The organism is Variovorax sp. YR216, assembly GCF_900107745.1.
Taxonomy (GTDB): Bacteria; Pseudomonadota; Gammaproteobacteria; order Burkholderiales; family Burkholderiaceae_C; genus Variovorax.
This window is the reverse complement of sequence record NZ_FNRO01000009.1, coordinates 165,108-211,229: the sequence shown is the minus strand read 5'-3', so window position 1 is coordinate 211,229 and position 46,122 is coordinate 165,108. Positions and strand designations below refer to the sequence as shown.

Annotated in this window: 43 protein-coding genes and 1 pseudogene (1 of these 44 cut by a window edge); 18 read left to right on the top strand and 26 right to left on the bottom strand. The window is 68.9% G+C overall.

Annotated features, from left to right (window positions below):
* A pseudogene (locus tag BLW05_RS22265) lies at positions 1-768 on the top strand (UxaA family hydrolase); the annotation flags it as partial.
* Between the two features lie 63 nt (positions 769-831).
* Positions 832-1,437 carry a nuclear transport factor 2 family protein gene (locus BLW05_RS22260; protein ID WP_093165724.1) on the top strand — a complete coding sequence of 202 codons (606 nt, stop codon included), beginning with the start codon at positions 832-834 and terminating at the stop codon, positions 1,435-1,437.
* A 79-nt stretch (positions 1,438-1,516) separates the two neighbouring features.
* On the opposite strand, the gene BLW05_RS22255 is transcribed toward BLW05_RS22260, so the two are convergent.
* From BLW05_RS22255 to BLW05_RS22230, 6 genes are all read right to left on the bottom strand, one after another.
* Positions 1,517-1,912 (bottom strand): hypothetical protein, encoded by a 396-nt coding sequence (locus BLW05_RS22255; protein WP_177142769.1) that lies wholly within the window; start codon positions 1,910-1,912, stop codon positions 1,517-1,519.
* Between the two features lie 149 nt (positions 1,913-2,061).
* Positions 2,062-3,315, bottom strand: coding sequence for a poly-beta-1,6-N-acetyl-D-glucosamine synthase (gene pgaC / locus BLW05_RS22250; RefSeq protein ID WP_093165722.1), 1,254 nt, complete (start codon positions 3,313-3,315; stop codon positions 2,062-2,064).
* A 28-nt stretch (positions 3,316-3,343) separates the two neighbouring features.
* Positions 3,344-5,149: a poly-beta-1,6-N-acetyl-D-glucosamine N-deacetylase PgaB gene (gene pgaB / locus BLW05_RS22245; RefSeq protein ID WP_093165721.1), complete on the bottom strand. Its 1,806-nt coding sequence runs from the start codon at positions 5,147-5,149 to the stop codon at positions 3,344-3,346.
* Positions 5,146-7,284 (bottom strand): poly-beta-1,6 N-acetyl-D-glucosamine export porin PgaA, encoded by a 2,139-nt coding sequence (gene pgaA / locus BLW05_RS22240; RefSeq protein WP_093165720.1) that lies wholly within the window; start codon positions 7,282-7,284, stop codon positions 5,146-5,148. The genes pgaB and pgaA overlap by 4 nt, the downstream gene beginning before the upstream one ends.
* Before the next feature lie 72 nt (positions 7,285-7,356).
* Positions 7,357-8,202, bottom strand: coding sequence for an amidohydrolase family protein (locus tag BLW05_RS22235; RefSeq protein WP_093165719.1), 846 nt, complete (start codon positions 8,200-8,202; stop codon positions 7,357-7,359).
* Positions 8,199-9,164, bottom strand: a complete 966-nt coding sequence (locus BLW05_RS22230; RefSeq protein ID WP_093165718.1) for a LysR family transcriptional regulator — start codon at positions 9,162-9,164, stop codon at positions 8,199-8,201. Before BLW05_RS22230 ends, BLW05_RS22235 begins: the two co-directional genes overlap by 4 nt.
* A gap of 111 nt (positions 9,165-9,275) precedes the next feature.
* Between BLW05_RS22230 and BLW05_RS22225 the strand changes: the two genes are divergently transcribed.
* Positions 9,276-10,688 (top strand): M20 family metallopeptidase, encoded by a 1,413-nt coding sequence (locus BLW05_RS22225; RefSeq protein WP_093165717.1) that lies wholly within the window; start codon positions 9,276-9,278, stop codon positions 10,686-10,688.
* A gap of 53 nt (positions 10,689-10,741) precedes the next feature.
* On the top strand, positions 10,742-11,731 hold the full coding sequence (locus BLW05_RS22220; RefSeq protein ID WP_093165750.1) for a Bug family tripartite tricarboxylate transporter substrate binding protein: 990 nt from the start codon (positions 10,742-10,744) through the stop codon (positions 11,729-11,731).
* 12 nt (positions 11,732-11,743) lie between these two features.
* Here BLW05_RS22220 and BLW05_RS22215 read toward each other — a convergent pair whose 3' ends face one another.
* Positions 11,744-12,208: a ferritin-like domain-containing protein gene (locus BLW05_RS22215; protein WP_093165716.1), complete on the bottom strand. Its 465-nt coding sequence runs from the start codon at positions 12,206-12,208 to the stop codon at positions 11,744-11,746.
* Between the two features lie 121 nt (positions 12,209-12,329).
* Between BLW05_RS22215 and BLW05_RS22210 the strand changes: the two genes are divergently transcribed.
* The 5 genes from BLW05_RS22210 to BLW05_RS22190 all read left to right on the top strand — a co-directional run bounded on the left by BLW05_RS22210 (position 12,330) and on the right by BLW05_RS22190 (position 17,294).
* Positions 12,330-13,169, top strand: coding sequence for a YihY family inner membrane protein (locus BLW05_RS22210; RefSeq protein ID WP_093165715.1), 840 nt, complete (start codon positions 12,330-12,332; stop codon positions 13,167-13,169).
* Positions 13,170-13,250: 81 nt separating this feature from the next.
* On the top strand, positions 13,251-14,663 hold the full coding sequence (locus tag BLW05_RS22205; RefSeq protein ID WP_093165714.1) for an NtaA/DmoA family FMN-dependent monooxygenase: 1,413 nt from the start codon (positions 13,251-13,253) through the stop codon (positions 14,661-14,663).
* Positions 14,653-15,447: an ABC transporter permease gene (locus BLW05_RS22200; RefSeq protein ID WP_218135206.1), complete on the top strand. Its 795-nt coding sequence runs from the start codon at positions 14,653-14,655 to the stop codon at positions 15,445-15,447. Before BLW05_RS22205 ends, BLW05_RS22200 begins: the two co-directional genes overlap by 11 nt.
* A 40-nt stretch (positions 15,448-15,487) precedes the next feature.
* Complete coding sequence (locus tag BLW05_RS22195; protein ID WP_093165713.1) at positions 15,488-16,528, top strand: ABC transporter substrate-binding protein; 1,041 nt, start codon at positions 15,488-15,490, stop codon at positions 16,526-16,528.
* A 16-nt stretch (positions 16,529-16,544) separates the two neighbouring features.
* Complete coding sequence (locus BLW05_RS22190; protein ID WP_093165712.1) at positions 16,545-17,294, top strand: ABC transporter ATP-binding protein; 750 nt, start codon at positions 16,545-16,547, stop codon at positions 17,292-17,294.
* On the opposite strand, the gene BLW05_RS22185 is transcribed toward BLW05_RS22190, so the two are convergent.
* The 12 genes from BLW05_RS22185 to BLW05_RS22130 form a co-directional block, all read right to left on the bottom strand.
* Entirely contained in the window at positions 17,264-18,520 is a 1,257-nt protein-coding gene (locus BLW05_RS22185) for a cation:proton antiporter (protein ID WP_093165711.1), read from the bottom strand. The genes BLW05_RS22190 and BLW05_RS22185 overlap by 31 nt on opposite strands.
* Positions 18,521-18,575: 55 nt before the next feature.
* Positions 18,576-19,196: a TetR/AcrR family transcriptional regulator gene (locus tag BLW05_RS22180; RefSeq protein ID WP_093165710.1), complete on the bottom strand. Its 621-nt coding sequence runs from the start codon at positions 19,194-19,196 to the stop codon at positions 18,576-18,578.
* 17 nt (positions 19,197-19,213) lie between these two features.
* Positions 19,214-21,007 (bottom strand): sulfatase family protein, encoded by a 1,794-nt coding sequence (locus tag BLW05_RS22175; RefSeq protein ID WP_093165709.1) that lies wholly within the window; start codon positions 21,005-21,007, stop codon positions 19,214-19,216.
* Positions 21,008-21,162: 155 nt separating this feature from the next.
* Positions 21,163-22,596 carry a dihydropyrimidinase gene (hydA, locus tag BLW05_RS22170; RefSeq protein WP_093165708.1) on the bottom strand — a complete coding sequence of 478 codons (1,434 nt, stop codon included), beginning with the start codon at positions 22,594-22,596 and terminating at the stop codon, positions 21,163-21,165.
* 26 nt (positions 22,597-22,622) lie between these two features.
* Positions 22,623-23,408, bottom strand: a complete 786-nt coding sequence (locus BLW05_RS22165) for an SDR family NAD(P)-dependent oxidoreductase (protein ID WP_256330441.1) — start codon at positions 23,406-23,408, stop codon at positions 22,623-22,625.
* A complete protein-coding gene (locus tag BLW05_RS22160) occupies positions 23,401-24,420 on the bottom strand; it encodes an NAD-dependent epimerase/dehydratase family protein (protein WP_256330440.1) in 1,020 nt (339 codons plus the stop codon). Before BLW05_RS22160 ends, BLW05_RS22165 begins: the two co-directional genes overlap by 8 nt.
* On the bottom strand, positions 24,404-25,177 hold the full coding sequence (locus tag BLW05_RS22155; protein WP_093165706.1) for an ABC transporter ATP-binding protein: 774 nt from the start codon (positions 25,175-25,177) through the stop codon (positions 24,404-24,406). Before BLW05_RS22155 ends, BLW05_RS22160 begins: the two co-directional genes overlap by 17 nt.
* A gap of 3 nt (positions 25,178-25,180) precedes the next feature.
* The gene (locus BLW05_RS22150; protein ID WP_093165705.1) at positions 25,181-26,050 is read right to left on the bottom strand and encodes an ABC transporter permease; all 870 of its coding nucleotides are present in this window, start codon (positions 26,048-26,050) and stop codon (positions 25,181-25,183) included.
* Between the two features lie 16 nt (positions 26,051-26,066).
* Positions 26,067-27,068 (bottom strand): ABC transporter substrate-binding protein, encoded by a 1,002-nt coding sequence (locus BLW05_RS22145; protein WP_093165704.1) that lies wholly within the window; start codon positions 27,066-27,068, stop codon positions 26,067-26,069.
* A 208-nt stretch (positions 27,069-27,276) separates the two neighbouring features.
* Positions 27,277-28,632, bottom strand: coding sequence for an amidohydrolase family protein (locus BLW05_RS22140; RefSeq protein WP_093165703.1), 1,356 nt, complete (start codon positions 28,630-28,632; stop codon positions 27,277-27,279).
* A gap of 102 nt (positions 28,633-28,734) precedes the next feature.
* Positions 28,735-29,457, bottom strand: a complete 723-nt coding sequence (locus BLW05_RS22135) for a GntR family transcriptional regulator (RefSeq protein ID WP_093165702.1) — start codon at positions 29,455-29,457, stop codon at positions 28,735-28,737.
* Positions 29,458-29,525: 68 nt separating this feature from the next.
* Positions 29,526-30,581, bottom strand: coding sequence for an ABC transporter substrate-binding protein (locus BLW05_RS22130; RefSeq protein WP_093165701.1), 1,056 nt, complete (start codon positions 30,579-30,581; stop codon positions 29,526-29,528).
* A gap of 279 nt (positions 30,582-30,860) precedes the next feature.
* Between BLW05_RS22130 and BLW05_RS22125 the strand changes: the two genes are divergently transcribed.
* The 3 genes from BLW05_RS22125 to BLW05_RS22115 are packed head-to-tail and all read left to right on the top strand — an operon-like array spanning position 30,861 to position 33,684.
* On the top strand, positions 30,861-31,952 hold the full coding sequence (locus BLW05_RS22125; RefSeq protein WP_093165700.1) for an ABC transporter ATP-binding protein: 1,092 nt from the start codon (positions 30,861-30,863) through the stop codon (positions 31,950-31,952).
* A 3-nt stretch (positions 31,953-31,955) separates the two neighbouring features.
* The gene (locus BLW05_RS22120) at positions 31,956-32,813 is read left to right on the top strand and encodes an ABC transporter permease (RefSeq protein ID WP_093165699.1); all 858 of its coding nucleotides are present in this window, start codon (positions 31,956-31,958) and stop codon (positions 32,811-32,813) included.
* A complete protein-coding gene (locus tag BLW05_RS22115; RefSeq protein WP_093165698.1) occupies positions 32,806-33,684 on the top strand; it encodes an ABC transporter permease in 879 nt (292 codons plus the stop codon). The genes BLW05_RS22120 and BLW05_RS22115 overlap by 8 nt, the downstream gene beginning before the upstream one ends.
* A 17-nt stretch (positions 33,685-33,701) precedes the next feature.
* Here the strand turns inward: BLW05_RS22115 and BLW05_RS22110 are convergent, their stop codons facing one another.
* Entirely contained in the window at positions 33,702-34,178 is a 477-nt protein-coding gene (locus BLW05_RS22110; RefSeq protein ID WP_093165697.1) for a nucleoside deaminase, read from the bottom strand.
* Between the two features lie 32 nt (positions 34,179-34,210).
* Here BLW05_RS22110 and BLW05_RS22105 point away from each other — a divergent pair, with 32 nt between their 5' ends.
* From BLW05_RS22105 to BLW05_RS22090, 4 genes are read left to right on the top strand one after another with little or no spacing between them, the layout of a single operon-like run.
* Complete coding sequence (locus BLW05_RS22105) at positions 34,211-35,719, top strand: amidohydrolase family protein (RefSeq protein ID WP_093165696.1); 1,509 nt, start codon at positions 34,211-34,213, stop codon at positions 35,717-35,719.
* Complete coding sequence (locus BLW05_RS22100) at positions 35,716-36,648, top strand: polysaccharide deacetylase family protein (RefSeq protein WP_093165695.1); 933 nt, start codon at positions 35,716-35,718, stop codon at positions 36,646-36,648. The genes BLW05_RS22105 and BLW05_RS22100 overlap by 4 nt, the downstream gene beginning before the upstream one ends.
* Positions 36,645-37,397: an aspartate/glutamate racemase family protein gene (locus BLW05_RS22095; RefSeq protein WP_093165694.1), complete on the top strand. Its 753-nt coding sequence runs from the start codon at positions 36,645-36,647 to the stop codon at positions 37,395-37,397. The genes BLW05_RS22100 and BLW05_RS22095 overlap by 4 nt, the downstream gene beginning before the upstream one ends.
* On the top strand, positions 37,394-38,851 hold the full coding sequence (locus BLW05_RS22090) for an amidase (RefSeq protein WP_256330439.1): 1,458 nt from the start codon (positions 37,394-37,396) through the stop codon (positions 38,849-38,851). Before BLW05_RS22095 ends, BLW05_RS22090 begins: the two co-directional genes overlap by 4 nt.
* Before the next feature lie 9 nt (positions 38,852-38,860).
* On the opposite strand, the gene BLW05_RS22085 is transcribed toward BLW05_RS22090, so the two are convergent.
* The 5 genes from BLW05_RS22085 to BLW05_RS22065 are packed head-to-tail and all read right to left on the bottom strand — an operon-like array spanning position 38,861 to position 43,868.
* Positions 38,861-39,571 carry a GntR family transcriptional regulator gene (locus BLW05_RS22085; protein ID WP_093165693.1) on the bottom strand — a complete coding sequence of 237 codons (711 nt, stop codon included), beginning with the start codon at positions 39,569-39,571 and terminating at the stop codon, positions 38,861-38,863.
* 56 nt (positions 39,572-39,627) lie between these two features.
* Positions 39,628-40,383: an aspartate/glutamate racemase family protein gene (locus BLW05_RS22080; protein WP_093165692.1), complete on the bottom strand. Its 756-nt coding sequence runs from the start codon at positions 40,381-40,383 to the stop codon at positions 39,628-39,630.
* The gene (gene hydA, locus BLW05_RS22075; RefSeq protein ID WP_093165691.1) at positions 40,380-41,816 is read right to left on the bottom strand and encodes a dihydropyrimidinase; all 1,437 of its coding nucleotides are present in this window, start codon (positions 41,814-41,816) and stop codon (positions 40,380-40,382) included. The genes BLW05_RS22080 and hydA (BLW05_RS22075) overlap by 4 nt, the downstream gene beginning before the upstream one ends.
* Complete coding sequence (locus BLW05_RS22070; RefSeq protein WP_093165690.1) at positions 41,813-42,532, bottom strand: maleate cis-trans isomerase family protein; 720 nt, start codon at positions 42,530-42,532, stop codon at positions 41,813-41,815. The genes hydA (BLW05_RS22075) and BLW05_RS22070 overlap by 4 nt, the downstream gene beginning before the upstream one ends.
* A 22-nt stretch (positions 42,533-42,554) precedes the next feature.
* Positions 42,555-43,868, bottom strand: a complete 1,314-nt coding sequence (locus BLW05_RS22065; protein WP_093165746.1) for an MFS transporter — start codon at positions 43,866-43,868, stop codon at positions 42,555-42,557.
* Between the two features lie 209 nt (positions 43,869-44,077).
* Between BLW05_RS22065 and BLW05_RS22060 the strand changes: the two genes are divergently transcribed.
* The gene (locus tag BLW05_RS22060) at positions 44,078-44,821 is read left to right on the top strand and encodes a YoaK family protein (protein ID WP_093165689.1); all 744 of its coding nucleotides are present in this window, start codon (positions 44,078-44,080) and stop codon (positions 44,819-44,821) included.
* Positions 44,818-45,741: an alpha/beta hydrolase gene (locus BLW05_RS22055; RefSeq protein WP_093165688.1), complete on the top strand. Its 924-nt coding sequence runs from the start codon at positions 44,818-44,820 to the stop codon at positions 45,739-45,741. Before BLW05_RS22060 ends, BLW05_RS22055 begins: the two co-directional genes overlap by 4 nt.
* Before the next feature lie 25 nt (positions 45,742-45,766).
* Here BLW05_RS22055 and nadA read toward each other — a convergent pair whose 3' ends face one another.
* Positions 45,767-46,122, bottom strand: partial view of a quinolinate synthase NadA gene (gene nadA / locus BLW05_RS22050; RefSeq protein WP_093165687.1) — the end only. Its footprint extends 751 nt past the window's final position; 356 of the gene's 1,107 nt are visible here — the last part of the coding sequence; its start codon lies beyond the right edge, outside the window — the gene reads right to left on this strand; the stop codon is at positions 45,767-45,769.

Sequence of the window (46,122 nt, the reverse complement as noted above, 5' to 3'; positions counted from 1 at the left end):
CTGAACGCACGCCAGCGCGAGACGGTGCCCGCCAGCGAACTGGTGGTGGGCGTGCAGTGCGGCGGCAGCGATGCGTTCTCGGGGGTCACGGCCAATCCGGCGGTGGGCTTTTGCACCGACCTGCTGGTGCGCGCGGGGGCCACCGTGATGTTCTCCGAGGTCACGGAGGTGCGCGACGGCATCGACCAGCTCACCGCGCGCGCGACCACGCCGGAGGTGGCCGAGGCGATGATCCGCGAGATGGCCTGGTACGACGCGTACCTGGACAAGGGCCGCGTGGACCGCAGCGCCAACACCACGCCGGGCAACAAGAAGGGCGGGCTGTCCAACATCGTGGAGAAGGCCATGGGCTCGATCGTCAAGTCGGGCAGCGCGCCGATCTCCGGGGTGATCTCGCCGGGCGAGAAGGTCCGGCAGAAGGGCCTGATCTACGCGGCGACGCCGGCGAGCGACTTCATCTGCGGCACGCTGCAGGTGGCCGCGGGCATCAACCTGCATGTGTTCACCACCGGGCGGGGCACGCCCTATGGCCTGGCCGAGGTGCCGGTGATCAAGGTGGCCACGCGCAGCGACCTGGCGCGGCGCTGGCATGACCTGATGGATGTGAACGCCGGGCGCATCGCCGATGGCGAAGTGACCATCGAGGAGGTGGGCTGGGAGCTGTTTCGCCTCATGCTGGACGTGGCCAGCGGCACGAAGAAGACATGGGCCGAGCAGTGGAAGCTGCACAACGCGCTCGTGCTGTTCAATCCGGCGCCGGTGACCTGAGCACGCCTGCGCTTGTCGCGCCGCGCAATCGCGTGTAGCTTGCCCACTCCTCCAGGAGACGACATGAACGAAACGCTGAAGAACGAGCTTGAAATCCGCCAGATGATCGAGCGCTGGGCCGTCTGGCGCGACGCCGGCGACTGGGAGCGTTTCGCGACCGTCTGGCATCCGGACGGGGTGATGATGGCGACCTGGTTCCAGGGCCCCTTCGCGGACTTCATCCGGGTCACCCGGGAAGGCTGGGCCAAGGGCGTGAGCATTCTTCACTTCCTCGGCGGCTCGGCGATCGACATCGCAGGTGACCGCGCCATCGCGCAAACCAAGATGACGATCTCGCAGCGCGGCCAGGTCGATGGCGTGCTGTGCGACGTGGTGTGCACCGGGCGCTTCTATGACTTCGTCGTGCGCCACGGAGGCGAATGGAAGCTGCTGCACCGCCAGCCGATCTACGAGAAGGACCGCATCGACCCGGTGGATCCGTCCGCGACCGTGGCGCTCGACCAGGCCGCGCTGGCCACGATGCCCGAAGGCTATCGTCACCTCGCATTGATCCAGACGCGCATCGGCTACACGGTCAAGATGGACATGCCCATGCTGAAGGGCGACGCGGTGCAGGACCTGTACCGCCGCGGCGCCGCGTGGCTCGCCGGCGGTGCGCTGGAACGCTGAATCCGCATCCCATCGGACCGGCCCGGCGCATCGAAATCCGCGAACTGCTGCAGCGCGCCTTCGAAGGCGCTCGGCCGGATCAGGGTGGGCCACCAGGACACGTCACGCCCGCACCTTCGATCCGCCCGTCGGCGCCGTGGCGGACGTGCAGGCATCGCGCGCTGCGCCACTCGCCCAGTTGTGCGACGGGCACGCCGGCGCTCTCGAACTGCGCCTCGGGCGACAGCGGCGGGACATCGTGGTCAGCACTCGGCGCACGCCGGAGGTAGCCTCGCCGCCGCACGCCGTTCACGATCAGCAGCAGCACGAGCCCCGTCGCCAGCCAAAGATAGGGCGTGGTGTCCACGCTGTAGTCGATCGGGATCACTTCCTCCAGGCGCGCGCCCAGCGAGGGGCTCACCCATGCGATGAAGCCCACGATGGGCTTGCGCAGGATCACGACGTAGGCCAGCCACGCCAGAAGGGTCAGCAGCATGTCCCGCGCGCGAGCGGGCCACGGCACCTGCATTGGGAAAATCAAAGGCGGCCACGCGAACGAAGTCACGAGTTCGGGCGGTGCATCCGCGCGCGCGCCCGAGTCGGTAGCAGCTGGCATCGTTGGTTGCATCGACGTCTCGCTCCTCATCAGTGCAGGCCCCGGTCGGGGCTGACCCAGGTGCCGCGCATCTGGCCGATATGGCGAATCGCGCGCCAGAAGCCGACGATGGAACTCAGCGCCTGCAAGGCCCAGAACGCCAGCGGATACCAGACCAGCCAGAACAGCGAGCGGGAGATGCCCGGCTCGAAGCGCTCGTCGATCAGCGCACTGACAACGGCCTGCGCCAGGTACGTCAGTGCCAGAACCTCGCCCCAGCCCTGCGGCAGCACGCCGAAAGCGGGCCACAACGCCGCGAAGTCGACGCCCCATGGCGCCAGAAACGCCGTCGTGCCCCAGACGATCACGCCAAGTGCAATGGCGTAGGACCAGATGACCGCCGCGAAATGATTGAGCCACACCGGCAGCATGCGCGGACGCTTGCGCAACTGCGGCGCGACCTTGAGCATCACCGTGGCGCCGCCTTCCGCCCAGCGCAGGCGCTGCCGCCACAGGCCGCGCAGGGTTTCGGGCATCAGGATCCAGCACAAGGCCTTGGGCTCGAAGGCGATGCGCCAGCCGGCGATCTGGACCCGCCAGCTGATGTCGACATCGTCCGTCAACGCGTCGCGCGACCACCAGCCGGCGTCCTGCAGTGCGCGCTTTCGGAACGCGCAGATGACGCCCGAGACCGTGAAGGTCGACCCGTAGACGGTCTGTGCGCGCTTGATGAGCCCCACGATCGAGGAGAACTCGCCGACCTGGATGCGCCCCAGCAGCGTCGCCCGGTTGCGGATGCGCGGATTGCCGGTGAGCCCGCCGATGCGCGCATCGGTCTGGAAGCGGCGCACCATCCACGTCACCGCATGCGGGTCGAGCAACGCATCGCCGTCGATGCACAGAAGCAGTTCGTGCCTTGCCGCGAGGGCCCCGGCGTTGAGCGCAGTGGACTTGCCTTGATTGCTGTCCAGATGCACCACGCGCAGTTCGGGCATCTTCGCGGCGATCGCGTCGAGCCAGGGACCCGTGCGGTCGGTCGAGCCGTCGTTGATCGCAATCACCTCGTAGTCGGGGTAGACGATGCGGGTCAGGGCGCCGAAGGTCTCCGCCAGCAGGTCTTCCTCGTTGTGACACGGCACGAGGATCGACACCCCCGGGTAGGCATCCAGCTTCGGCGGCGTTTCGGGCCGGGGCTCGTGGCGTCCACGCAGCCAGTGGTAGAGCACGGCGCCGCTCATCCAGTAGAAGGCCATCACGAACGGATAGCCGAAGCAGAAGGCGGCGATGAAGTCCTGGAAGCTCATGATGTGGTTCCGCAAGCGTTGGCCGCGATCAGCGCCGCAGCGGGAACACGGCGGCCGACACGCCCGGCGCCACGATGGCCGCGCGCGGGAGGTCGCCGACGGGGTCGTCGGGACACCAGCCCATCGAGACGGCGCCCCGGCTCTGATAGGCGAGCGCCGTGCGCTTGAGCGCTCGCGCGTCGGGCGGCGCGGCGCCGGTGAACCAGTACGTCATCCGGGGGTCGACGCTTGCGAGCCGCTCTTCGGCCAGCGCATCTCCGAATGCCACGGGGGCGAGGCTGATGTCGGCCAGCGGATGCGGCGTGTTCGTTCCCGCCGGTGCGAGCCACAACAACTCCAGCCCCGGCCGGGCCGAATCCAGCAGTGCGAATGCCTTCCAGCCCAGCGCGTCCCCGCTTTCGGCCCCTGCCAGCGCGGTTGGCATGGCCTGCCGGCGCGTGCGCAGCACCCAGGCGGACCAGCTCGCCGACATGCCGGGCCGGTGTTCATACAACGGCGGCGGATCGGCGAAGCGCATCGGGGATGCCGGTGTATCGGCGTCTTCCAGCAACCAGCCATCCAGCGGCACCATGCCGCCCAGGTCGGCATAAAGGCGCTGCACGCGCGCCTCGTCGCCAAGCGCCGCCAGCGCGGCCCGGTGCGGCAGGCGGACATAGACCCTGACCCCCGCCCGGGTCCGCATCTGCCAGGCGATGCGCGAGAGCCAGTCGCCCGCGAGGGGCAGCTCCTGCGTCGGGAACCACGCCGCGACGATGCGCCCCTGGCTGTCGCGGCGCACAGCGTCGACCACGAGCGCGGTGACACCCAGCGCCCGTGCACGTTCGATCGCGCCCCCCAGGGCCTCGTTGCTGGCGTCCGCATCGCTGCGCCACAAGACGCCCGGATCGAGGCAGACGAGCCGGTCGATTCGCCGGTTGTTCGGATCGGGCTGCAGGTTGCGCGTCAGGTCCGCGAGCGACGGGTTGTAGGTCGGCAGGTAGCGGGCGATGAACAGCGGATCGCGCAGCTGCGTCGCGCCGACGTCGAGGGTGAGCACGAACTCGAAGCCGAGATCACGCGCCACCTGCGTGCCGGCCGCGTTGTAGCGGCCGTAGGGCCACACCAGCGCGCGCGGCACGCGGCCCAGTTCGCGCTGCAGGAGCGCACGGCCGGTCTGCAGGTCGGCGCGAAGCGCCTGCACGAATGCCGCTTCGCTCTGGTAGCCGTCGCCTTGCGAATAGCGCCGCGTCACGGCCGCGGGCATGGTGTTGCCCTGCGGATTGCCGAGGACCTCCCGATGCAGCGACTGCGTATGCAGTGCGAACTCCACCAGCCCCGAGCGCTGCATCTCGCGCGCCTGCTCCCAGTCGATGAAGTGCTCGCGCGGCACCTCGCGGTCGCCGTAGCGAACCATGGCACCTGGCGGCGTGTTCAGCCAGTCGCCCACCAGCGCCGCAACGATCGGATAGCCATAGGCCAGCGCCAGCGGATAGACGCGCGTATAGAGGCTGCGGTAGCCGTCGTCGAACGTGAGCAGCACGGCCCTGGCCGGCAGCGGCTTCTCGCCGCGCCGCGCACGCGCGATGTCGTCGAGCGAGACGGGGGTCCATCCGTTGCCGCGCAGCCAGTCGAAGAAACCGACCAGCCGATCGGCAGTCACGCCGTCGTCGTCCAGATCCTTCGCCGCGTCCACGATGTCGTGAAAGGCGAACGCGACGAAGGTCGGTGCCGATTCGCGCTGCTGCGGCGCGGGCTGCTCGGCGAACGCGGACGATGCGGCGACGCACAGACACGCCAGCAGCAGTACACGCGCCAGGACGCGAAACGCGATAGTCGGGGAGCTGCGGGCGATCATCTTCCGAACCTGTGCTCGAACTTGACGTAGCCGCGCAGCGCCTGCTCGCGGTTGCCGTCATACACCATGCTCGTCCACGCCAGGCCCCAGGTCACCTCGGTCCAGGGATCGTGGCGCCAGCTTTGCTCGTAGGCCACGCCGCCGACCGCTTTGCTGCCGAAGAAGGTCTGCTCGAAGACGCCCAGCGTCAGGCCGAGGCGCTGCACGAACGTGCGTTCGTAGACGCGCCACATCACATGCTCCACCTGCGCCTCGACCGAGCCGAGCCACGATTCCTTGGGGCTGAAATATGGCGTGAACGCCAGGCTGTTGCTTTGCCACTCGATGCGCGGCTTGAGCGTGATGTCGAGGTGCGGGCGATCGAGCAGCTTGAGCACGCCGTCGACGGTCGCCTGCTGGCGATTGTTGCCATCGCTGAAGTCCATGTGCTGCAACTGAAGGCCCGCGCCGAAGGATTCGTTCCAGGCATAGCGCGCCCCGCCGCGCACCGAGTCGGCAGTGATGCCGTGCAGATCGGCCCGCAAGGACGCGTCCGGCGAATGCTTCGCGGCATCCGCCTCGAGGGTCCATTGATCGGTGGGCTCCCACTGCGCGGCCAGCGAGCCGCCGCTGGTGCTGAGCGAGCCGTCCTGCGACCATGCCAGCGCCACCAGCTTCCAGTCGGGCCAGCGCGCCTGCGCGCCGCCGCCGAGGCGCCGCCGCGTGGCGCGGCCCTCTTCCACCGAATCGGTGCTGTTGTCGGCCAGGCCGATCAGCCGCCAGACGCCCGCGATGGTGGCCGACTGGACTTCGAGGCTCGCGTCCGAGCCGTTGCCGGGACCGCGCACGGCCTCGCCCGAGGTGTCCCTGCCCCCCAGTTCGAAGCGCACGCTGGGGCCCATCGCAGCATCGAGCTCGCGCTTGACCTCCTGCACGCGCGGCATGTCGGCGCCCTGCTCCAGCACCGGCCCCATGCGCTCGTCGGCGCGCAGCAGGCGATGGCGCCGGATGTCCGAGTCCACCTGCGCGACGCGGATGCCGAAGTCCTCGGGCGCCATGGCCGCGGCGATGTCGATGTTCTGCTCGGCCCGGCGAAGCCAGCCGCGCTGCGCCTCGATATCGACGGACTGCGCTCGCAGCCATGGCAGGGCCGGCGCGCCCAGCGCGAGCGGCTCGATGCGCGCCCAGGCAGCCGCCGGCATGTCTGCATAGCTGTGCAACGCGGCGTCGAATGCCTGCGCTTCGAGCCACTTGTCGTTGGCGCGCGGCGTCTGCAACTCGCCATCGCCCCGCCACGGAGGTCCTGCCCGCGCCACCAGCGCATCGACGGTGGCGAAGGCGGCGTCGAAGTCCTCGCTTTCCACCTCGGCATAGGCGCGCCCCGTCATGAGCGACCACCACGGGCCTTCCTCGTCGTCGCGCTCGGCGGGTGACAGGCGCTGCAAGGCTTCTTCATAGGCGCGTCGCGCGTCCTGGGGGCGGCGCAAGGCAAGCAGCGCGTCGGCCTCGGCCTCGAGCACGAAGACCGGCGGCACATCGCCCGCCGCGCGCAGTTGCGCGACCTGGTCGACCGTGTCCTGCCAGCGTTCGCGGCGGCGCAACGCCACCGCGCGGTCGCGCTGCAGACGCACGAGGAGGCCGGCATCCGGCGGATCGGCGGCACGCGCTTCGGCCAGCAATGCGTCGAGTCGGCCCAGCGCGGGGTCGACGTCGTCGAAGCGCCGGCGCGGATCGGGTGGAAGGGGTTCGATCAGCGTGGCCCAGCGCACGTACTGCCCGGCGACGCGGCTTCGCACGCCCAGGTCGGCGCGCGCGCCCAGCGCGTCGGCCGCGGCGGTGGGTGCGCCCAGCTCCATCAGCACATCGGCGAGGGCCTGCGCGATCTCGGCGTTGTCAGGCTCCAGGCGGTGGGCCTGCGCGATGGCGGCGAGCGCGGCGTAGCGATCCCCGGCGCGCAGTGCATCGCGGCCGCGCCGGAGCAGCGCCGCTGCAGCTTCGGCCTCGCGCTGCGACGTGGGTGCTACGGAAATGCGCGGAGAAGGCTGCGAGGGATGCTGGGCCGACGCGCAGGTACAGCTCGATATCGCGACCGCGGCCGCGAGCATGCGCCGCCGCCAATATCCATCAGCCACTTCGGAACTGCCGCTGGGCGCCATGAGGTCTCTGTGCCGATCCAGTCACGGGCGAGCACGATGCCTCAACTCACCATGGCGCGCAACCTCGACGATTCATCCGCCGTCGAACCCGAAGACACGCCGCGGCGTGTCGTACAGGATCGATGCGCGCGCCGCCTCGTCCGGCACGAGCTTCATGAAGAGCGCGAGCAGGGGCCCGTAGTCCAGCCGGCGCACAGCCCGCAGATGCGGCCAGTCCGACGCCCACAGGCAGTGCGCCGGCCCGAAGTGCGCCAGAAGCGCCTGGCTGAATGGCAGCACGTCGTCGAAGGGGAAGCGCTCGAGTGAGAACTTGTCGTACCCCGAGAGCTTCACGTAGGCACGCGAGGTCTCCGCGAGCGCGAGCAGCGCCTGGAATCCCGCGCCGCCCACGCCGGCCCGGACGTCGGGACGGCCATGGTGGTCGACCAGGATGCGTGCGCCGCAACCGCGCAGCCGCGCGCCGAGACCCACCATCTGGTCGCCCTGCACCTGCACCTGCACGAACATGCCTTGCTGCGCGAGCCGATCCCACAGCGCGTCGTACGCGTCGTAGTACGCCTCGCCCAGCATCGCGAAGTTGTGCGCGACGCCGACGATGCCTTGCGCCTGGAGGTCCTGCAGCTGCACGACCGACGCATCGGACGGCACGATCGCGACGCCCTTGAAGCGGCCCTGGCCCTGCCGGATCGCGTCGAGCATGCAGGCGTTGTCGGCGTTGTAGCCCGAGTTGGGCTGCACGAGCAGCGCGTGCCGGACGCCATGCACGGCCAGCACCTCCTCGAAGTACGGCGCGGTGCCCGTCTCCCCGCCTGAGGGGTGGTAGGCCGCATCGGCCGAATAGGGAAAGCGGTCCGGATCGAAGACGTGGCAGTGACAGTCGATCTTGGGCTGGCCGAAGATGTCTGCTTGGATGTTCATCGGCCCGACGATACAGGCTTCGGGGATGGACGACGCGCGGCACGGCCGAGCTTGCGACGTTCCTGCGCGCCGATCGCGCGCACCATCTGGCGAACGAAGTCTTGCACCTGAGGCGGCAGGGTGCGGCCTTCCAGCGACAGCGCCTGCAGGCGCCGCTGCTGCAGCATCGGCTCGGCAAAAGGGCGGGCCACCACCGCGCCTGCCTCGATCAGGTGCGACACGGTGAGCTGGCCGGACAGCATGATGTCGTGCTCGCGCAGCAGCGGCAGCATCACGGAGGAGAAGTTGCTGACAAAAAGCGGCCGGTACTGCAGCCCCTGCGCGCTGCACGCCAGGTCGAGCAACTGGCGCGCCGTCACGCCCGGGCTGCCCACCAGCAGCGGAAAGCGCACCGCGCGGGCCAGTTCCACCTGGCGGCCGCGCGCCAGCGGATGCGCGGGCAGCATCACGGCCAGCACCGGCGCGGGCGCGGTGTGTTCCACGCGGAGCCCGGCTTCCGGCGCCACCACGTACTTCAGGCCGATGTCCGATTCGCCGCGCAAGAGCCGCTGGCTCACCTCCTCGGGCGCACCCACGTGCAGCTCGATGCCCGCTGCCGGGTGCGCCGACTGGAAGTCGCGCATCAATGCCTGCATGAAGCCGCTCGCGAAGCCTTCGGTGCAGCACACCCGGACGCGGCCCGCGGCCTGGCCGCCGAGGCTGCGCACCTCCTCGAGGACCTGGTCCGCATCGAGCAGCGTGTTGCGAAGGTGCCCGGCCAACCGCTGCCCGGCGGCGGTGAGCACCATGCCCTGGCGGTTGCGCTCGAAGAGCGGCGTGCCGAGGCCGTCTTCCAGCTTCGCGATCTGCCGGCTGACGGCCGAGGCGGCCACGAACAGCCGCGCGGCCGCCTGGTTGACGGAGCCGGCCTGCGCCACTTCCATGAAGTAGCGCATCGGAATGCTGAGCAGCGAAGGATGCATCGCGGTGATGTGTGTTGCCTTGAAGGCAACACCAGTATGCCAAAACGATAGTGTCGGCAATACCGATCCGGCCTTCTACTTGCGTGACTCACCGCGATGGAAACCCTTCCCATGGACCGACACGATGCCCTTGCCCTGGCCGACGCCTATTTCGACGGCGGCCGCTTCTTCGACGACCTCTCGCGCCGCGTGGCGCTGCGCACCGAGAGCGACACCGGCAGCGTCCCGCCGGCGCTCGCGCACTACCTGGAGGACGAGTTGGTGCCGCGCCTCGTGCCGCTCGGGTTCAAGTGCGAGATCGTCGCCAACCCGGTGCCCGGCGGCGGCCCCTTCCTGATCGCGCGCCGCGTGGAAGGCCCGCGCCTGCCCACCGTGCTGAGCTACGGCCACGGCGACGTGGTGAGCGGCCAGGACGCGCTCTGGCGCGACGGCCTGTCGCCATGGCAGCTGGTGGCGCAGGGCGAGCGCTGGTATGGCCGCGGCACCGCGGACAACAAGGGCCAGCACACCGTCGCGCTCGGCGCGCTCGAGGCCGCGCTGAAGGCCCGCGAGGGGCGCCTCGGCTACAACATCACCTGGCTGATCGAGATGGGGGAGGAAGCGGCTTCGCCCGGGCTCGAAGCGGTGTGCGCGCTGCGCCGTCACGATCTCGCGGCCGACCTCTTCATCGCAAGCGACGGGCCGCGCGTGCGCGCCTCGCATCCCACGCTCTTTCTCGGCTCGCGCGGCGCGGTGAACTTCACGTTGCGCCTCAAGGCGCGCGAGCGCGGCTACCACTCCGGCAACTGGGGCGGCGTGCTCAGCAATCCGGCGACGGTGCTGGCACATGCGGTCGCCACGCTGGTGGACGCGCGCGGGCGCATCCTCGTCGATGCGCTGCGCCCGCCACCGATGAGCGAGCCCCTGCGCCGCGCGGTCGCGACGCTCCCGATCGGCGGCGGTGCCGACGATCCCGAGTTGAGCGCGGACTGGGGCGAGCCGGGCCTCACGCCGGCCGAACGCCTCGTGGGATGGAACACGCTCGAAGTGTTGGCGCTGGGCGCCGGCGCGCCGCAACGTCCGGTCAACGCGATCCCGGCCGCAGCGGTGGCGCATTGCCAGTTGCGCTTCGTGGTGGGAACGCCCTGGGAGGACCTCGAGCGCATCGTGCGCGCGCACCTGGCTGCGCACGGCTTCGGCCAGGTGGAAGTGGAGGTCACGCTCAGCGGCGCGGCCACGCGGCTCGATCTGGACAACCCATGGGTCGGCTGGGCGCTGCGCTCCATCGAGGCCAGCAGCGGACAGTCGCCCGACCTGCTGCCCAACCTCGCCGGCTCGCTGCCCAACGACATCTTCGCGCGCGTGCTGGGCCTGCCGACGCTCTGGGTGCCGCATTCGTACCCCGCCTGCGCGCAGCATGCGCCGCACGAGCACCTGCTCGCGCCGCTGGCCCGCGAAGGGCTCCGGGTGATGGCCGGCCTCTACTGGGACCTCGGCGAGCCGGCGGCCCCCTGGCGCGACGGCGCGCTGGCCGCCTGCGCCTGAGGCCGCATCCCCACCCTCACTCACAGCAACAGAAACCGGAGTCTTCCCCGATGATGAACAAGCGGCACTTCCTCCAGACGCTCGCGCTCGCCGCCACCGTGCTCGGCCCCGCCATCACCCAGGCGCAGGTCCAGACCCAGGAGGCCTGGCCGGCGAAGCCGATCCGCCTCGTCGTGCCTTTCCCGCCGGGCGGTGGCACCGACCTCGTGGCGCGCGCGCTGGGGCAGAAGCTGGGCGAGCGGCTCAAGCAGCCGGTCGTGATCGACAACCGCCCCGGCGCCTCGACCATCATCGGCACCGACGCGGTGGCCAAGGCGCCGCCGGACGGCTACACCCTGCTGCTGTCGGGCTCCACGAGCTTCACCGTCAACCCCGCGCTGCGCGCGAAGCTGCCCTACGAGCCGGTGCGCGACCTCGCGCCGATCGCCATCGTGGCACGCACGCCGCTGGTGCTGGTGGTGGCGCAGAACGCGCCGTGGAAGACGGTGGACCAGCTCGTCGCCGCCGCCAGGGCCAAGCCGCAGGGCATCCGCTACGCGACCTTCGGCACCGGTTCGGGACCGCACCTCGCGGGCGAGCTGTTCGCGCTCGCGGCCGGCATCAAGCTCCAGGACATCCCCTACAAGGGCAGCGCGCAGAGCACGCTCGCGGCGATCAGCGGCGAGATCGACATCGACATCGATACCGTGGCCACCGTGGCGCCCCACATCAAGGCCGGCAAGCTGCGCGCGCTGGGCATCGTGGGCGCTAGCCGCTCCAGCCTGCTGCCCGACGTGAAGACGCTGGCCGAGCAGAAGCTGCCCGATGCGACCTTCGATGCCTGGTACGGCTTCGCCGCCCCCGCGAAGACGCCCGCCCCGGTGGTGGAACGCCTGTCGCGCGAACTCACCGCGGTGATGGCCGACCCTGCCCTGCAGGAACAGTTGAAAGCGCAGGGCATGGAGCCCGTCGCCATCGGCGCTACCGCGTTCCGCACCCAGATGGAGAGCGAGATCGCGCGCTACCGTGCGCTCGCGCACCGCGCCGGCATCGCGATGGAATAGTCGGGGCAGTCGTCAGGCAGGCTTCGGCGAAGCGGTGCCCACGGCACCGGGCTTGCGCAGCATCTTGTCGACGTCGGCCGCATGCAGTTCCTCGGCATGGATCATCTGCCGGGCGAATTCCTCCAGCGCGACCGACTTCCCTTCCACCAGCGACAGCAGCTCGCGATAGAGCGCCAGCGCGCGAAGCTCGGTCTCGAGCGATTCGCGCAGCATGGCGGCAATGTCGGTCTGGTGCGAGTCGAGCAGCGGGCCGATCGCGAGCGAGGGGTAGTCGCCCAGCGTGGTGATCCACTCGCCCACCTGCTGCGCGTGCAGCAGCGATTCGGTGGCCTGTTCACGCAGCCACGAAACAATGGGGATGCGGCCGAAGCCGAACACCAGGAACGAGTAGTGCGTGTAGCGCACCACGCCGGCCAGCTCGGCCTCGAGCAGGCGATTGAGCACGGAGACGACCTTCGCTTGATCGAGCTGTTCCATGTCGGCGCTCCCGAAAAGGGGGAGCGAATTATGCGCCGCAAGGGTGCGGCGTTGCCAGTCGCGGCGGCGAGGGCCATCACAATCGCGGGGCCCGTTTCGACTTTTCTTCTTTCAGCGATCCATGTTCACCCTCACCCGCCTGACGATCCAGCGCGCCAGGAAAGAGCGCCTGCCCCAGGTCGCCGGGAGCCTGACCTTCACGACCTTGCTCTCCATCGTGCCGCTGCTCGCGGCGTGCCTCGCGCTGCTCACGCACTTTCCCGTCTTCAGGCAGCTCAAGGAAGCGCTTCAGCAACTGCTGCTGGTCAAGCTGCTGCCGGCCGACATCGCGCGCACCGTGCTCAAGTACCTCAACCATTTCGCCGCCAACGCGAGTGGGCTGACCTGGATCGGTTCGATCTTCCTGCTCGTCACCGCGGTGGCGATGCTGCTGACGGTCGAGAACGCGCTCAACCAGATGTGGCAGGTGCGCAAGAACCGGCCGTTCTTGAGGCGGGTCGGCCTGTACCTGCTGATGATTGCGGTGGGGCCGCCCGTCGTCGCGTTGAGCCTGTGGGCGACGTCATGCCTGCTGGGTGCGTCGACGGGGCTGATCGCCACGCTGCCGCGCGCGCTCGCCTTCGTGCTCGATCTCGGCCCTTTCCTGCTCGGGGTCGTTGCGCTGACGAGCCTGTTCTATCTGGTTCCGAACACCCAGGTGCGCCTGCGTGACGCCGTCGCGGGCGCGCTGCTCGCGAGCGCGGCATTCGAGCTCGGCAAGCGCGGCTTCACCGCCTATCTCGTCAAGGTCCCGACCTACAAGGCGCTCTATGGGGCCTTCGCCGCCCTTCCGCTCCTGCTTCTCTGGGTCTATTTCTCGTGGCTGGTCACGCTGGTCGCGGCCATGATGACCGCCAACCTCGCGCTCTCGCGGCGGCGGCCCGCGGCCACCCCGAAACGCAACACAGGACGCATAAGCTAAGCCGGTTTCCGAGTTTCGCGAAACCGCGCTTGCAGCCAGACTCGAAGCCCGTCTTCATCGCTTCGTCTGCCTGTCTCCCGGATGCCCAGCAATCCCACTCCCGCGCGCCAGCTTCATTTCGGCATCTTCCTGTTCTCGATCGGCTATCACCCGGGCGCCTGGCGTCTTCCGGGTGTGAGCCCGCAGGCCTCGCACGATCCGGCGTTCATCGCATCGATCGCGCGCAAGGCCGAGGACGCCAAGTTCGACTTCTTCTTCCTCGGCGATGCGCTCGCGACCAGCGCCGAGCAGCAGTACGTGTTCCCGTCGCAGACGGTGCGGCTCGAGCCTTTCACGATGATCGGCTACGTGGCCGCGCAGACGCAGCGCATCGGGCTCATCGCGACCGCGAACACCACCTATGCGGATCCGTACCACATCGCGCGCCAGACCGCCTCGCTCGACCACCTGAGCCGCGGGCGGCTCGCGTGGAACGTGGTAACCGGCGCCGACGAACGCGCCGCGAAGAACTTCGGCCGCGACCACCACTGGGAAAACAGCCGCCGCTACGACTACGCCGAAGAACTGGTCGACGTGGTCTCGAAGCTCTGGGACTCCTGGGAGGACGGCGCGCTGATCGGTGACCAGGCCGCCGGATTGCTCGTCGATCCGCGCAAGCTGCACCCGATCGAGCACGAGGGCCGCTTCTTCCAGGTGAAGGGTCCGCTCAACGTCGCGCGGCCGCCGCAGGGACAGATCCCGCTCGTGAATGCCGGCACCTCCGCGCGCTCACGCGCTTTCGGCGCCGCGCGCTCCACCGTGGTGTTCGCGGGCGTGCCGACCTTCGAGGCGGCACGGTCCTTCTATGCCGAGATCAAGGCCGGCGCGATCGCCAACGGACGCCGCGCGGAGGATGTGTCGATCCTGCCCGGCCTCGTGCCATACGTCGGCCGCACCAGCGAAGAGGCCTATGCGCTCTACCAGCGGTTGAGTGCGCTGATCGCCGCGAAGCTCGACGTCGCGGCGCTCGAGCGGGACCTGCATATCCCGCTCACCGGCCTGACCAGCGACGACCCCTTCCCCGCCTTCGACGAGACCGATCCCTCGCTCGCGCTCGCGCGGCTCTTCATCACGCAGGCGCGCAAGCTCAATCGAACGGACAGGCCGACGGTGCGCCACGTCTTCGAGTATTCGATCGCACGCGGCCGCGGCCACTTCCTGGCGATCGGCAGCGCCGAGGAGGTCGCGGACACCATCCAGCACTGGTTCGAGAACGGCGCCGCCGACGGCTTCAACGTCTGCCCGCCACACCTGCCGGGTGGTCTCGACGACTTCATCGACCTCGTGCTGCCGATCCTGCGCGCGCGCGGGCTGTTCCGCGAGGACTACCACGGCGACACCTTCGGCGCGCATTTCGGGCTCGTCCAGCGGCCCGCGAACCGCTTCGAGGGCACGGCGGCGGGCGCGCCGGTCGAGCCCGGCCGCATCACCGAGACGCACCATCGTGTCGTCTGAGGCGGCGCCGCTGCGGCGCCTCCATGCACGCCGCCCGGGCATCGTGCTGGCGCAAGCACTGACCGTGCTCGCACTGCTGCTGGCGTGGGAGTCGGCCGTGCGCTTCGGCGCCGTCAACGCGCTCTACCTGCCCGCGCCGACGGCGGTCCTCGAGAGCTTCGGGCCGCTGCTCACGCAGGGCCGCCTGCTGCATCACACGGCCGTCACGCTGGCCGAGTTCGCGGTCGGCTACGCGGCGGCGGTCGTCGGCGGCGTCGGCCTTGGCGTGCTGCTCGTGCTCGTGCCGTCGGCCGAGCGCTTCGCCCATCCCTTCATCGCGGCGCTGATGTCGGTGCCCAAGGTCGCGATCGTGCCGCTGCTCGCGCTGTGGCTGGGCATCGGCTTCACGCACAAGGTCGCGATCGTCTTCCTCTTCGCGGTGTTCCAGGTCGTCTACAGCACGGTCGCGGGCATCAAGCAGACGCGGCGCGAACATCTCAAGGTCGCGCGCGCCTTTCGTGCGAGCACGCTGCAGACCGTGTTCAAGGTGATCCTGCCCTCGGCGATGCCGACGATCTTCGCGGCACTGCGCGTGTCGGCTTCGGTCGGGCTGCTCGGTGCACTGTTCGCCGAGATGCTGTCGTCCAAGGAAGGGCTCGGCAACCTGATCACGCGCTCGACCGCCGCGCTCGACACCGCCGAGACCTTCGCGCTGATCGCGCTGGTCACGCTGCTCGCAGTCGCGATGATCGCCGCGCTCGATCTGCTCGAGCGGCTGGTTTTCCTGCGCTGGCGATCCGCCTGAATCGCCGCGCGCCCTTCACGTTCTCCCTTCGGATCGATCCATGACCCACTCCGCTTCGCCCGCCTCCGTTCCACGCACACAGCGGCTGCACCGCATCGGCCTCGCCACGCTCGCCGTCGGGATGGCGCTCCTCGCGGCCTGCTCGCGCCAGGCGCCCGAACCACAGGCCGCCGCGGCGCCGGCTCCGGCGGCCGAGGCCGCTGCGCAGAAGGTTCGCTATGCGGGCTATCCGGGCGTCACCGGCCTCGGCGTCCAGCTCGGCATCGAGAAAGGCTTCTTCAAGGACGAAGGTCTCGCACTCGAATTCATCACCACGCAGGACGCGGTCGCGGGTCTCGCGAGCGGCGACATCGACGTGGCCGACTGGAACACCACCGGTGCGATCGTCGCGGCGGGCAAGGGTGCGCCGCTGACGATCGTCGCGTCGATGTTCCGCCACGTCGGGCCGTTCTATCTCGTCGGTGCGCCCGATGTGCCCTCGGTCGCGGCGCTCAAGGGCAAGACGGTCGGCTCCGCCGCGTTCGGCACCGGCCTCGACGTCTATGCGCGCACGATCCTCTCGAAGGAAGGCGTGCCGCTGGACACCGTCTCGTTCGTCGCGAACGGGGTCAACGCGGCAGCGCTGGCGACGGTGGAGAACGGATCGGTCAGCGCCACCATCATCCACGAGCCCTTTGCCTCGCTCGCCGAGCAGACCGGCAAGGGCAAGGTGCTGGCGGCCGGCTACGACTACCTGCCGCGCTTCCACACCGGCGTGATCGTGGCGAACAACCCCTTCATCGCGAACTCGCCGCAAGTCGTCCAGAAATTCCTGCGCGCCTACTTCCGCTCGAACGAATACGCGAAGGCCCACCTGGACGAATACAAGGCCTTCTATGCGAAGCGCCTCGGCGTCGACCCGAAGGTGGCCGACGCCGCGGTGCAGCGCGAACTGCCGATCTGGGCGAACGACCCCACGGTCTCGCTCGACGAGATCCGCGAGACGCAGCAGATCCAGCAGGCGCTGGGTCTCCAGAAGGAGATCTACGACGCCGCGAAGTTCGTGGACCTGTCGTTCATCCCGCAGCCCGCGAAGCCCTGAGCGCACCGTTCGATCGATGTCCGATTTCGTTCTCGAGTCGCTCGGCAAGGTCTTCGACGGACCGGCGCCCGTCACCGCGCTCCAGGGCGTCGACCTGCGGGTGCGCGCTGGCGAGTTCGTCTGCCTGCTCGGTGCGAGCGGCTGCGGCAAGAGCACGCTGCTGGACATCCTCGCGGGGCTCGAACGGCCGAGCAGCGGCACCGCGCTCTTCGATGGCCGGCCGATCGAAGGCACCGATCCGCGCCGTGGCCTCGTGTTCCAGGACCCGGCGCTGATGCCCTGGCGCACGATCGCGGACAACGTGGCCTTCGGGCCCGAGTTGCGCGGGCACGGACGCCGCGAGCGCCGCGCACGCGCCTTCGAAAGCCTCGCCCGCGTCGGACTGGCCGGCTTCGAGGATGCCTATCCGCACCAGCTCTCGGGCGGCATGCGGCAGCGCGCGGGCATTGCGCGTGCGCTTGCCAACGAGCCCGAGGTGCTGCTGATGGACGAACCGTTCGGCGCGGTCGACCACCTGACGCGCGTCGCGCTGCAGGAGGATCTCCTGCGCCTGTGGGAACGCGAGCGGCGCACCATCGTGTTCGTGACGCACGACGTCGGCGAGGCGGTGTTCCTGGCCGACCGCGTGGTCCTCCTGTCACCGCGGCCGGGCCGCATCCACCGGATCTTCGAGGTCACGGTCGGGCGGCCGCGCGAGCGCGGCCAGAAGGCGCTGATCGAGATCGAGGCCGAGATCTACCGCGCGCTCCACGACATCGAGCGCTGAGCGCGCTCACGCGTCACCCAGTTGAACAGCGGCGTGGCCATCAGGGTGCTGAGGATCGCCATCAGCACCAGGATGGCGAACAGTCCCGGCTCGATCACGCCGGCCTGCAGTCCGATGTTGATGATGATCAGCTCCATCAATCCGCGCGCGTTCATGAGCGCGCCGATCGCCATCGCGTCGCGGTTGCTCTCGCCCGTCAGGCGGGCCGCGCCCCAGCAGGCGATGCCCTTGCCGGCAAACGATGCAAACAGGATGGCGATGGCGGCCAGCATCAGCGCGGGCTGCATCACCATGTCGAGCCGCGTGTTCAGCCCCGAATAGGTGAAGAACATGGGCAGGAAGAACAGCACGACGACCGGCTGCAGCTGCTCGCGCAGCTTCTGCGTGAGCACGCCCTTGGGCAGCGCGGCGCCGAGCAGGAAGCCGCCGAAGACGGCATGGATTCCGATCGCGTCCATCGCCCAGGCGCCCAGGCAGAACAGGATGAGCACGACACCCAGCACGGGGGTCGGAAGCGGCTGGTCCGCAGACAGGTTGCGCCCCAGCCGACGCAGCCAGCGCGAGCCGATGAACACCATGAACAGCGCATAGCCGGCGCCGCCCGCAATGGCGATCCACGCGCCGCCCCAGGCGCCGCTGAAGCTGGCCAGCACGACGGCCAGGATGCACCACGCGGCCGCATCGTCGAAGGCGCCGGCCGTCAGCGCAAGGGTGCCCAGTGAAGTGCCGGAGAGTCCGCGCTCGTGGATGATGCGCGCGAGCATCGGAAAGGCGGTGATGGCAATGGCCGCGCCCAGGAAGAGCGTGGCCTCGAAAAGCCGCGCCTTCTCGGCGAACAGTCCGGGCACCGTATGCAGCCACGGCGTGAGCGCGAAGGCGAGCCCGAACGGCACGAGGATGCCGGCCATGGACACCGAAACCGCGCTGCGCGCACGGTCCCGGAAGTGGTCGGCCCGGAATTCGGTTCCGACCAGGAACATGTACATCCCGACGCCGAGTTGCCCGGCCACGTAGAGCATGCCCAGCGTGGGCTTCGGGAACAGCGCCTGCTGCAGTTGCGGAAAGAGCAGGCCGAAGAGCGAAGGGCCGAGCATCACGCCGGCGATCATTTCTCCCACAACCTGGGGCTGCCCCAGCTTCTGGGCCAGTCGGCCGACGACGCGGCAGGCGAGCAGGATGAACGCGGCCTGCAGGAAGAAGTAGACGGAGAGCTGCGCGGTGGGCATCGGGATGGATTCGGAATGGAGCCCGACATTATGTCCATGCGATGCGCACTCAGTCTCAGTCGGCCAGCGTGGGCAGCTCTGCCGTCGCCAGGCGATTCGCCTCCCTGCGACTGACGCCCAGCGCAATCAATACGAGTTCCGCGGTTTCCGAGCCGGCATCGCGCCACGTGCGGTGCCCCTCCAGCACCGGGTACATCGCGGCCAGGACGGCGCCGGTCAACATGCCCAGCACGCTGGGCAACTGCTCGGTGCGGATCTTGTAGCGCCCGGTCTCGATGCCGTCCCGCAGGTTCTGGACCGGATCGGTGGCCCACAGCGCCTGCATGGAGGCATTGCTGAAGCCGAACCTGTTCATGAAGCGGCCCCAGTCGGGCTCGTCATGCGCGCGGCGGATGTACAGGCGAATGCCATGCGCCATGCGCTGCGCGGGATCCTTCTCGCTGCCGAAGCTGCGCTCGACACGCTCGGCCATCTCGCCCACCAACTGGGCGGCCACCTTCTCGAACAGCCCTTCGGTATCCCCCACGTTGTTGTAGATGGTGCCGCGTGCGACACCGGCCGCCGCGGCCAGCTCGCTGACGCTGACGCGGGTGACACCGAGATCCGCGAAGAGCTTGGTCGCAGCGGCGTGGATGCGTCTCTGCGCTGCATTCCGGGGTTCGTCCGGAACAGGCATGGGCCTGTGAACCACTATCAAACGTCCCTGGCCGCGTCGGTGGCGACCCATCCGCCGTCCACGCCGGGCGGCAGCATCTGGCCGACGTCCTCGCCGACCTCGGCATCGATGAGCCGGTTGAGCTTGGCGTTCATTCTCGTGAGGAGCTCGGCGTTCATCTGACGGTCCAGCGCCAGGTTGTGCAGCTCGTGCGGATCGCGCTGGAGGTCGTACAGCTCCACGTCGTTGAGTGCGAACAACGCATCCAGCGTCTCGGGGCGGTTGTGCTGCTTGGGCGAAAAGTAGCGGCTGAACTGGTAGCGGCCGTCGAAGACGGCGCGGATCGCTCCGCGCTTCTTCAGGTCGGCGGCGAGTGTTCCGTTCTTCACCTCGGCCTTGAGCTTGTCCTTGCCCTCGGGCTGGGTCATCAGGGCCACGGCCTTCTGCATGAAGTCGCCATCGATGTAGGCAAACATGTTGTAGCAATAGAGGGCGCCGTCGCGCACCGCGCCGTGAGATGCGTTCTCGGGCCGCGCCAGCAGCGGCGAGAAGTCCTTGCCGGGCAGCTTCCCGGTGATTTCCATCTTCTTGTCGGGGTTCGCGTTCGTGAGGTTCACGAGCGTCGGCGCGATGTCCAGATGCGAGGTGACCGCCTGGCAGCGCTTGCCGCCGGGGTGCGCGGGATGAACGACGATGAGCGGTACGTTGTTCTGCTCGCGATAGGCCGTCGCCCCCTTGCCATGCAGGCGGTGGGCACCATCGAGGTCGCCGTGGTCGGCGGTGAAGACCACCACCGTGTTGGAGGCCAGGCCCAGTGCGTCGAGCTCGTCGAGCAGCGCCACGATGTTGCGATCCACGTCGCGCAGGCAGTTGAGGTAGTAGTTGTGGCGCCGCCGCCAGCGCCAGTCTTCATTGGCGATATGGCCCACGAGGCCGTCGTGCGACTTCAGGTAGTCCGCATGCGCGGCCGGCCGGCCGGGGGCATCGAGCGCCTGACCGTAGCTCACCGGGAGGTCGAAGCGCCATTGCTTCTCGTACAGCGGATCCGAAGGTTCCGGCCGGATGTGGCCGATCATGTTCTTCGCCTGGACCTTCTCGCCCGGACGGTCGGTATCGAGGAACATGATGTCGTGCGGATTCACCAGGTTCACCGCGAGGAACCACGGCTTGTTCTGCGCCGCGAGCTCCCGGCCCTTGCCGCGAAGCCAGCTCACGCCCATCGCGGAAATGATGCCGTCGTGCAGGTAGCCGCCCCGATCGTGCGCAATGATGTCGCCCACGCCGAAGTAGTCGCCGAAGCCGTAGGCCTCCATCTCCTGGGTGAAGATCTTCGTCGGCGAGCCGAGCTCGTTGACCGACTCGAACTCCTTGGTCAGGTGCCACTTGCCCTTGTAGGCGGTGTAGTAGCCCGCATCGCGAAGCATGTGGCCGACGGTGCCGACGTCTGGAGAGAGGCTGCCGATCCAGGGGAAGTTGGTGTTGTCGAACATCTTCGTCTGCTGGATGTGGCGCCCGGTGTAGAGCACCGAGCGCGACGGCGTGCAGACGCAGGAATTGATGCGGTGGTTCTCGAAGAGCGTGCCCCTGCCGAGCAGGCGCTCATGGCCGGGCAGCCGATAGCCGCGGGGCAGTTCACCGGTGCGGAAGTGCCGCTCCTGGTCGGTCAGGATGAAGAGGATGTTGTAGGGCCCCGAGGTGCCGCTTGCGGCGCCCGGCCTTGCGTTCTGCGGCGAGGCGGCCTCGGCCGCACCCGCCCCGAGAAGCGACGAGGCAGCGGCGCCGAGGCCGGCGGACTTGAGCAGGTTGCGGCGGCTGATGTCGGCAGGCTCCATCTTGATGTCCTTTCGAGGCGCTTCGGCGCGTTCCGTTGCTCGACGTCGTACCGCTGACGGGCTTGTAGCGATATGACATCAATTGCGCTGATTTGAACATATCTGTTCAATTCAGGGAACTGGCTGCCGCCATGAGGTGCGGACTCCGCCTCGATTCAGCGCGCGGGTCTCGGAGCCGCCACTCTCGGCAGCAGCGTGGGATGACCGCAGTGCAGGAAGCGACCCGCGCCGGCACGGCCGGTGAAGCGGCTGCCGTCCCAGACCACTTCGCCACGCGCGAGCGTCATGCCCGGCCATGCGGTGAGATGCATGCCCTCGTAAGGCGTGTAGTCGACGTTGTGGTGCAGCTGGCTGTTGCGCAGCACGAATTCGCGCTCATCCCAGATCACCAGGTCGGCATCGGCGCCGACCGCGAGACTGCCCTTGCGCGGATGCAGGCCGTAGGCCTTCGCGGGATTGGTCGATGTCAGCTCGACGAACTTCTGCGGCGTGATGCGGCCGGCCATCACGCCTTCGGACCACAGCAGCGCCATGCGCGTCTCGATGCCGGGAATGCCGTTGGGGATGTGACGGAAAGGCTGCTCTTCGCCGCCGGCCTTCTTGCCGTCGTCGCCATCGAAGCGGTAGGGGGCATGGTCGGACGAGAACACGGTGAAGAGCCCGTCCGCGAGCCCCTGCCAGATCACGCGCTGGTTGGACTTGTCGCGCGGCGGCGGGCTGCACACGCATTTCGCGCCGTGGTAGCTGTCGTCGATGCCGAGGTCCTCGGCCGAGAGAAAGAGGTACTGCGGGCAGGTCTCGGCGAACACGTTCAGCCCATGCGCGCGCGCCCAGCGGATCTGCTCGACGGCTTCCTTGCCCGAGACATGCACGATGAGGATCGGCACGTCCACCAGCTCCGACAGCGCGATCGCACGGTGCGTGGCCTCGCGCTCCACCAGCATCGGCCGCGCGTGGGCGTGGTAGCGCGGCGCGGTGCGGCCGGCGGCTTCGAGGCGGCGCGTCAGCCATTCGATGCAGTCCGCGTTCTCGGCGTGGATCATCGCCATCGCGCCGTGCTCGCGCGCCACCGACAGCACATCCAGGATCTGGCCGTCATCCAGCTTCAGGCTGTCGTAGGTCATGTAGATCTTGAACGAGGTGTAGCCCTCGCGGATCAGCGCGGGCAGCTCCTCTTCGAGGACCTTGGGCGTGGGGTCGCTCACGATCAGGTGGAAGGTGTAGTCGACATGCGCCTTGCCTTCGGCGCGCTGGTGGTAGTCGGCCACCGCGTCGCGCAGCGACTGCCCCTTGTGCTGCAGCGCGAAGGGGATCACGGTAGTGGTGCCGCCGCAGGCCGCCGACCGCGTGCCGGTGTCGAAGTCGTCGGCCATGCGCACGGGCGGCGGCTCGGGCTGGTCGAGGTGGCAATGCGCATCGACGCCGCCGGGCGTGACGTGGCGGCCGGCGGCGTCTATTTCGCGCGTACCCCCAGGCAGGTCCTGCCCGAGCTGCACGATGCGGCCGTCCTTCACGGCGATGTCACAGTCGAAGATGTCGCTCGCCGTGACGGCGCGCGCGTTGCGGATGACGAGGTCGAAGGCTGGCATGGATGAAAGTCTTTGCAGGTGGGGAGTCAGGCGGCGGTCCATCCGCCGTCGACCATCAGCTCGGCGCCGGTGATGAAGCGCGCCTCGCTGCTGGAAAGAAACAGCACCGCCTCGGCCACGTCCTCGGGACGGCCCAGGCGGGGCCAGGGGGTGCGCCGGATCGCGCGGTCCATCACCACCGGATCGAGGGCACGGCCGCCCTGCCCGGTCTGGATCTTGCCGGGCGCGACTGCGTTGCACACGATCTGCTGCGGCGCGTAGTCGGCGGCGACCTGCCGCGTCATGTAGGCGATGGCGGCCTTGGTCACGCCGTAGCCCAGGTCGCCGGGCGCGGCGATGATCCCGTGCTGCGACGAGAGGTTGACGATGCGGCCACGCACCTCGTCGACGGGCGCCTGCCCGAGCATCTGGCGCACGGCGGCACGGCTGCAGCGGTAGGCGCCGCCGAGGTTCACGTCGATCAGGCGCTGCCAGTCGGCTTCATCGAGTTCCAGCAGCGGACGGGCATGACGGATGCACGCGTTGTTGACCAGCACGTCGAGCCGGCCGTGGCGCTCCACGGTCTGAGCGACCAGCGAGTCGACCTGCGCCTTGCTGCTCACGTCGGTGGGCACGAAGTCGGCTTCGCCGCCGTCCTGAAGGATCTGCTCGAGCGTCGGCGTGCCGCCCTCGATGGGTTGGCGAGCGATGTCGGCCAGCACCACGCGTGCGCCTTCCCGCGCGAGCCGGCGCGCGATCGCGCGGCCGATGCCGGAGGCCGCACCGGTAACGATGCAGACCTTGCCCGCCATGCGGGCCCTTGTCTCATGCATGGACGAGCCCTCCGTGTGCCGGCATGTCGAGCCATGCAACGAAGTCGGCCGCCGCGCGCGGCAGGTCGAAGCGCGCCGTGAAGCCGGTGTCGCGCCTCAGCGCGCCGATGTCCATCGATGCGCGGTCGTGATCGGCATAGGCGTTGATGTTGATCTCGCCCGCATCTTCGGCGACCCGCCAGTCGGCCTCTTCGAAGCCGGGCTGCGCGGCGAGCCATGCGCACCAGTCGGCCACCGACCATTCGAAGCCGGCGGCCAGGTTGTAGACCGGCTGCGTCGGTCGATCCAGGTCCAGCAGTGCGGCGATGGCCCCGGCGGCATCGCGCACGTAGAGCCAGTCGCGCCGCAGCGGACGCGGCAGCCGCACCGGCTCGCCGGCACGCAGACGGCGCAGCGCCTGCAGCGGCGCGCTGGGCGTGTCGCGCACGCCGGTATCGCGTTCCCACGGGCCGAAGCAGGTGCCGAGACGGCCGATGCGCAGGTCGATGCCATGCAACGACGCGAGGCGCAGCGCCGCGGCTTCCGCGGCTTGCTTGGAGATGCCGTAGAGCCCCTCGGGGCGAAGCGGCGTGCGCTGCTCGTGCAGCGGCGCCTGCTGGGGACCATCGCCGTAGACCGAGCCGGAGCTGACCAGCAGCACGCGTTCCACGCCATGCTCGGCAGCCAGGCGCAGCGCCTTCGTCACCGCGACGAGATTCACCTCGAAGATGTGCTCGGGCTCCGCGCGCTCGCGCTCGGCCCCGGCCGTCACGGCAGCCAGCAGGACCATGCACCGTGGCCGATGGGTCTTCAACACCGCGCCCAGCGTGACCGCGTCGCACACATCACCCTGGACCGGAACGAAGCACCCCGGAAGCTCCGAGAAGCGCGACAGCGCTTCCGGCGGCAGCGGCATGCGGTCCCAGCCGATCACGGTCTCGTCGCGCGAGAGCAGGTGCTCCACCAGCGCGAGCCCGACGAAACCGCATGCCCCGGTGATAAGGATCGTGCCCGCCTCAGGCATGGACGGCATCGGCCGGCTCGGGCCGCAGCAGCGACAGGATGTGACGCTTGTAGTCGTTGAAGCGCGGGCTGGTGGAGTCGCGCGGACGCGGCAGGTCCACCTCGATCAGCTCGCGGATGCGGCCGGGCCGGGCCGACATCACGGCGATGTGCGTGCCCAGCGCCAGCGACTCCTCGATGCCGTGCGTCACGAAGACGATGGTGCTCTGGCTCTCGCGCCAGATGCGCACCAGCTCGGCATGCATGTCCATCTTGGTCTGCTCGTCGAGCGCACCAAAGGGCTCGTCCATGAGGATGACCTCAGGGTTCATCAGCAGCGCCCGCGCGATGCCCACGCGCTGGTTCATGCCACCGGAGAGCTCGCTCGGGAAGTGGTTCTCGAAGCCGCGCAGGCCCACCATGTCGACATAGTGCTGCGCCTTCTTGCGCCGCTCGGCCTTGGATGCGCCGCGCATCGTGAGATGGAAGGCGACGTTCTCCCACACGGTGAGCCAGGGCATCAGCGTGGGCTGCTGGAAGACCACGCCGCGGTCCACGCCGGGCGCGGTCACCGGCCGGCCGCCGACCGTGACCGTGCCGCGGCTGGGCTTGTCGAAGCCCGCGATCATGTTCAGCAGCGTGGACTTGCCGCAGCCGCTCGGGCCCAGCAGGCAAAGGAATTCGTTGCGGTTGACGCTGAGGCTCACGTCGTCGAGCGCCTTGACCTGCGTGCCGCGCCGTGCGTCGTCGAAGAAGCGCGACGCGTTCTGGATGGTGATGAGGCTCATGGGTCAGCCCTCCTTCGATTGCAGGGTGGAGCCGCGCTGCCAGCGCAGCACGCGGCCCGCGAGCAGCTTGATGCCGAGGTCGCTGCAGTAGCCGAGCAGCCCGATGCTGGTCATCGCGGCGATCACGATGTCGTAGCGCAGGAAGTAGTAGGAGTCCCACAGGACGTACCCCACGCCGCTCTTCACCGCCACCATCTCGGCGGTCACGGTCAGCATCCAGGCGGAGCCGACCGCGATGCGCAGGCCCGAGAAGATGCTCGGCAGCGCGGCCGGGAACACGATGTGCCGCAGCAGCAGCGCAGGTGTTCCCCCGGCCATCGCGCCGGCGCGCAGCAGGTTGCGGTCGCAGGTCTTCACGCCGTGGATGGTCGACAGCAGCACCGGGAAGAAGGAGCCGAGGAACACCAGGAAGATCGCCGGCTTGTTGGCGATGCCGAACCAGATGATGGCCAGCGGGATCCACGACACCGGCGGCACGGGCCGCAGGATCTGCAATACCGGCTCGATGAGCTTCTCGACGGTGCGCGACCAGCCGATGGCCATGCCGAGCGCCACGCCGAGCAGGGCCGCGAGCCCGAATCCCGCGAACACGCGCACGGCGCTGGCCGCCACGTCGAAGATCCAGTGGCCGCTGTAGGTCTGCGTGTTGCCGTCGGTGCCGAAGACCCAGTCGGCCCAGGCGACCAGCACCTGAGACGGCGCGGGCAGCAGCGCCGGCGGCAGCACGCCGGAGCGGGAGAACAGCTCCCAGCCGATGAGCAGCAGGGCCGGCACGAGGGCACGCTCGACCCGCCGGTACAGCCGCTTCCAGATGGGAAGGGATGCCGCGGCCGCGGGCGCGGCCGGCAGCGTGGTGGTGGAGGCTTGTGCCATCGCGTCCAGCCTCTTCTCAATAGCCCAGCGCGCTCTTCGGCTTGCCGGTGGCGGCTTCGAGGAAGCGGTAGTCCATGTTCTTCTCGACCGCTGCGCTGACATCGTTGTTGATGTACTTGAGGTCGCGCATCATCTTCGCGATCGCGACGGCCGAGGCGCGATGCATCTCATAGTCGGGGTACAGGTTGGCGGCCGCGCCGGTGGCGATCGCCTTGTCGAGGCCGGTCACTTTCTGGATGGTGTCGATGAACTGCGCCTTGTCGCTCGCCATGAGGGCGTTGACCTTGACGATCGAGCGCACCGTCTCTTCGACCGCCTTGGGCTTGGCGGCGATCACGTCCGAGCGCGTGACGATGAGGTTGGTCAGCTTGCCCGCCGCCTGGTCATAGGGGAAGGCGAAGAACTTCGCGGCCTTCACCTCGCGGATCTGCGTCGCGAAGGGGTCGACCGAGCAGATCAGTTCCACCTCGCCCCGGCGCAGGGCCTGCACATGGTCCGAGGGATTGGGGATGTTGACGAACTGCACGTCCTTGTTGATGTCGATGCCCTGCTTGGCGAACGCGCCGCGCATATGGATGTCCTGCGCATTGCCGCGCGAGGCCGCGACGCGGAAGGGCTTGCCCTGCGCCTTGTAGTCGGCGATCAGCTTCTTGAGGCCCGCCCAGTCGTTCTCGCCCAGCGGCAGGTCGTTGCCCACGAGGATCTGTGAGCCGCCGTTGATCTGGCCCGAGATGGCCACCACGTCGAAGCCCTTGTCCAGCGCGGTCGCGTAGTGTAGGTAGGTGACCTGCGCCACATCGATGCTCTTGGACAGCAGCGCCGTGAGCACGTCGTTGCCGGTGTTGAAGGCGGTGGCTTCCAGCTTGACCGCCGCCGGATCGGCGTTCTGCGGCGTCAGTGCGAGCGGCGTGCAATGGGCGCACTTGGCATAGCCGAGCTTGATGGCGTCCTGCGCCTGGCTGACCAGCGGCATCAGGGCCGCCGCGGCGACGAGAAGAGGAGCGATGAACTTGCGCATGGCATTCCCGGTAGGTTGAAAACAAGGGACCCGGCATGGAAGCCGGACATGCAGGGTTTCAAGCAATGCGCGTGCCATGTTGTATCCAAACTGGTTTGAGCCTGTACACAGGAAAGAAGGCGCCGTTCAGGCGCCTTCTATTCTTCAGATTGGATACAAGTTACTTTGAAGGTGCATACATGCACCCGATCCATGCACGGCGCACACGCTAGCGCCAGTAGTGCCGGCCTTCCGCACCCCAGAGCTCGCGCGCTGCGGCTTCCGCCTCGGCGCAGACGGTCTCCATGTCGACGCGCGTGGGCAGGCCGTCTTCCACCAGCACTTCGCCCTCGACCACCACCATGCGCACATCGCGACCCTGCCCGGTGTGAACGAGCAGGCCGACCGGATTCACATGCGGCCGCAGATGCGGCCGGCGCGCATCGAACACCACCAGGTCCGCGGCCTTGCCGACCGCGAGGCTGCCGATGTCGTCCTGCTGCCCCAGCGCCCGCGCGCCGCCGAGCGTGGCCATGTGGAAGACATGCGCAGGCTGCCATTCGTCGCTGACGCCGCCCTCCTGCACGCGCGCGGTCGCGAGCGCCCAGCGCATGAGCTCCACCATGTCCGCGTGCTGCGTGTCGGTTGCGAGCGCCATGTTCACGCCCATGCGCTTGAGCATCGGCGTCGGCGCCATGCGGCCCGAAGCGGCATTGCACTTGGGAATGTGCACCGCATGCGCGCCGGCCTCGGCCATCTTGCGCGCGTCGCTCTCGCTCACGTAGATGCAATGGCCGCCCATCAGCCGTTCGTTGAGCAGGCCGGCATCCAGCAGGGCCTCGGTGGAGGTCTTGCCGGTGCGCTCGCGCACGCGATCCACCTCGACTTTGCTCTGGCCGAGATGGGTGCTCACGCGCAGGCCGTGTGCTTCAGCCGCTGCGGCCACTTCGCGCAGGAAGCCGTCCGAGCAGGTGTCGACCGCATGCGCGGCGAGATTCACGCGTACGCGCGGATGGTCCTTCCACCGTTCATGCAGCGCGAGGCCGGCGCCCAGCGTGGCGCTTCCGATGGCCGCGTCGTAGCACCAGTCGCCGTGCGCCACGCGGGCGAAGTCCACGTCGTGGATGCGCCAGCTCGGCGCCAGCCGCAGGCCGAGTTCGGCCATCGCCTCGGTGCCCACGTCCGCGTGCACGAAGTTGTCGCCGACGAGCGTGGAGCCCTGCAGCAGCGCCTCGAGCGCGCCCAGGCGCGCGAGCGCCCTCGCCTGCTGCGCGTTCACCTGCGTGCCCTTGGGAATGCCCGGCGTGTACGACGGCGCGAAGCCCAGGTCCGCCGCGACGCCGCGGACCATGCTGAGGATCGAATGGGTGTGGACGTTGACGAAGCCCGGCGTGACGAAATGATCGGGCAGGTGCAAGGTGCGCGTCGCCTGCCAGTGTTCGGGCGGCGCGCTGTCGAGCCACGCGATGCGGCCGCCCTGGATGCCGATGGCCGCATCGCGAATCTCGGGTCGCGAAGCTTCGGCAGTCAGCGCGGTGGCGCCGAGGATGAGCAGGTCGAATTGATGGGGAGTGCTGGATGACATGGTCGGTGCGAAAGGGTGAGTCCAAGGGACGACACCCAATCGCAAGCAACCGACATGCCATTTGTATCCAAAGTGCCATGCACCTTGAATACATTCATCGATTCAGCCGAGCAGCACGTCGGCGAGGTCGACCTGCTGCTCTTCCTCTTCCTGCAGGTTGAGCGAGCGCTCGATGTGATGCAGATGCTCGACCATGAGCGAAAGCGCCGTCTTGGCCTGACCGGCCTCGATGGCGTCGACCAGCAGGGTGTGCTCGTCGTTCGGGCAGGCCGCGCCGGTCGGCGCCTCGAAGGTGAGGATGGCCAGGCAGGTCAGCGGCGTCAGCTCGCGCATCATCCGCGTGAGGATGCTGCTGCCCGATAGCTCGGCCAGCAGCACATGGAATTCGCCCGACAGCCGCACCGCCGCGCGGCGGTCGCCGTTGGCATGGGCCTGCTGCTCGCGCTTGATGAGCGCGCGAAGCTGCTTGACCGCGCCCGGCGCCTTGCCTTGCCCGATGCGCTCCATGAGCCGCCGCACGATGGCGGGCTCCAGCGTGCGGCGCACTTCCAGAACGTCATGCGCCTCGTCCACGCTGGGCGTGGTGACAAAGGCGCCGCGGTTCGGGATGAGCGTGACCAGCTGTTCCACCGCCAGCCGCTGCAGCACGCCCCGCACCTGCGTGCGGCTGACCGCGAAGAGCTCGGCCACCCGCTCTTCCGACAGCTTGGTCCCCGGCATCAGGCGGTGCTCGACGATCGCCTCGTAGATGCGCTGGTAGATGTCCGCCTTGGAGGCGGTCTTGGGCGAAGCCTTGAGGGCGCGGCGGGAAGAGATGGTCGGCATGGGAGAGGAAGGTGGCTCGGCCGAGTGTATGCAATGCCGCGGATTTTCGGCGCGGCACATGGGGGGCGTCAGACGCGGATCTCGCGGTTGAAGCGGTCGATGTACTCGCCGCGGCGCGGATTGAGCTTGGCCCAGTCGACCCCGTTCATGGTCTCGATGTCGGCCGTGTTCTTCGCGTAGGCCTGCAGGCCGGGGCTGAACACCGCCTTGCTGCTGACCGGCGCGACGAAATAGGGCTCGGCGGCCATCTTCGTCTGCACCTCCGGGCTCAGCGCCGCGTTGATGTAGGCGGCGGCCAGGTCGGGGTTCTTCGTGTTCTTGACGATGTGCATCACGCTCTTGATGTGGATCCACCCGGTGTCCGGCTTTGCCAGCGCCACCGGCACGCCCTTGCCCTGCAGGTCGCCGACGTTGTTGTTGTAGTGGACTGAGATGTCGATCTGCCCCTGCTGGAACAGCGTGGCGAGCGCGCCCGGATTGCTGGCGACGGCGCTGACGTTGGGCAGCAGCTTCTTCACGAACTGGAAGGCGGGCTCCATGTTCTCCTCGCTGCCGCCGTTGAGCCGGGCCATCTCGACCATCCAGGCCGACATCAGCGTCGAGCCCATGCCCGCGAGGCCCACGCGGCCCTTGTATTCGGGCTTGAGCAGGTCGTTCCACGACTTGGGCGGGTTCTTGATCTTCTCGGTGTTGTAGGCGATGCCGATGATCTGGCCCGACACGAACACGCCCAGCCCGCGCGGGTCGACCAGCTTGGCCGGCACGTCCTTCAGGTAGGGCATCTTGTCGACGGGGATCTTCTCGAAGATGTCCTGCGACAGCGCGGCGAGGTAGGGCCCCTCGTCCAGGATGATCACGTCGTAGGGCGGGTTGGCCTTGGAGGCGACCACCTTCGAGACCGTGTCGACCGCCAGCGAAGGCACCAGGCTCACCGACGCACCGGTGGCCTTGGTGAAGGCCGGCAGCAGGATGCCGCGGTGCGCCGATTCCCACGCGCCCGGGTAGGTGGTGGCCGAGATGGACTTGCCTTGCGCGAGCGCCAGGCCGGAATGCGCGGCCAGTTGCAGGGCGCCGGCGCCGGCAGCGCCCTGGAGCAGACGACGGCGGGACAGGTGGAGGCTCATGGATCTTCCTTTGCTGGAGGAGTGGTTGGATGGCTGCCCCGGCGCAAGCTCCGTGCCAATGCAGCCTGCACAGCGAAAGGCGGCCGTATCCAAACCGGGCGCGCCTTCTTCGGGGGCGGCGCGCGCCAAGTTGGATTGCCGTGCACCATGTTGTGCACATTCGATCCAGAAATTTGTATCCAATTTGCCTTGTGTTTTGGAGACGCCTCGATGGCATGGATCTTGAGACAGGGAACGCACGGCACACCGCCGCGCCCCCCACCCACAGGAAATCCGCGAATGCCCACTTCCTTTCATGCCTCCGGCGTCGCCGTCGAGCTGGACCAGATCCACCACCGCTATGCGGGGGCGGTGGCGGTCGAGTCGGTCTCGCTGCACATCGGCGCCGGCGAGCTGGTCGCCCTGCTCGGCCCCAGCGGCTGCGGCAAGACCACGCTGCTGCGCATCGTCGCCGGGCTGATGCGCCAGAGCGGCGGCACGGTGCGCATCGGCGGCGAAGCGGTCGATGCCCTGCCCACCAACGAGCGGGGCGCGGGCATCGTCTTCCAGAGCTACGCGCTCTTCCCCCACATGACGGTGGAGGCCAATGTGGCCTACGGGCTGCGCGCGCGTGGCGTCTCCTCGCCCGAGGCGCGCGCCACCGCCGCCGAGATGCTGGCGATGGTGCAGATGTCGGCCTTCAGCAAGCGCTATCCGCGCGAGCTGTCGGGCGGCCAGCAGCAGCGGGTCGCGCTCGCGCGCACGCTGGCCGTGCGCCCGCGCGTGCTGTTGCTGGACGAGCCCTTCGCCGCGCTCGACAAGAACCTGCGGCTGGACATGCAGATCGAGATCCGCCGCATCCAGCGCGAGCTCGGCATCACGACCATCCTGGTCACGCACGACCAGGAAGAAGCCATGTCGATGGCCGACCGCATCGCGGTGATGCACGCCGGCCGCGTGGAGCAGTTCGACACGCCCGAGGCCATCTACGACCGGCCCGCGAGCCTCTTCGTCGCCACCTTCATCGGCACTGCCAACCTGCTGCCGGGCCGGCTCGCGCGGCATGACGGCGCGGGCTTCTCGGTGGACTTCGACGGCGGCGGCCGGCTCGCGCTCGCCGAGGCCTCGCCCTGCTCGCGCGCCGGCGCCGTGGTGTTGGCGACCCGGCCCGAGCACCTGGCGCTCGCTCCGGCCTCGGCCGACGCGGTGCCCGCCACCGTCGAGATGGTGTTGCCGCTGGGGCCTTCGCTGGTGTACGAACTGCGCCTTGCCAGCGGCGGCACCGCCAAGGTGACGCAGCCGCGCACCGCCGAGCTGCCACGCTTCTCCGCCGGCGATGCGGTGGGCCTTCGCCTGCGGCAGGGCTCGCCGGCCAGCGTGTTCGCGGGTTGATCCATGGCCGCATCCACCGCTCCCCGTCTTTCACCGCCGCTGGCGCTCGGGCTGCCGCTGGCCCTGTTCTTCGTCGTGTTCGTCTTCGCGCCGATGCTGCTGCTCGCCTACGTGAGCCTGCACGACACGCCGGACCTGACCGGATTCGGCCTGCGCCAGTACGTCAAGTTCCTCGGCGACGGATTCAACCTCGGCATCCTCGGCAACACGCTCTGGCTGGGCCTGCGCGTGACGCTGCTCGCGCTGCTGCTCGGGTTTCCGCTGGCCTATCTCTACACGCTGGCGCCGCCGCGCTGGCAGGGCGTGCTCCTGCTGCTGGTGCTGCTGCCGCTCCTGACCAGCTCGGTCGTGCGCACCTTCGCCTGGGTGGTCATCCTGGGCCGCCAGGGCATCGTCAACAGCGTGCTGATCGACCTGGGCCTCATCGCCGATCCGCTGAAGCTGCTCTACACGCCCGGCGCGGTGGTGGTCGCGCTGGCGCAGATCGAACTGCCGCTGATGGTGCTGCCGCTCATCACCGCGCTGTCGAACCTCGACGCCAACCTGCGGCAGGCCTCGCTGGCGCTGGGCGCGGGCCACTGGCGCACCTTCACGCAGGTGACGGTGCCGCTGTCGATGCCCGGCCTGCTGGCCGGCAGCCTGCTGGTCTTCGCTTCCAGCGTGAGCGCCTTCGTCACGCAGACACTGGTCGGCGGCGGGCAGCAGATGTTCATGCCTTTCTACATGTACCAGCAGGCCATCCAGGCCGGCAACTATCCGTTCGCGGCCGCCATCGCCATACTGCTGCTGGTATGCGTGCTGGGCGTGGTGGCCGCCATCAATGCGCTGGGCCGGCGCAGCAAGGGGTTCGTGCATGCCTGATCAGTTCGTCTCGGGCGCTCCGGTGCCGCTTTCGACGCCCGCGCATCCTGCGGCGCAGGCCCGGCTCGGCGGGCGCGCGGAGCGCCTGTCGTTCCAGCTCGTCTTCGGGCTGCTGGGCGTGCTCGCCGCGGTGCTGCTGCTCGCGCCCACGGTGATCGTCGTCATCACCTCCTTCACCAGCGGCTACTCGCTGAAGTTCCCGCCGCCGGGCTACTCGATGCGCTGGTACGAGGCGCTGTGGAACGATTCGCCCGAACTGATCGAGGCCTTCGTGCTCTCGCTCGAGCTCGCCGCCGCGGCCACCGCGATCTCCATCGTGCTCGCGGTCTCGGCTGCGCTGGCGCTGGCTCGGCGGCGCGAAGCCTGGGCGCGCGCGGCCGAGGCGGTGTTCCTCTCGCCGCTGATGCTGCCGGCGCTGGCCATCGGGCTGTCGCTGCTGATGCTGTTCAACCTCGCGGGGACGGGCCTCTCGTTCGCCACGCTGGTGCTGGGCCACGTCGCGATCACGGCGCCCTACATCCTGCGCACCACCACGGCCAGCCTCTCGCAAATGGATGGGGCGCTGCTGGAAAGCGCGCATTCGCTCGGCGCCTCGGCCTTCCATGCCTTCCGCACCGTCACGCTGCCGCTGATCGCGCCGGGCATCGCGGCCGGCGCCTTCATCGGCTTCATGTATTCCTTCGACAACGTGGCGGTGTCGCTCTTCCTCTCGGACGCGCGCAGCGAGGTGCTGCCGATCCGCATGTGGCACATCATCGAATCGAACCTCGATGTGCGCGCCGCGGCCGTCTCGGGCGTGCTGGTGGCGGCGACCGTGGTGCTGATGGTGGTGATGGAACGGGTGGCGGGCATCTCCCGCCACATGCGATGAGGCAGCGCGCGGCCGGCTCAGCGCGTCGGCGCGACCGGGTCGCGGCCCCAGCGCAGGCGCAGCGCGAGGTAGTCGGCTTCCAGCACGTTCTCGCGCAACTCCACGTCGTAGCCGGTCATCGCGCAGAAGGCTTCGAAGCTGTAGTGGCCGAGGTCGGTGCGCCGCAGCGTCGCGTGGCGCAGCGCCAGCACCAGCGTGCGCACGCCCGCGAGCTTGAGCGCGCCCGCGCACATGGGGCACGGCTCCATGGTGCAGTAGAGCGTCGCGCCCCTTGCCGCATCGGCGCCATGCACGGCGAAGGCGGTCTGCAGCACGTCGGTCTCCGCATGCGCGGTCGGATCGCTGCGCGTGTTCTGCCGGTTCTGGCCGCGCCCGATCAGTTGTCCGTCCTTGACCAGCACCGCGCCGGTCGGCCAGTCTCCGCGCTCGAAGGCTTCCACGGCCTCGTCGAGCGCGGCGCGCATCCAGCGGGTGTCCTCGGTCGGGTTCGTCACGTCTTTCCTTTCTTCGATCACGGAGTCTTCCCATGAGCAAGAAGCGCACCCTGCTGCGCCACGCCCGCGCCCTCCTGGGCGATGGCCATGTCTACGATCCGCGTCCGCTGGACGTGCTGGTGGAAGGCGATCGCATCGCGGCGATCGAGCCTGCGGGCACCCTCGCCGGCGCCGACGCGGTGATCGAGCTGCCCAATCGTCTGCTCGTGCCGGGGCTGGTCAACGGGCACCAGCATTCGCACGAACACTTCCAGCGCGGGCGCACCGAGAACCTGCCGCTGGAGCTGTGGATGCACCTGGTGCGCACGCGCATGCCGGTGCCGCTCACGCCGCGCCAGGCGTACCTGCGCACGATGATCGGCGCGATCGAGTCGCTGCGCACCGGCTGCACCACCGTCGTCGATGACATGGCGCTCGGCGGCGCGATCGACCGGGAGCGCATCGAGGCCAGCCTGCAGGCCTACGACGACGCGGGCATCCGCGCCCTGGTCGGCTTCGCGATGATGGACAAGCCCATCGTCGACAACTTTCCCTTCGTCGAATCGCTGGTTCCGCCCGAGCTTGCCGCCGAGCTTCGCAATGCGCCCCGGCCCGCGCCTACAGAATGCCTTGCGCTCGTGCGCGATCTGGCGCGAAGCCGCCATCCCGCGAGCCGCCGCGTGGGCGTGCTGGTCTCGGCCTCGGCGCCGCAGCGCTGCACCGAACCCTTCCTGCGCGAGGTGCGTACGCTGGCCGACGATCTCGCATTGCCCGTCATCACGCATGTGCAGGAGACACGCCTGCAGGTGGTGACCGGCCAGCTCTTCTACGGCTGCCCGATCGTGGAGTACCTCGACCGCATCGGCTTCCTCAAGCCCGCCACGAGCCTGGTCCACGCGGTGTGGCTCAATCCGCGCGAGATCGAGGCGCTGGCCCGCACCGGTGCGACCGCGCAGCACAACCCGTGGAGCAACCTGCTGCTGGGCTCGGGTGTGCAGCCGGTGCGCGAGCTGCTGGAGGCCGGGGTCAATGTCAGCCTGGGTTCCGATGGCTCCTGTTCGACGGTGACGGTCAACATGCTCAATGTGCTCGGCAGCGCCGCGGCGGTGTCGAAGATCCGCGGCGACGACCACTCGCGCTGGCTCAGCGCGCAGGAAGCGCTGCACGCGGGCACGCTCGCGGGCGGAAAGGCGCTGGGCTTCGGCGACCGGCTCGGAAGCCTGCGCGTGGGCGCCACCGCCGATCTCGTCGCCTACCGCACCGACAGCATCACCTTCACGCCGATGAACGACCCGGTGCGCCAGCTCGTCTATGCCGAGCGCGGCGCGGGGCTGGACTTCTCGATGGTCGATGGCGAAATTGCGATCCAGGGCGGCCGCCTCGCGCGCATCGACGAGGCCGCGCTGCTCGCCGAGATCGAGCACGAGTTCAGCGACCTGCTGCCGCGCTTCGCGCGCGCCGAAGCCGACATGGTGCCGGTGCTCGATGCGGTGGAACGCATCCACCGCCAGGGACTGGCCACGCCGATCGCACCCGACACCTACAACGCCCGACTGCCATGAACACATCCACCCACTACCTGCCGCGCGACCTCATCGGCTATGGCGAGACCGTCCCGGACGTTCGCTGGCCCGGCGGCGCCGGCCTCGCGGTCTCCTTCGTGCTCAACGTGGAGGAAGGCGCGGAGTTCGCGCTGAGCGCGGGCGACGAGCGCAACGAAGGGCGCCACGAAGTCAACCACGAAGTGCACGGGGCGCAGGACCTATGCATGGAGAGCCACTTCGAGTACGGCGCGCGCGTCGGCTACCGGCGCATCACGCGGGTGCTCGCGGATGCCGGCGTGCCGGTCACGCTCAACTGCTGCGCCCGCGCGCTGGAGGCCACGCCGTGGATTGCCGAGGACGCGCGGAATCGCGGCTTCGAGATCTGCTGCCACGGCTGGCGCTGGGAGGCGCATGCAGGGCTGCCGGAGGCCGAGGAGCGCGCGCGCATCGCGCGCAGCGTCGCCACCATCGAGCGCCTCTGCGGCAAGCCGCCCGTGGGCTGGCACACCAAGTCGTCGGCTTCCGTCAACACGCGCAGGCTGCTGGTGGAGCACGGCGGCTTTCTCTACGACAGCGACGCCTACAACGACGACCTGCCCTACTACCTGCAAGTGGGCGGGCGCCCGCACCTGGTGCTGCCCTATGCCTTCGACACCAACGACATGCGCTTCTTCGACAGCCACGCCTTCGTTCACGGCGAGGACTTCGCGCGCTACTGCGGCGATGCCTTCGAATGGCTGCTCGCCGAATCGCGCACAGCGCCGCGCATGATGTCCATCGGCCTGCACACCCGCATCATCGGCCGTGCCGGGCGCATCGGCGGACTGAAGGCGCTGGTGGACCGCATCGCGGGCCGCGAAGGCGTGTGGTTCGCGACCCGCGAGCAGATCGCGCGCCACTGGCTGGAACACGTGCCACCGCCAGCATCGATGAAGGGCGCGGCATGAAGTTGCTGCTGATCAATCCGAACCGGACGCAGGCGGTGACCGATGCAGTGCTGGCCGCCGCGCGCGCCGCGGCGCGGCCCGATACCGAGCTGCTCGCCGTCACCGGTCGGCGCGGCCCGGCCATCATCGCCTCGCGCGCCGAGAACGCGATCGCGCAGCAGGAGGTGCTGGAACTGGCCGCGCAGCACGCCGGCGACGTCGACGCGATCGTGCTGGGCGTGTCGCTGGACAGCGCGCTGTGGCCCTGCCGCGAGCTGCTCGACATGCCGGTCATCGGCATGACCGAGGCCGGGCTGCTGGTCGGCGCCACTCTGGCCAGCCGCATCGGCGTGCTGACCTACGGTGCGCGCATGGCGCCGCTGTACCGCGAACTGGTCGAGCAGCACGGCATGGCCGCGCGGCTGGCCGGCGTCGAAGCGCTCGATGTAACGCCCGAACAGACCTTCAGCGCGCCCGACGCGGTGCAAGCCCGTGTGCTCGAAGGCGTCGAACGGCTGGTGCAGCGCGACGGCGCCGAAGCCGTGCTGCTGGCCGGCGCCGCGATGGCTTCGATGGCCGCGCCGCTGCAGCCGCGCGCATCGGTGCCGCTGCTCGATGGCGTGGCTTGCGCCGTCGCCTTGGCGGAAGCGCGTTACCAACTGTCGCTGCCCGCCGCGCGGGCTGGCAGCCTCGCGCCGATCGTCGGCCGCGACGTGACCGACGTGTCGGCACCGCTGGCCGCGCTCTTCAACGGCAGGCGCGCGCCATGAGCCGCCCGGCCGCTCCGAAGGCGAATACCGAAGCGCTGCTGCGCGAAGGCACTCCAATGAGCGCGTTGCACACACTGTCCGCGCGAGCGCTTGCGGCGCAGGTCATCGACGGCGCAGCCAGCGCGGCCGAGGTGGCACGCCACTTCATCGCGCGCGTCGAGGCGCTGAATCCGGGCCTGCTCGCCATCGTGCAATTCGATCCCGAACGCGTGCTGCGGGAAGCCGCCGATGTCGATCGCCGACTGGCCGCGGGCGACGCGCTACCGCTGGCCGGCGTGCCAGTCACGGTGAAGGACAACCTCTGGGTCGAGGGCTATCGCATCACGCAGGGTTCGCTGCTCCTCGAGGACTTCATCGCGCCGCGCGATGCCTGGGCGGTGGCGCGGCTGCGTGCGCTGGGCGCGGTGGTGCTCGGCATCACCAATTGCTCCGAGTTCGCCTGCAAGGGCGTGACCAGCAACCTCGTCTACGGCGCGACGCGCCATCCGATGGACCCTGCGCTCACGCCCGGCGGTTCGTCCGGCGGTGCGGTGTCGGCGCTCGCAAGCGGGCTGGGCCTGCTGGCTCTGGCCACCGATGCGGGCGGCTCCACGCGGCGGCCCGCCGCACATTGCGGACTGGTCGGACTCAAGCCCAGCGCAGGAATGATCCCCCATCCGTGGGGCTTCGCCGAACCCAACTACGGCCTCTCGGTCATCGGGGTGCTGGCGCGCGACGTGACCGACTGTGCGTGGGTCTACGACCTGCTGGCCGCGTACGACGCAGGCGATCCGGCGGGCGTGCCCATCCCCAGCGGCCTCGAAGCCGGGACGCCGCTCGCCGTGCCGTCGCGCGACCTGCGCATCGCATGGAGCCCGCGACTCGGCTGCGACTTCGCGATCGACGAGGACGTGCTCGCGGCACTCCAGTCGCGCGTCGATGCACTGCGCGCGGCCGGCTGGCGCATCGACAACGGCGATCCACCGTGGCCCACCGAGGCGCGCGAGTACCCGCTGCTCGCGCTCCAGCAGGCGGGCCTGCACGCGCTGTACGGCAGCCGGCTGGCATCCGAGCGCGAACGCATCGATCCGAATCTCGTGATGCAGATCGAAGCCGGTGCGCGCTGCGCGCCGGCCGACATCGCCCGCGCGCTGCGCCTGCGCGAGCGCATCGGCCACGCACTGGGAAGCTTCTTCGCGGAGTACGACCTGCTGCTGTGCCCCACTGCACCGGTGACCGCCTGGCCGCTGGACCATCTCGGCCCGCCGGTGATCGGCGGCCGGCCGGCCGGCCCGCGCGGGCATGCAGCCTTCACGCCGCTGTTCAACTACTGCGGCGTTCCCGCGTGCTCCGTGCCCGCCGGGCGGGTGCGCGGGCTGCCCGTCGGCCTGCAGGTGGTGGCGCCGCGCTACGAGGATGCGACCGTGCTGCGCTTCGCGAAGGTCGTCGAGTCGACGGCCCTGCGAGACGCGTGACCCACGGGCTTATTCGCCCAGGATGCTTTCGAGGTCGGCCTCGTCGCTGCCGGCATCGAGCTTGAGGCTCTCCTGGATGTGATCCAGGTGATGCAGCATGAGCGCCTCGGCCTTGCGCGCGTCCTTGCGCTTGATGGCTTCGACGATCTCTTCATGCTCGTCGGCCCGGCAACTGGTGGCCGTGGGCGCGTCGTAGAGCGAGATGATCAGGCAGGTGAGCGTCGACAGCTCGCGCATGGTGCGCGCGAGCGCCGAGTTGCCCGCGAGCTCGGCCAGGAGCAGATGGAACTCGCCCGACAGGCGCACCACGGCGCGCGCATCGCCCCGCTGGCGCGCGTCGGCTTCGAGCTCGAGGTGCCGGCGCAGCCGCTGCATCTTGAAATCGTCGATCGTGCCGATGAGCCGGCGCAGCACGCCGGGCTCGATCAGGCGCCGTGCCTCGAAGACGTCACGCGCCTGCTCGATGGTCGGCTTGGCGACATGCGCGCCGCGCTGCGGCACCAGCTCGACGATCTGTTCGTGCGCGAGGCGCGCCAGCACCTCGCGGATCTTGGCGCGGTTGGTGTTGAAGATGCTCGCCAGCCGGTCTTCGCCAAGCTTGGTGCCCGGCGCCAGCCGATGTTCGAGGATGGCCGTGGAGATCTTCTCGGCGATGGCATCGGCACCCTGCTCGCGGGCCGTGCTGGTTGTCTCTGGGGTTGGACTTGGTTTCTTTGGCATTGCGGTTCGATCTTAGCGACGGCGCGCGCGGCACGCGAAGCCGTCGCCACAAGGCCTCATCGCGATGAGCGGTCCCGGGCGAGCAGGCGCGCGATGCCCTCGGGCAGGCCATGGTTGGGCTTGACCGGCGGCGGCGCGAAGCTGCCCTGCCGGGCGGGCAGCGTGCCCAGCGAGACGAGCGTCTGCGCATGGCAGACGGCGCTCGACACGCCATCCACCACCGGCACCGGGATGCGGTCGCTGATGGAGCGCGCCAGGCCCGCGAGCGGTGCGCCCGCGATGATGATCACGTCGGCGCCGTCGTCCTGTACGGCCGACAGGCACAGCGCCTCGAGGCGCGCGGTGTGGTCTTCCTGCACGCGCCCGATGTCCTTCAGCGGATTGTCGAGGTTGCGGATGCTCGCCAGCCTGTCCGAGAGGCCGTTGGCGGCCACGCATTCGCGGTACCACGCGGTGATGCGGTGCGAGATCGCCACGATCGAGAAGCGCTTGCCCAGCAGGCAGGCACTCATCAGTGCCGCCTCGGTGAGTCCGACCACGGGGATGTCCAGCACTTCGCGCAGGCCGTCGATGCCCGGGTCGCCGAAGGCAGCGACGACGATCGCGTCATGCCGGTCGCAGTGCTCGGCGGCGAGCGTGGCGGCGGCATAGGCGCCGATCAGCGACTCGAACCGCGTCTCGATGTAGGCCACGCCGAAAGGCGCGGTGACCACGCTGATCTGCGTGCCAGGCGCGGCAGCACGGCGGGCCTCCGCTTCGATGAGGTCGGAAACGCTGTGGGAGGTGTTCGGATTGATCAGCAGGATCTTCATGGCGTGCCTCGCGGTTGCGGCGCCGGAAGCAGCGAGGGCCGGCCGCGGCGCAGGAACTGCCCGCGCCCTGCGCGGGGGTGGAATGTCTTGCCGTCCCACACGACTTCGCCGCGCGCCAGCGTGAGCGCTGGCCAGGCCTTCACGTCGATGCCTTCGTAGGGCGTGTAGTCGACCGCATGGTGCAGGTCGGCATTGCGCACCTGCCGCGGCGTCGCGCTCCAGACCACCAAGTCGGCGTCGGCGCCGATCGCGATGGTCCCCTTGCGCGGATGCAGGCCGTAGGCCTTCGCGGGATTGGTCGAGGTGAGTTCGACGAAGCGGTTGATCGTGATGCGCCCGTCGAGCACGCCATGCGAGAACAAGAGCGGCAGGCGCGTCTCGATGCCCGGAATGCCGTTGGGAATGTGGCGGAACGCGACTTCCTCGCCGCCCGGCTTCTTGCCTTCGGGCGCGTCGTAGCGGAACGGCGCGTGGTCGGACGAGAAGATCGTGAACAGGCCATCGGCCAGGCCGTTCCAGATCACCTGCTGGTTGTCCTTGTTGCGCGGCGGCGGGCTGCAGACGCAGCGGGCACCGCCGTAGCTGTCGTCGATGCCGAGGTCCTCGGCGGTGAGGAAGAGGTATTGCGGACAGGTTTCCGCGAACACGTGCAGGCCGTGCGAACGCGCCCAGCGGATCTGCTCGACGGCTTCCTTGCCGGAGACGTGCACGATCATGATCGGCACGTCGACCAGTTCCGACAGCGCGATCGCACGGTGCGTGGCCTCGCGCTCGACCAGCATCGGCCGCGCGTGCGCATGGAAGCGCGGTGCGGTGCGCCCGCTCGCTTCGAGGCGGCGCGTCAGCCATTCGATGCAGTCGGCGTTCTCTGCATGGATCATCGCCATCGCGTCATGCTCGCGCGCGACCGAGAGCACGTCCAGGATCTGGCCGTCGTTGAGCTTGAGGTCGTCGTAGGTCATGTAGATCTTGAACGACGTGTAGCCCTCGGCGATCAACTGCGGCAGCTCGTTCTTGAGCACGTCCTCTGTCGGGTCGCTGACGATCAGGTGAAAGGCATGGTCGACATGCGCGCGGCCTTCGGCACGCTCGTGGTAGTCGCGCACTGCTGCGCGGAGCGACTGGCCCTTTTGCTGCGCGGCGAACGGGATCACCGTGGTCGTGCCGCCGCAAGCGGCCGCGCGCGTGCCGGTGTCGAAGTCGTCCGCCATGCGGACCGGCGCTTCCATCGGCTGGTCGAGGTGGCAGTGCGCGTCGACGCCGCCCGGCGTGACGAATGCGCCCGCGGCGTCGATCTCGCGGCGGCCTGCCGGCAAGCCCTGGCCGAGTTGCACGATGCGGCCTCCCGTGATGCCGATGTCGGCGTCGAAGGTATCGCTTGCGGTGGCGACGCGCGCATTGCGCACGACGAGGTCGAAGGTGGCGGTGCTCATTTGAAAAGCCCTCCCCAGCCCTTGACCAGCCGGGTGTCGACGCCGGTGATCTTCAGCGCCTTCCACACCACGGTGGCGACCGAGTCGTAGATCGGGATGCCGAGCTCGCGCTCCAGTTCATCGACCAGCGGCGCGCCGTGCAGGTTGGTGCACATCACGGTGATCGCGTCGGGCTTGTGCTGCGCGACCTCCCGGATCATCTTGCGCAGGGTGTCCGCATCGACTTCAGCGAAGGAGAAGTTCACCGTCAGGTCGAGATGGCGCTCCGCGACGCACTCGATGTCCTGCGCCGCATAGTTGGCGACGATGCGCCGCTGGACATCCTCCACGTAGGGCGACACCAGCCCCAGCGTGCGCGCACCCTGTGCGGCCAGCAGGTCGTTGAGGGCCAGCACCGAGGTGGTCGCCGGAATGCTGGTCGCCTCGGTGATGCGTTCGCACAGCGCGCGGTCGCGCTCGAAGCCCAGCCAGCTCGCGGAGGTGCCGCTCCAGCAGATCACATCGACATTCGCGTCGGCCAGCAGCTTTGCGGCTTCGAGGATGGTGCGCTCGTCGAACTGGCTCTGCGACTTGTCGCCCATCGAGATCTCGGTCACGCGGAACCGCGAAAAGTGCGCAGTGACGCCCGGCACGCCGGCGACCATCGCGCTGGTCAACGGCTCGAGCGCCGTGTTGGAGGAAGGCGTCAGCACGCCGATGCGTTTTTGCTGGGACATTTCGCGGATCTCGAAAAGTGGACTAGACGGGAAGCTTCTTGCTGTAGTCGATGAGCAGCGTAGAGCAGATGAAAAGACCTGCGCCCGCCGCGGCGAAGAGCATGAGCGCCAGGAAGTACGAGCCGGTCGCCTGCACGATCAGGCCGACCACGATCGGCACGCCAATGCCCGCGACATTGCCGCCGAGGTTCATGGTGCCGCCGAGGAAGCCGACGTGCACCCTGCGGCCGAGGATCGAAGGCACGCACCAGAACAGGCCGCACCAGCGCAGGAAGAACAGGGTGACCGAGAGCAGCACGACCACGGCGACCGGGCTGGTGATCTGCGACACCGTGTAGATCGAGATGGTGGCGATCACCGAGGCGATGCCGAAGAGCGTGCGCAGCACCTTCGAGGTCGAGGCGCCGGCGGCCTTCCACTTGTCGGCCAGCCAGCCGCCGAACATCTCGCCGACGAAGCCGGAGAAGAACATGATGAACACCGCGCCGCCCATCTGCTTGATGTCGAAGCCATGGACCTTGGAGAGGTAGTTGGGCATCCAGGTGAGCAGGCCGTAGAACAGCGCGTTGAAGCACATCCAGCCGAAGAACATGCCCCAGACCGAGCGGAAGCGCAGGAAGTCGAGCAGTCGGCCGCTGGCGCCCTGCGGCTCGCTCGCGGCGTCCGCCGCGTGGCTGGCCTCGATGTACTTCGCCTCGGCGTCGTTCACGCCGGGATGTTCGCGCGGATGGTTCCGGATGTAGCTCCACGCGAACAGGCCAGCGAGAACCGTGCCGACGCCCGCGATGACGAAGGAGAGGCGCCATGAGCCGAGCACGGCGATCAGGCCCGAGATCAGGATCGCGCCCAGCGCGGCGCCCAGCGGCGCGCCGCCGTCGAGCAGGGTGGCGCCGCGGCCGCGTTCGTTCTGCGTCATCCAGATGCCGTTGAGCTTGCCGCCCGCCGGGTAGATCGGCGCCTCGGCCGCGCCCAGGCCCAGGCGCGTCAGCAGCAGCGGGATCCAGCCGGTGCAGACCGCGGCGATGGCCTGGAAGAAGCCCCAGCCGAGGGTTGCGCCGGCAATCACCACGCGCGGGCCGAAGCGGTCGGCCAGCATGCCGCCCGGGATCTGCATGAGCGCATAGGTCCAGAAGAAGGAACTGAGCAGCAAGCCCTGCACGGCGGGGCCGATGTCGAATTCCTTCGCGATCAGTGGCATCGCCACGGACAGCGAGGCCCGGTCGATGTAGTTGATCGAGATGAGGAACAACATCATCAGGAAGATCTTCCAGCGGACCTTGGAGGGCTGGAGGGCGGTGTCGGGTGCTGCGGCGGTCGCTGTCGCGCCGGCCGTCATGGTGGGTTGCATCGGTTTGTCTCCTTGCGGGTGGTGAGGCGGAATTTAGGCGCTGTCGAAACGATCGTCAACATCATTGTTGACAATATCGTTGACAGTTAGTGAAAGCACCTACCCGGCGGGGGCGGTCTGGTTGCGCAACCTGCTTTCTTCGGACACCCCGGCGGCCGATTTCCCGCATACTGGCCGGGAGTGCTCGCTACAGCCCCATGCGTCGAATCCACCTCCTGACCCACCGCCACCGCACGCCATCGACCAACCGGACGATGGGCCTCATCCTCGCCTTCAATGCGGGTGCCATCAACGCCGGGGGCTTCCTGGTGCTGCACCAGTACACCTCGCACATGACCGGCTTCGCCTCCCAGTTCGCGGACGGGCTCGTGCTGGGCAACGCCAGGCTGGTCCTGAACGCGGCCGGTGCGATCCTGGCGTTCGTCGCCGGCGCGGCCGTCACCGCCGTCCTGGTCAATTGGGCGCGGCAGCACCGGCTGCGCACGGTCTACGCACCGCCCCTGCTGCTGGAGGCGCTGCTGCTGCTGCCGTTCGGGGTGCTCGGAAGCGCCAGCACCCTCAGCTGGATGACACCGTTCGCGCTGCCCATCACGGTGCTTCTGCTGTCATTCGTGATGGGCCTGCAGAACGCGGTGGTCTCCAAGACCTCGGGCGGAAGCATCCGCACCACGCACATGACCGGCAACATCACGGACTTCGGCATGGAGCTCGGGAAGCTGCTTTACTGGAACCGTCACCGGTCGGACCTCACCCAGCCCGTGCGTCACGACCGGTCGCGCCTGCGCAATGCGGGCGGCCTGATCGGCATGTTCGTGATCGGCGGCTCCGTCGGTGCGCTGGGGTTCAAGTACGTGGGCTACGTGTGCGTGGTGCCGTTCGCGGCCCTGCTGCTCGCGCTGGCTGTGCCGCCCTTGTATCGGGAACTTCGGGGACAGGCATGATGGATCGCATCGTTCTCAAGCTGATCGCATCGGGTCTGCTGCTCGCATGCTTCTCGACTCGGGTTCTCGCCGTGCAGTCCCAGGACGAACCGCTGACCGACAGGGCTGTTCAAGGGTCTGAGGTGCCGACCGCGGAGCGCTCCGAATATGCCTACGGACTCGATGCCTTGCAGAAGCTCGATTTCTGGCCTGCGGCAGGGGGTGCCAGGCCCGCGCCACTCGTTCTCTTCGTCCATGGGGGTGGATGGAATCTGGGCGACAAGCGTTCCGCCACGGGGATGCAGAAGGTCGAGCATTTCACCCGCGAGGGGTTTGCGTTCGCCTCGATGAACTATCGATTGGTGCCCGATGTCACGGTGGAGCAGCAGGCGGCCGATGTGGCCGCCGCCGTCGCCTGGCTTCGGGGCCACGCCGCCCGGCTGGGAATCGATGCCTCACGCATCGTCCTCATGGGCCACAGCGCGGGCGCGCATCTGGCGGCGCTGGTCGGGACCGACCCGCAGTACCTGGCAGCGGCCGGCCTGTCGCTGTCGGATCTTCGGGGCGTCGTCGCGCTGGACGGCGCGTGCTATGACATTCCGCGCCAGCTTGCCTCGGCCGGCCGCTTCATCCGCGGCACCTACGTGCAAGCGTTCGGAACCGAACCGGCACGCCAGCGCGCCCTCTCGCCTTCCCTGCAGATCCTGAAACCCGGCACGCCAGCGTTTCTGATCGCCCACGTCGATCGCGCCGACGGAAAGGCGCAATCCGAAGGCCTGGCCAAAGCGCTCCTGCAGGCCGGAATCCCGGCGGAAGTCATTGACGCCGAGGGCACCGGGTTGATCGGTCATCTGGAGATCAACCGCTTGCTGGGTCGCGGTGACTATCCGGCCACCGCGGTGATCGACGCCTGGCTGCGCAAGCTGCTCCGCTCGACGTAGGTTCAGGCCCCGAGCATGGGCCCGGTCACACCGCGCCCATGCCGGAGACCAGCGCGCCCGTGGGCTCGCCCTTCTTCAGCGCGGCGGTGAAGGCCAGCATGCGGTCGATGGGCACGCGGGCGCGCGCGCCCAGTTGCGGCTCCACCTGGATCTCGCCGGCGCCGGTCTCCAGCGCGTGGGCCACATTGACCAGGCCGTTCATCGCCATCCAGGGGCAATGCGCGCAGCTCTTGCAGGTGGCGCCGTTGCCTGCAGTCGGCGCCTCGATGAAGGTCTTGCCGGGGTTGAGCGTGCGCAGCTTGTGCAGCATGCCGTTGTCGGTGGCCACGATGAAGGTGCTCGCATCCATGCGCTGCGCTGCCTGCAGGATGGCGGAGGTGG

Coding starts and splice junctions, on each gene's coding strand:
- BLW05_RS22260 (WP_093165724.1), top strand. CDS start 832: ATGAACGAAACGCTGAAGAACGAGCTTGAAATCCGCCAGATGATCGAG.
- BLW05_RS22255 (WP_177142769.1), bottom strand. CDS start 1,912: ATGCTGCTGACCCTTCTGGCGTGGCTGGCCTACGTCGTGATCCTGCGC.
- pgaC (WP_093165722.1), bottom strand. CDS start 3,315: ATGAGCTTCCAGGACTTCATCGCCGCCTTCTGCTTCGGCTATCCGTTC.
- pgaB (WP_093165721.1), bottom strand. CDS start 5,149: ATGATCGCCCGCAGCTCCCCGACTATCGCGTTTCGCGTCCTGGCGCGT.
- pgaA (WP_093165720.1), bottom strand. CDS start 7,284: ATGGCGCCCAGCGGCAGTTCCGAAGTGGCTGATGGATATTGGCGGCGG.
- BLW05_RS22235 (WP_093165719.1), bottom strand. CDS start 8,202: ATGAACATCCAAGCAGACATCTTCGGCCAGCCCAAGATCGACTGTCAC.
- BLW05_RS22230 (WP_093165718.1), bottom strand. CDS start 9,164: ATGCATCCTTCGCTGCTCAGCATTCCGATGCGCTACTTCATGGAAGTG.
- BLW05_RS22225 (WP_093165717.1), top strand. CDS start 9,276: ATGGACCGACACGATGCCCTTGCCCTGGCCGACGCCTATTTCGACGGC.
- BLW05_RS22220 (WP_093165750.1), top strand. CDS start 10,742: ATGAACAAGCGGCACTTCCTCCAGACGCTCGCGCTCGCCGCCACCGTG.
- BLW05_RS22215 (WP_093165716.1), bottom strand. CDS start 12,208: ATGGAACAGCTCGATCAAGCGAAGGTCGTCTCCGTGCTCAATCGCCTG.
- BLW05_RS22210 (WP_093165715.1), top strand. CDS start 12,330: ATGTTCACCCTCACCCGCCTGACGATCCAGCGCGCCAGGAAAGAGCGC.
- BLW05_RS22205 (WP_093165714.1), top strand. CDS start 13,251: ATGCCCAGCAATCCCACTCCCGCGCGCCAGCTTCATTTCGGCATCTTC.
- BLW05_RS22195 (WP_093165713.1), top strand. CDS start 15,488: ATGACCCACTCCGCTTCGCCCGCCTCCGTTCCACGCACACAGCGGCTG.
- BLW05_RS22190 (WP_093165712.1), top strand. CDS start 16,545: ATGTCCGATTTCGTTCTCGAGTCGCTCGGCAAGGTCTTCGACGGACCG.
- BLW05_RS22185 (WP_093165711.1), bottom strand. CDS start 18,520: ATGCCCACCGCGCAGCTCTCCGTCTACTTCTTCCTGCAGGCCGCGTTC.
- BLW05_RS22180 (WP_093165710.1), bottom strand. CDS start 19,196: ATGCCTGTTCCGGACGAACCCCGGAATGCAGCGCAGAGACGCATCCAC.
- BLW05_RS22175 (WP_093165709.1), bottom strand. CDS start 21,007: ATGGAGCCTGCCGACATCAGCCGCCGCAACCTGCTCAAGTCCGCCGGC.
- hydA (WP_093165708.1), bottom strand. CDS start 22,596: ATGCCAGCCTTCGACCTCGTCATCCGCAACGCGCGCGCCGTCACGGCG.
- BLW05_RS22165 (WP_256330441.1), bottom strand. CDS start 23,408: ATGCATGAGACAAGGGCCCGCATGGCGGGCAAGGTCTGCATCGTTACC.
- BLW05_RS22160 (WP_256330440.1), bottom strand. CDS start 24,420: ATGCCGTCCATGCCTGAGGCGGGCACGATCCTTATCACCGGGGCATGC.
- BLW05_RS22155 (WP_093165706.1), bottom strand. CDS start 25,177: ATGAGCCTCATCACCATCCAGAACGCGTCGCGCTTCTTCGACGACGCA.
- BLW05_RS22150 (WP_093165705.1), bottom strand. CDS start 26,050: ATGGCACAAGCCTCCACCACCACGCTGCCGGCCGCGCCCGCGGCCGCG.
- BLW05_RS22145 (WP_093165704.1), bottom strand. CDS start 27,068: ATGCGCAAGTTCATCGCTCCTCTTCTCGTCGCCGCGGCGGCCCTGATG.
- BLW05_RS22140 (WP_093165703.1), bottom strand. CDS start 28,632: ATGTCATCCAGCACTCCCCATCAATTCGACCTGCTCATCCTCGGCGCC.
- BLW05_RS22135 (WP_093165702.1), bottom strand. CDS start 29,457: ATGCCGACCATCTCTTCCCGCCGCGCCCTCAAGGCTTCGCCCAAGACC.
- BLW05_RS22130 (WP_093165701.1), bottom strand. CDS start 30,581: ATGAGCCTCCACCTGTCCCGCCGTCGTCTGCTCCAGGGCGCTGCCGGC.
- BLW05_RS22125 (WP_093165700.1), top strand. CDS start 30,861: ATGCCCACTTCCTTTCATGCCTCCGGCGTCGCCGTCGAGCTGGACCAG.
- BLW05_RS22120 (WP_093165699.1), top strand. CDS start 31,956: ATGGCCGCATCCACCGCTCCCCGTCTTTCACCGCCGCTGGCGCTCGGG.
- BLW05_RS22115 (WP_093165698.1), top strand. CDS start 32,806: ATGCCTGATCAGTTCGTCTCGGGCGCTCCGGTGCCGCTTTCGACGCCC.
- BLW05_RS22105 (WP_093165696.1), top strand. CDS start 34,211: ATGAGCAAGAAGCGCACCCTGCTGCGCCACGCCCGCGCCCTCCTGGGC.
- BLW05_RS22100 (WP_093165695.1), top strand. CDS start 35,716: ATGAACACATCCACCCACTACCTGCCGCGCGACCTCATCGGCTATGGC.
- BLW05_RS22095 (WP_093165694.1), top strand. CDS start 36,645: ATGAAGTTGCTGCTGATCAATCCGAACCGGACGCAGGCGGTGACCGAT.
- BLW05_RS22090 (WP_256330439.1), top strand. CDS start 37,394: ATGAGCCGCCCGGCCGCTCCGAAGGCGAATACCGAAGCGCTGCTGCGC.
- BLW05_RS22085 (WP_093165693.1), bottom strand. CDS start 39,571: ATGCCAAAGAAACCAAGTCCAACCCCAGAGACAACCAGCACGGCCCGC.
- BLW05_RS22080 (WP_093165692.1), bottom strand. CDS start 40,383: ATGAAGATCCTGCTGATCAATCCGAACACCTCCCACAGCGTTTCCGAC.
- hydA (WP_093165691.1), bottom strand. CDS start 41,816: ATGAGCACCGCCACCTTCGACCTCGTCGTGCGCAATGCGCGCGTCGCC.
- BLW05_RS22070 (WP_093165690.1), bottom strand. CDS start 42,532: ATGTCCCAGCAAAAACGCATCGGCGTGCTGACGCCTTCCTCCAACACG.
- BLW05_RS22065 (WP_093165746.1), bottom strand. CDS start 43,868: ATGACGGCCGGCGCGACAGCGACCGCCGCAGCACCCGACACCGCCCTC.
- BLW05_RS22060 (WP_093165689.1), top strand. CDS start 44,078: ATGCGTCGAATCCACCTCCTGACCCACCGCCACCGCACGCCATCGACC.
- BLW05_RS22055 (WP_093165688.1), top strand. CDS start 44,818: ATGATGGATCGCATCGTTCTCAAGCTGATCGCATCGGGTCTGCTGCTC.